Origin of the sequence: Corynebacterium macclintockiae (assembly GCF_027570165.1) — a bacterium.
Classification (GTDB): domain Bacteria; phylum Actinomycetota; class Actinomycetes; order Mycobacteriales; family Mycobacteriaceae; genus Corynebacterium; species Corynebacterium macclintockiae.
On record NZ_JAKMUV010000001.1, the window covers coordinates 1 to 57,671 of the forward strand.

The following is a 57,671-nucleotide window of genomic DNA, read 5'->3' on the forward strand; positions in this document are numbered from 1 at the left end:
ATGATTTCTCGAATGCTGCTCGGGTGGGCATGCAAGTGTGCTCTTTGCGTTCTCTTTTCGACATCAAACCCCATTCTCCCTCTTCACGGTGGCGTTGTGCCCAAGAATAGACACTCATCTTTGAGCGCAGCTCGCATTCCACAGCGATGTCAGCTGGCCTCCAACCAGCGTTGAAGAGCTCAACAGCACGAAGCTTGACCTCAAACGGGTAGCGAGTCAATGTTTTTGACTGTTTGCGGGGTCGACCAGGTTTGGCGGGTTCACGCAACCATTTGTACAGCGTCCATCGCCCTGGATAACCAAGTTCACGGACGGTCTTGGTCACCGATTGAGTGCGCTTGTAAACCTGCAGAGCTCTGCGTCGCTGCTCCTTGGTGTATGAGCGGTTCATGATGGAATCCTCCAAGATTCCGTCCGCATCCCTTTCCTGCCTATAACCCCCCACACGTTCATGTACTGAGCCAGTGTCCGGCAGAGATTCCGGTAGAAGCGCGGACCGCCACCGGCGTGGGGATACACGATCACGTGCGCATCGCCGTCACCGTCGACAGCCGGGACATGCTGCAGCCATGGGGCAGGTGTGGATGTCTTCAAGGCTAGCCTCTCGTCGCCGGAAATTCGGTCAGCCTAACCTATATCAGGGATTTGAGAAGATGTCCTCGATGTGGGACGCAGGGTCGCGGGACAGCATGACAACCCAGCCAGACGCGAACCCCGGAGCTTGGGATGGTTGGTGGGGTCCGGATTCCTGTAGCCCCTGGAATGCGTGATAGTGACGGTGCAGGTATTGGGCAGGGGGCAGGGCGGGGTGGGAGGGGGTGGTGCCGCGCCGGATGTGGTCGAGGGCCGATCCGAGATCGGTGTAGCCCGCCTTCGTCCAGCACTCGGCCAGCGACCACCGTTCCTGGCGTTCGGCAGCCGTGCCGGGGCCGGTGATGTCGACGGGAATGGCGTGTGTGTTGGTCTCGATGTCGATGGCGACAGGGGCTGGGCCGACGATCGCCGCAACCAGATCGCCGGAGTGGCTCCAGCTGGGCCAGAGTTCGGTTTCACCGACGATTCTTGGGCGTCCGTGCGGTCCGCCGCACTCGGAGCATGTTTGCTGGAAGCAGCACGTGTCAGGATCGCGTCCGCGTAGGCGTCCCCACAGGATTGCGGTCAGGACGCGAGCAACCAAGAAGCCGTCCCGATCGCGTCGGTGTCGAAATCGCCTCCATCGTTTCAACGCGTGGGGTTCAAGCCAGAGTTCAGCATCGAGGGGGCCGAGGGTTGCACTGGAACATACGGCAGCGAGGGTACTTGGTGCATTGCGGGTCATGTCGTCTTGGAGGCTCCTTGGAGCGCATCCCAGAAGCCGGCGGGAGTGGGTTCGTCGAGCAGTGCCATGGGGTCCACCGTCGCTCCTGCCTGCGCCCAGCGATCGGTGAGGTGCATGAGTCGGATCGAGTCCAGGCCGGCCGTGAACAGGTCATCGTCAGCGGCGAGCGGCTCGTTCGGAGAGCCGAGCGTTTCTCGGATCTGGTCGATGAGCTGGTCCAGACTTGTTGGAATGTCATCCATTGCTGTTCTCCGATTCGGGAATGGCTCCGGCTGTCGCCAGTGCTTCGGCGCGCTGTATGACCGGTCGGGCCAGGAGTGTCGCGATCGCGATACCGGCGGCGCTGACGGCTGTGGCGCCGATGGCCACCACGGTGAAACCGAGCACCCCCGCCAGAGCGATTCCCAAGCCGCCGCCGATGACCATGACGATCTGAATGAGCGTCGAGAACGCGGTGAAGTCCGTGCCCGAACTCTCGGGCCGCGTCAGATCCATCGCGATCGTGTAGAGGAAAGCGCCGGTTGCGGCGAAGGAGGCATTGGAGATGGCGGTGACGAACGCCGCAACGGCAATCGAGGTCGGAGTCAGCGTCAGCCAGATCGTTACTGCGGTACCGATGACCTGCGCGATGCCCAGCAGGACCATCGAGCACTGACGGCCGACGCGGCTGATGAGCCAGCCGGCAGCCACGCCGGCGAGCACCCCGGCAGTGCCGCCGCCGATGACCACAATGGTTCCGATGCGGGCCTCGCTCCACCCGGCGTCGGTGAGCAAGGGCCGGATGACGTTGTAGGTGATCACGCCACCCACGACGTACAGCGGTAGTACGGCGAAGGTCCACCGAACGACGCCGGGCTGGCGGAAGAACGACAGGACCTGTCGGGTCGAGACATGGGGCGTCGGAAGGTGGTCGGTGGTCTCCGATTCACGCCACCGCGCAACAAGGATCAGCGGCAGGCCACTGAAGACGGCCAACGTCACCATGGCGGCGCTCCAACTCACGCTGCCCGAGATCAGCAGCAGCAGGCCGCCGCCGACAATCTGTGCGAAGGAGGCCCCTGCCGATTGGATTCCGTTGCCGATGCCGCGATCCTGTGGGTCTAGCAGCCGGGTTGTGGCGGCATCCGTGGCGACATCCTGTGTGCCGGCGAACAGGAAGATCAACGCGAAGACAATCATGATCGACGCGAAGTGTCGGCCCGGGTCGAGGGCTGCGAGTGCCAGGGCGCCGATCGTCAGGGCCGTTTGACACGCGATGATCCACCCGCGGTAGTGCCCCAGGCTGCGTGACCCGACTCGGTCGACCAACGGCGCCCAGACGAATTTCAGCACAAGGATCATCGCGACGCCGGTGGCGGCGCCGATGAGTTCGAGGGAGACACCCGCGTTCTGCGCTGCGATCAGGAAGGTGTAGTTGAACGCTGCGAGTGACAGGTTCTGCGTGCTGTAGAGACTCGCGATCAGTGCGAGTCGTGAGCCGCGAGCCATGGTTTGTGATCTCGTGCGGGAGGATCCCGCGGGATCCTGCAGGGCAGTGTTGTCGGCCATCGACTGGTCTCCTGTCGGGCAAGCGCTACGCCGGATCGGGCAGTTGCGACAACCCTAGGCGATGTAGTTAAGTAAGGCAAACCTAAAGTTATGTCCGTCCAGCCCGGAGAACGAAGCGGAGTCCCATGCCTGATCACGTGCAAGCAAGCGGGCAGCAGCGCATCGCCCACACGATTGGCCGACGCAAGGGTGCCCTGATCGCCAGTGCGATCCTGGCCATCGTCGGAGCATTGCTGGGGCTGGCGCCGTATCTGATCGTCCACCTCGTGGCGACCGAACTCTTCCTGAGCGACGAACCGGATCGTTTCGCGTTGATCACGCTCGCGGTCTGGGCAGCGCTGGCGGTCATCGCCAAGGTGGTGTTCAAGGCACTGGCCAATGCTGTGTCACACAACGCTGCCTACCGGATCCTCGCTGATCTCCGCGTCGCGCTGGCCGAGCGGTTGGCCCGCATGCCGCTGGGCCGCGTTCGCGCTCGAAGCGCTGGTCACCTCAAGAAGGTTCTGCAGGACGATGTGGAACAACTGGAGCTCGGCCTGTCGCATGCCATCCCCGACATCGCCGCGGCGATCGCGGTGCCGGTGGCAAGCATCATCGTCATGTTCATCATGGGCTGGCAGGTCGGTGTGGCGGCTGTTCTCGTGGTCGTGCTGGCTGTTGCGCTGATCGTTTGGGGAGTCAACCGTTCTGCTGGGTTCGCCGAGCAGGAATCGACGATCAAAGCCGACCTCAACACCAGCGTCATTTCGTATTTGCGCGGAATGCGCGTCCTGCGCGGCTTCCTGGCGGGGCGGGCCGGCCACGGTGCCACCGATGCCGCTATAGCGGCGACCGCAGATATCGAGAACCGGAAGGAGGCCCGGGGCAAGTGGCAGGCTGTGGCCAGCACGGCGCTGTCGTCGAGTCCGGTTCTACTCATCCTGCCCGTCGGATTGTGGTGTACCGCGCAGGGCATCATCAGCCCGGCGACGCTGGTGTTCTTCCTGCTGGTGGGTACTGGCTTCGCGCAACCACTTATGGGTCTGCTGATCAGCCTCGCGGTCCTGCAGTATCAGGTCGAGGCCGGGTTGAAGAACATCGCCGAGATCCTTGACGAACCCGATCTGCCGGTGCCGAACGAAGCCCATGAGCCGGAGGGGTTCGCTCTGGAGTTGCGCAATGTGTGGTTCCGGTACGACAACGATGAGCCCGATGTGCTCTCCGATGTGAACCTGGACATCCCGGAGAACACCTCGTTGGCAATCGTCGGCCCCTCTGGGGGCGGCAAGTCGACGCTGCTCGGCCTGCTGGCTCGGTTCCACGATGTCTCCGAGGGCTCCGTGCGCCTTGGTGGTGTCGACGTGCGTGATCTCGACCCGGTCGAGCTGATGCGGCGCGTCGCCTACGTCCAGCAGGACGACTACCTGTTCGCCGACACCATCATGGAGAACATCCGCATGGCTCGCCCCGGGGCCAGTGACGATGAGGTGATCGCCGCGGCCGACCGGGCGCGCGTAAGCCAGTTCGTCGCCGAACTGCCCGAGGGCTGGCACACCGTCCTGCCCGCCGGTGGTGGTCAGCTCTCGGGCGGACAGCGTCAGCGGCTCTCGGTGGCCCGGGCCCTGCTCAAGGGTGCCAAGATCGTGCTGCTCGACGAAGCGACTGCTTTTCTGGATGCGGAGAGCGAATCGGCTGTGAACGAAGCCCTTGCCGAGCTCCGCGCCAGCGCCACGATGATCACGGTCGCCCACCGGCTGGGCACCATAGTCAGCCATGACCGTATCGCCTACCTCGCCGAGGGGTGCATCGTGCATTGCGCCCCCCACGACGAGATGATGCAGGACTGCCCAGACTATGCCGAACTCTGGTCGGACTACCTGGATGCCCAGGGCTGGCAGTTGACCGGTGGCGCGGGCGAAACCGGCATCCACGCTGACCGTTCCGAGCGCTCGAGCGATGCGTCCGACATCGACAGGTCGGCGAACCGTGACCGAGAACTCGGTGAGACGCCTCGTGTCCATGGTCTGGGCTCCATGAATCCGGTACGGCAGTGGCTGGCGATGCTCGGCCACCAACGCCGCGACCTGTGGCGTGGTGGGCTCTGGCTCATCATCGCCGACGGCATGCTCACCAGCGCACCCATCGTGGTCGTGGTGCTGGCCCTGCTCGATGTGCTCGGTGGTGAGCCCTCCGCGGGGGCCTGGTGGCGTCATGGCCTGATGTTGCTGGGGATCTTTCTGCTGCGATGGTTCATCGGCGTTGGGCTGGCCAGCACCTGGTGGCCGAAGGCCAATCGGGCCTGGATGCAGTTGCGTCGCTCGGTGCTGGGACATCTGCGTCGCATTCCGTTGGGTGAATACGACCGCCTCGACGTCGGGCGGACAGCGACGCTCGTCGTGTCTGACCTGCCGCTGGTCGACTTCATCAATCTGCCGGCGAAGATCATCGTGGGCCTGCTGCAGCCGCTGCTTGCAGCCGTGGTCCTGTTCATCTTCGATTGGCGTCTTGCCGTGGCTGCACTCGTGGGCGTGCCAGTGTTCGGGGTCCTGCTCTGGGTCTCCGATCGAGTCGAAAAGAATGTGCTCGCACGTGTGATGCAAGTGCGTTCGCGCGCCAGTGGCGACCTCCTCGAGTTCGTGCAGGGCACCGCTGTGATCCGAGCCAATCCCGACGCGCCCCAAGCGGGTCGTTATCGCGCCACCGTCGAGGAGCTGCGTCGCCGAAGCGTCGCCATGGCCGTGCGTACCAGCCCGCTCACATCGCTGGCGTCGGCCGTGCTGGAGTTGGGATTCGCTGCGCTGATCTGGGTGGTGTGCCTGCGGCATCTCGATGGGGGATTGCCCCAGCAAATCGCGCTGCTGATGCTCGTGGTCTCGTTGAGTCTCTACCGGCCCTACCAGGAAATGTTGGAGCTCTCGAGCTACCGACACCTGCAGGGGCGCATCGCCGAGCACATCGGCGAGCTGTGGGACATCGAGCCGCTACCTGAGGGCCACCTCGAAGCTCCCGTGCACGCCGAGAACGGCGTGCCGGTGGAATTGCGTGATGTCGGCTTCTCCTATCGCGACGGTCACCGGGTGCTCGACGGCGCCAGCATGATTGCTCGACCCGACACCGTCACTGCGCTCGTGGGCCCGTCGGGTTCCGGCAAGTCCACCGTCGCCAACCTCGTCGTCCGTTTCTGGGACGTCGACGATGGATCGGTACGGTTCGGTGACACCGATGTGCGGGACTTGACCTCGGCAGGGCTGGCTGCCCAAGTGACAACCGTGTACCAGGACGTCTACCTGTTTCCCGCGACCGTGCGCGACAACCTCACAATGGGGACAGCCATCAGCGATGACAACCTGTGGCATGCTCTCGAACTTGCCCAAGCACATGATTTCGTTGCCGCCATGCCCGGCGGACTCGACGCGATGATCGACGAGGCCGGTGGAAACCTCTCCGGTGGCCAGCGTCAGCGGCTCTCCATCGCTCGTGCCCTTGTCAAGGACGCCCCGGTCCTACTGCTCGATGAGGCCGTCGCGTCGGTTGATCCCCGGACAGAGGTGCGCATCCAGCGAGCCCTCTCCTCGCTAGTCGCCGGCCGCACGGTGATGATCATTGCCCACCGGCTGAACACCATTCGCTCCAGCGAATGCATTGTCGTGCTCAGCGAACATGGCGTGGAAACAACGGGCACCCACGAACAACTCCTGAGCAGCAGCCCCACCTACCAACGGCTGTGGCGTGCCCACGAGTTTGCCACGGCCTCGGCCGGTGTGGTTTCAACGCCTGCTTTTCCAGTCGGAGATCCAGGGAAAGACCCGCGTTGACGTGGTCCACGGAATGGCCAGCTGGCCTGGATGCCAAAGACTCGCGTACATGCACCGCTGAATGTGCTGGCCTGCGTCGTCGGTGCGGTTCGTTGATGACCCGTCCATCCCGCTACCCAATGGAGGCAATGTGAGCGCCACTGCGAATGCTGCGCGGCTCCCGGGCGTTGGTTCCAAGCCGAGCGGACTCAAAACTCGGCGACCAGCTCTGGGCGCCGTCGGAGCTCTGGTCACCTTGGTTATTCTGGAGCTCGCCTCGATCACTGGAGTGCTTCCGGCCAGCGCGCTTCCGCTAGCGTCAAAGGTGATCGTGGACGTGTTCGGGCTCCTTGTAGATCTGGCGTTCCTCCAAGATGTCGGAGCGACGTTGGTGGCCTGGTTCATCGGGCTCTCCATCGCGTCCGTCTTTGGTATCGCACTCGGGCTCGTGCTGGGGTCTTTTCGTCTCTTGTTCGAGGCAATGGGAGCGGTCATTGAGTTCTTGCGGCCCATTCCATCGGTCGCGCTGCTCGGGTTAGCGGCAGAAATGTGTGTATGGCTGTCGGCGTGTCATGTGTGCCAGCGGCCTGCCCAGCCCTTCTGGATGCCGTTGCCGTCTTCCCATGAGAATGCGGTGCCGGGTTGTGGCCCGTCGGGTTCGTCGATGACGCGCCGTGTGGTCTTGGTTGGTGTCCATTGGTGAGGCTGGGCCAGTGACCATGGGTCGTGGGGGAACTGGCACCAGGTGTTGAGGAGCCATTCGATGCCGCGTCGGGCATGGTCTTCGGGCAGGCCCCGGTGGACGCGCAGAAGGTCCTTGATGGCCTTGTTCGGCCCACCCTCGAGCGGTGAGGTGGTCCTCGGCAGTGGGACATTGCCGAGGGTCAGCCAGGTGAACAGTTCGTTGCGGTGGAGAAGGCCGCGGAACAAGGCACGGCATTTGCGGAGTTCGCGGTGGGTGTACCACCAGTGTTGATGAGCGCCGAGCCAAGCAGGGCGTTCCTTGTGGGTTCCGGGGTAGCTGCGGTGTTTGAGGAACTGATCCCACTGGGCTTCCCAGGCCAGGTACTCCACGATCCAAGCTCTGGCCTGGTCAAGGTCTTCGACCTTCATCAACGCTTTCGTCAGCACGCGTAGTTGCTTGCCAGCATCGAGTCGCGGGTTCATTGTCAGGTGCCGGGTGATGGTTTGGAAGATGTGGAAGTAGCAGCGTTGCACCTGGGTGGTGGGCCAGCATTCCGACAGCGCGGCCGCTACCCCGAGGCCACCATCGACGACCACCATCTCCGGGGCCGGGAGGCGCTCCAGCAGTGCGGTCCAGGCCGGCTTGGACTCCCGATCGCACCACTGCCAGCCCAGCACGTGCTGGCCGGAGAACGCGATCAGCAAGCACCAGCCCTGCAGGTAGGTGCCGTCGAGCATGACCGTCGGCAAGACCTCGCCGGTGACCGTCGGCTGGGGTACCTCGACGTTCCAGCACCACGCGGTCGATGCACGAAACGAGCGTCCCGTCCCCCCGAGGCTGCACTGGGGCGAAGGGTTCAGCAACCACCCGACGAAACGGTCGAGCTGGGCACGCCGGGTAACGTCTACGCGGCTGCGTACCGTCGACGCGCCGCATGCTTTGCATCGCCATCTCGTGCGCCCCGCGCTGGTGGTGCCGTTCTTGACCAGCTTGGTGCCACATACACCGCACCGGGGGTGATTCCTCGCAACTTGCACCGAACATGCTCCCAGAGCATGTTCAACCCCGCATCACGCCTAGCCGTCGCACATGAAATCAGTCATTCCATACACACATTCCTGCCTATAACCCCCCATTGTTTTCTAGGAGCTGTCGCGCATGCGTGAACTCTTCATTGACATCGAGACCTTCTCGCCGGTGAACCTGGCGAAATCCGGTGTGTACCCCTACGCCGACCACGACGATTTCGAGCTCCTGCTGCTCGGCTACTCGATCGACGGCGGCCCGGTCGAGGTCGTCGATCTCGCCAACGGACACCAGCTCCCCGAAAAGGTGCTGGCCGCACTCGTCGACCCGCACGTAGTGAAGTGGGCGTTCAACGCCGCATTCGAGCGCATCTGCCTCTCGGCCTGGCTCCACCGCCACCACCCAGAATTCATGACGGGCCGCAGGTTTCTGGATCCTGCCCAGTGGCACTGCACCATGGTCTGGAGCGCGTACCTGGGCTTGCCGATGAGCCTGGAGCAGGTCGCCACCGCCCTTGACCTGCCGGAGCGCAAAGACAGTGCAGGTAAGAAACTCATCCGCCAGTTCTGTACCCCGGCCACACCCAGCGTCTTCAACCTGGGCGGGATGCGTAACCCGCCTGCATCCGACCCGGACGGGTGGGAGCAGTTCATCTCCTACAACCGCCGCGACGTCGAGGTGGAGCTCGCGATCCACGATAGGCTGGCTGACTTCCCGCTTCCAGCGTCCGAGTGGGACACCTACGCCCTGGACCAGAACGTCAACGACACCGGCATCCGGCTCGACCGGGTGCTCGTGGATCACGCGGTGGCGTGCGACCGGCAGCATCGCGCCACCACGCTGGCCCGTGCACAGGAACTCACTGGACTGGAGAACCCGAACTCGCCGATCCAGCTGAAAGAGTGGCTCGCCGCTCACGGCACGCCCCTGCAGTCACTGACGAAAAACGAGGTGGCCGCTGCGCTCGACACCGCTACCGGCGAGGTGCGTGAGGTCCTCCTGCTGCGCGGTGAGCTCGCGAAGTCGTCGGTGAAGAAGTACGAGGCCATGCAGCACGTGGCAGGTCGTGATGGGCGCGGACGCGGGTTCCTCCAGTTCTACGGGGCAGGGCGCACCGGGCGTTTCGCTGGCCGCCTCGTCCAAGTCCAGAACCTGCCCCGCAACTACCTACCAGACCTGGCCAAGGCCAGAGCTCTCGTGCGGACCGGATGCTTTGATGCGGTCGAGCTGCTCTACGACTCTGTGCCCTAAACGCTCTCGCAGCTGATCCACACCGCTTTCATTCCCGCCGACGGGCACCGGTTCGTGGTGGCCGACTTCTCCGCGATCGAGGCGCCGGTCATCGCCTGGCTTGCAGGCGAGACCACCACGCTGCAGGCCTTCCGAGACGGGAAGGATTTGTACTGCGAGACCGTGAGCCGCATATTCGGAGTCCCCGTCGACATGGACGGAGCAAACGCCGAGCTGCGCCAGAAAGGAAAGATCGCTGTGCTCGCCTGCGGCTATCAAGGAGCCGTCGGTGTCCTCAAAGCCATGGAGGCACTGCGGATGGGGCTCGCTGAATCCGAGCTCCAGCCGCTGGTCGATGCGTGGCGGGCAGCCAACCCCAGCGTGGTGCAGCTGTGAGCCGACATCAACGCCGCCGTCATCGAGGCCATCTCTCCCCGCCAGCCGACCAGTGTTGGTGCGCTGACCTTCACCGTGGAGTCCAGAATCATGTTCATCCGCCTACCCTCCGGACGTCGCCTGGACTACGTCAAACCCAAGCTGGGCGAAAACAGGTTCTGTGGCACCAGCATCACCCACGAGAGCATCACGACGGGTCGCAAATGGGGACAATTGGAAACCTAAGGTGGGAAACTCACCGAGAACATCGTCCAAGCCGTCGCCCGAGATCTGCTCACGTTCGGCATGCACCAGGTCGATCGCGCTGGGCACAGGATCGTCATGCACGTCCATGACGAGATCGTGGTGGAGACCGCCACTGCCAGCGTGGACGAGATCTGCAAGCTGTTGGCCACCGTGCCCGACTGGGCTGCGGGACTGCCACTAGCGGCAGACGGGTATGAGTGCGAGTTTTATCGTAAGGATTAGCAGTTAGAAGCTGTGATTCCAGTTTTCTGGTAAGCCTAAACTGGTGGGGTTGACGAGAGGGTTTGTTAAGAACTCGTTGTCAATGAGGCTGCTGATTTTGTTTGGCCAGGTTGTTCCTGGTGATGTGACGCGGACCAGCCCCGCCATGACGGTAAGGGCACCGAATATTTGTCCGCTTTGCCCGAGGGGCAGCGACGCGAATTGCGGGAGTGTTCGAAATGCTGCCGTTGGTGCCGGGGCGAAGGATTTGTTCCACAGCCTGGCGTGGTGTGCACAGAAATTACGGACGATAGTCAGTTGTTCCATCCATCGCACGAGCGGTGATTGGAGTTTGGTTTTGCGTTGCTGGTTTTTCGACAGTGCTGTCAAGTCAATGACGAGTCCCATGTCCTCGGCGATTTTTTGCTGGTCAGATGCCGGTAATCCTTCGTAAAGGCGTGAAATGTCAGTGAAATCGAGCACCTCAGCTAGTACCCAAAACGGGTATTGGCTGTCGTAGGAGTCTCGGTAATGCTTGATTGCTTCATTGTTTCTGCCTGCACGGTTGATGCGCTTGTCGAGTGTCGTCATCCATTTTTTGTGGTTAAACGTCGGGCGAAACCGTTGCGGATCAGCGTAAGCGAGTGGATCGGTTGCGGTCAGTGCTTCCCCTACGCGGGTGCGCATCGCAATTTCGACGCGTTCCATTCCGTCATGTACCAGTGCACGTAGTTTGCGATCTGCTTCGTAAAGCGCAACAGCATCACTAAAACGAGTGCCCGGTTTGAACGTATCTTGGAGAACGCCGTGGGCCGAGACGTGTCGGGCAGGATACCAATACGCTGATAGTCGGTAATAGCTGACGAAACTAAGCCATTGGTATGCAAGGACGGTATCGACTTGCATACCGCGAGAACGCAGCAGATCGACGTGTTGAGCGATTGCTGCTGCTCGTTTTACCGGCTTGCTCAATATGTTGGCTCCGACCCTGTACAGAGATCCAGCCCACTCCCGACCGAGGTCGAGGCGGGCTGAACGATTGAGTTAAGTATAGCTTGATCGATGCTCCGGGAGTCAACTGGAAGATGATTCCGCAGGCGCTGGTTGCGGCTGCGGCTCCAACACCCCGGAGACCTTGGCTGAGCACAAGGAAGACTAGCCCTGGACTCCCACCTCGGCGGGTAGCGGAACCGGTCATGTTGCCATCCAGGTTATGTCACAGATCTGAGCCGTGCCAACCTAGTTTTCGGTGTGTGGTTATACATCCGGCCTGCTCGAAGCCCTCCTGGTAGGAAGCCATACCTTTCTCGCATGTTCATCGTCGGCTTCCTAGGAAGGAGCCAGCCATGGCTACTACTACCCTCCAGGCATTCACAAATGATGCCTTCGGAACGATCCACACGATCGAATAGGAAGGCACGGTCTATTTCTGTGGCCGGGACGTCGCCACCACCCTCGGATATGTCAATACGAAAGACGCTCTGGCACGTCACTGTAAGGGGGGCGTGAAACGCTACCCCCTTGACACCCCGGGCGGTATCCAGCAGATCAGGTTCGTTACCGAGGGGAACTTGTACCGGCTTGTCTTCTCTTCCAAGCTCCCCACAGCCCAGGACTTCGAAGCCTGGGTTGTCGACGAGGTCCTGCCCACCATCCGACGCCACGGCGTCTACGCCATCGACGAGCTCTTGGATGATGACGAGTTCCTCGAGCGTGCCATCGTCCAGCTTCGCTCCGAGCGGGCCAAGCGGCTGGCAGCCGGGCAAGCCCTGCTTGAGGCCGCCCCGAAGGTCTCCTACTACGACGTGGTACTCCAGTCAGGCTCGCTGCTGACCATCACGGAGATCGCCAAGGACTACGGGCTGTCGGCGAAGAGGCTGAACTTGATGCTGCACGACGCCGGGATCCAGTTCAGGCAGTCCGGCCGCTGATTCCTCTACGCCCGCTTCGCCGAACAGGGCTACACGCAGTCCAAGACCCACGAGTACGACGAGGGCAAGACCCGCACGCACATGTATTGGATCCAGAAGGGTCGCTTCTTCGTCTACGGCTCGCTGAAGAACCAGTTCGGCCTGCAGCCGGTCATCGAGCAGGACGGCGGTGCGGCATGACGACGACTGCTCTCAACATCGGCCTGGGCTTTTCGCCCCACATCACGAAGGGCTACCCGGACCCCACCGCGTTCAAAGCGCTGAAGAATCTTCAGCGCGCCGAGTACGGCTACCGGCCCTTGGTCTACATCTGCTCCCCGTACTCCGGGGACGTCGAGAACAATGTGGAGTTGGCTCGAGCCTTGTGTGCTCACGCGGTGTCATGGCACAAGATCCCGCTCGCACCACACTTGCTGTTTCCGCAGTTCATGGACGATACCGAAGCGAGCAACTGTGAGCTGGCGTTGTTCTTCAATCGAATTCTTTTGAGCAAGTGCGAGGCGATCTGGGTCTACACGGCCCGTGTCTCGGCAGGGGTGCGCGCCGAGATCGAATAGGCCAACCACCTCGAGCTGCCGATCACCTATTTCGACGCTGACTTTCAGGAGGTCACCCCATGAAGGTGATGACAATATTCACCGCGCAGGTGGCAGGCCAGCAGAACAACGCCCACTACCCACACCCGTACACCGTGACCACGGCGGCCGACCTGGAGGCGGTCGCGAGGCTTGATCATGTGGTTGCTGAGTACGTGGGTGGCAGGCGCTCGGCAGGCAGTTTCATGGCCTCGAACTGACTGGTCATGGACGTGGACACCCGTTACCTTGTGAGTGTCCCTGATAATGGGGATAGTCGCTGGTCCCGGTATGGCTTACTTGCCCTGTAGTTTCCATAATCCGGGGGTGTTGCCGCCGGGTGCCAGGACTTTCGATGACAGCTGATAGGGACACGGCCAGTTTCAAACTAGGTCTCTTTGTAACGTGGGTGCTTGCAACGAAGGTCATGACGCCAGCGACTGGAACAACGCCATACCCATCTCGTTTTCTAGGAGCTCATCATGTCTCCGGAGCATTCCATCTACATTTTCCTTGGTCTAGACGTCGGCAAATCTGAACACCACGCCTGCGCCTTAGACCGTGATGGCAACAAGGTCTTCGACAAACCGTTGCCCCAACTCGAATCCGAACTAGCAGGCGTTTTTCACCAGCTTCAGGAGCTTGGCACCGTGCTCGTGATCGTCGACCAACCCAACACCATCGGCGCACTACCAATTGCTGTAGCCCGGGACTGCGGTTGCGAAGTCGGATACCTGCCAGGTCTTGCGATGCGCAAAGCTGCAGATCGCTATCCGGGACGTGCAAAAACAGACAAACGCGACGCATTCATCATCGCCGACACTGAAGCGTCCTGGGTTTAGTTCCGCTTCTTTTACGACCCTGTGTTGATGGGCTCGGTGAGATAGTACTCGGTTTCCACTTCCTGTGGGGTGGCGTAATCCAATGCTTCGTGAAGTCGCTTGGTGTTCCACCAATGAACCCACCGCAAGGTGGCCAGTTCAACTTCTCCGACCGATGTCCACGGTCCTTGGGTATGAATCAATTCTGCTTTGTAGAGACCATTAACCGTTTCGGCGAGAGCGTTGTCATAAGAATCACCGACCGTTCCCACACTGGGCCGAATTCCGGCTTGCGCCAAGGCCGTGGAATACTTCAACGACACGTACTGACTACCCCGGTCACTGTGGTGAATCAGCTGGCTTCCATGAACCCGGCCGGCCGCCGTGAGAGCATGCTCCGACGCCTCCATCGGCAGCGCATCGGTACGCATCGTCGAGCGAGTGGCAACACCAGCGATTTTCCGGTTGTAGACATCCACGACAAACACGGTGTAGGCGAAGCCAGACAAAGTACGAACGTAGGTAATGTCGGACACCCACAGCCGCCCAGGGGCCTGGGCACGAAAGTTGCGTTGAACCACATCGGGGCGACGATCCGATACTTTCGCACTCATCGTTGTTACTGGATTACGCCCACGGCGCCGACCGCTGACACCGGCTAGGTTCATCAGGCGTGCGGTCTTATCGCGGCCGATAGGAAAGCCCTCGCGGTTCATCGCGTGCCACATTTTACGTATGCCATAACTGAGAAGTTTTCCGCATGCACACGCTGGATCTCTGGAATAAGCAGGCTATCACTTAAAGCCCTCGCACTGGGCGCACGTGTAGTGGCTTTACGGTAGCCGCGTGAGGTGATGAATCCACGATCTGCCTGTTTCAAAACACGGCAGATGGCCTCGACCCCAAATTGCTCCTTGTATTCATCGATGTAGGAGATCATTTGGTCGTAGGTCGGTCGAGTTCCGCTGCGAAAAAAGCCGAGGCAGTCTTGAGGATTCCATTTGCTCGTTTCAGCTCGCGGTTTTCGCGGCGTAGCCGTTTGAGCTCTTCTTCCATGGTTTCACCATCAGAAGGTGATGTCTGCTCTTCGGCTGCGATGCTGTCGCGGTACCAGGCGCGCAACGTGTGGTGGGACACGCCAAGGAGTTCGCCGACTTCCTCGTAAGCGCGTTGCCGTGAACAAGACTCCAGACGCACGATCTCATGGATTTGACGAACCGCCTTTTCCTTGAATTCGGCGGAATACTTTCTGGGCATAGTGCCAATCCTTCCTCAGCAGAGGTAGGAACTAAACCCAGGACACTTACCATAGCCAATCTCACCGCGCCACATACCCTGAACAATTTGCGTGATAAGACCGTTCATTTATGGAATCGATCAAACTAATCTTGAACTAGATCGCTTACAGCGCCATGTGCCATATAAGTTGTAGGCATCAGCTCCACCGAATCGCGGATGTCTCCGTAGAGAATATATAGACCCCATGCTTCTCGCTGTGCGGAAAGGTTATATACTCTATAGAGAGCATAATTTCCGGCGTTTTCGCCAGAGAATTGAACTTCATTCTTGCTCAGAAAGAAGCTTTCTCGAATAGATCCTGTTGTCGCCTTCACTTCGATAAACAGCTTCTCGCCCTCCTCAGTAAATGAGAGGATATCGTATCCAGCGCCGTCGCCGTGTTCAGTCGACTCATGTACAATCTTTTGCGCCAAGTCATTTCGGTTCGCCAACCTTAACTTCCGCCGCTCATAGTCTATAACGGCCTCTTCAGCTAGTAATCCAATCTTCTTTTGGCGACGTTGCTTAGCTTCATAGTCGACTTTACGAGCTATTCGCTCCTCGCCTTCGCGAATTGATCGAAGAGCATCCGGAACTTGCTGCAAACTCAACTTCGCAGCTGCTCCAGATAGCAATCTATCGTTTAGACTAGCGTCTTCAGTATCGTTCCTCTCTTCTAGCTTTATTGCCTCAGAATTTTGTTCCGAATTGCTAGTTCCTGACACTTCAGTTTCGAGATTGTGGCCAACGATGCTGTTCGCGATAATTTCAGCATTTTTTTGGTCGAATCCCTGAGTACCAATCTTCCCTTTTAATTCCCGAAATACCCCGATAAGATTACGAAGGTCACTGACCATTTTGAAATCTTCAGGAAGATCGTCGGCGGGATAGTATTTTCCACATATGTGCCCCAACTCGTAACCACGAGGTCGCTGTTTACCTTCTGCCTTTAGGTCGATCGATTTGGTTTCAAAATCGCTTAGAGATGATGCTAGTTCTCCCCTCCAATACCCAGCAATTCTCTTTATATAGTCGCTCCCTAGCTTAACGCCATATTTGTTCTCAAAGTGAGCCCACCCCTGATTTAATGATAGATACACGCCGCTCATATCAGCATTGAATAGATAGATAATGTCGTAGCCATGCGTCGGTGTTGAAGTAATTGACTTATCTAACACAGACAACCATGGAATTTGCGCCCACGCACCCTGACCCGCCGAGCCAGATACCTTGTATATGTCTGTTTCAATACCTACATCAGTTATTAAAGTCTGGACAGCTTCTTTACGTATATAGCTAGCTAATGGATGGCCAGCAAGCTTTTGCGTTTTCGCTTGCCCATAGTCAGATAGAATTTTCGAGAATATATTCTTCATATCTTAGGTTCCTGTTCATTAGTGTCTCTCAGTCCTCCAAGGCATCGATCTGGAATTTTACCTTCGTCTAGATGCCAACTATCGTTTGATATCTTACACGCATGCACTCTTCTATGATCGGTTTTTCACATCACCCTAGCCTTACAACTTTCATGTTCCGATAAGGTCTGTAAAGCAAGTACCCCTGCAACCTTGAATCGTCCTGGGTTTAGTTCCTACCTCTGCTAAGGAAGGATTGGCACTATGCCCTAAAAGTATTCCGCCGAGTTCAAGAAATGGCGGTCCACCAAGTCCATGAGATGGTGCGTCTTGTGTCTTGTTGACGTCAACACGCTTACGAGGAAATCGGAGAACCCCTTGGTGTGTCCCACCACACGTTGCGCGCCTGGTACCGCGGCAGCATCGCAGCCGAAGATCAAGCAGCACCAACAATCGGCGAAACCAAGGAAGAAGAGCTCAAACGACTACGCCGAGAAAACCGCGAACTGAAAAGAGCAAACGGGATCCTTAAGACTGCTTCGGCTTTTTTCGCAGCGGAACTCGACCGACCCACGAGCAAATGATCTCCTACATCGATGAACACAAGGAGCAATTTGGGGTCGAGGCCATCTGCCGAGTCCTTAAACAAGCAGGTCGTGGATTCATCACCTCACGCGGCTACCGCAAAGCCACCACACGTGTTCCCAGCGCAAGGGCCTTAAGCGATAGCCTTCTCATCCCAGAGATACTGCGTGTGCATGCGGAGAATTTCTCGGTCTACGGTATCCGCAAAATCTGGCACGCGATGAACCGTGAAGGATTTCATATCGGCCGTGACAAAACCGCCCGGTTAATGGAATTAGCAGGTGTTTCTGGCCGCAGACATGGACGCACCCCGATTACCACGGTCAGCCCTATGGTGCCGGATCATCGTCCGGATCTTGTGCGCCGAAACTTCCGTGCACAAGCACCAGGCGGGCTTTGGGTGGCCGATATTACCTACGTTCACACCCCATCAGGATTCGACTACACCGCGCTAGCGGAATCCGGAGTTCGGCCAAGTGTGGGAACAGTCGGCGATTCTTATGACAATGCTCTAGCCGAAACAGCCAACGGTCTCTACAAGGCGGAACTGATTCATACCCAAGGCCCGTGGACGTCGGTCGGAGAAGTCGAACTGGCCACCTTGCGGTGGGTGCATTGGTGGAACACCAAGCGGCTTCACGAAGCGTTGGACTTCGACACCCCAGGAAGTGGAAACCGAGTACTAGCCCACCTAGCCCATCAACACAGGGTCGTAAAAGAAACGGAACCAATTCCAGGACGCTGCCAGCCGTCTGGGTAAAATCCCAGGCGGCTAGCAGCCCTGCCCGAAAGCAACACGGCCAAACAACCACTGCTGAGCCACACGCGAGGTTGACAAACTATTTAGGAACACTCCCTACCGGCACATGATCAGAGTGGAATAGTAGGCTCCATTACCGAACTTGGTCGACAGCCCAATGTCCTTATATTCGGAGACCAGCATTGTCTGATTGTGCCCGGGCGAATTCTTCCATGCATTCATTAAGTCTTCAGCACTAGGCGCGGAGTAATGCATCATGAGGTTTTCCTGGCATACCCTGCCAGAGATCTTCGGGCCATGATTGTAATCTTGAGTCCTAGCCATCGTGGAAGACCAACCATCAGCATAGCTGTTTAGAGCATCGTCGTAATGGATGGGTTTCACCGGATTGATTTTATTCCCCGGAAAATCATTTGCAGTCCTGTGAGCTCGCAACTGACTAATAAAATCTGAACGCAGATTTGCCAGGTATGCACGTTCATCAGTTGGTGGGTTCGTGGCCGTACCACCAGAGTTTCCGGAGCTATTATTTCCTCCCGACTTATTCATCACTGCAGAAACGATTGTGACGATCAACGCGATAACTCCGAAGCTCACCGCGCTAAGGATTCGAGGATCCAACTCCAGACTTAGCGCCGGAGGCGCGGGCACACCTTGAGCTGAAGTGGATACGGTCTCAGCACGCACTTCAGGCTCGTCAACAGCGTGCACTCCGGCGAAAACAAGACCGACCGAAAGCCCGATCGACAGAGCTTTCTTCGTAGTTTTGCGCATTCTCTAAATCCTCCAACACTGTTCAACGACCAACCGAGCAAACAGGAAGTTGATCGAAAAATCGTTCCCCGAGTGCTGCGAGAACCGGATCTGCGCCGCCACTTCAAAGAGGAACCCTGCAATAGCTGATCTTACATTCCCCATAGTTTAATCATGGCTACTTTTTATCATAGGTAAAGTTAGCTTGAACACATCCAGCGTTCCCTCTCGCGTGGCCACATACTTTGGGAGAATCATCAACATGGAAGCTGAAAACCCCAATGGATCGTTCACTGAACTAGGCATACCCACCCACCAGCAACTCGTCGTTCCGATTGTGAAAGCGGTGAACCGCTTAGGTGGATCGGCGAAGGTCAGCGAGATGGCTGAGGAGGTCTTGGATCTGGTTCCAAACTCCGAGGAACTTGTACTTGCGACATATCCGAACAGGCCAAACGATTCGGTTCTCATCGAGCGCATCGGCTGGGGTCGAGCCACGGCTAAACGGATCGGAGTTCTCGAGCAACCAGACCGGGGCATGTATCTACTCACAGATGCCGGTGAACAGCTTCTTAAACTGTCTGATGATCTTGCATATGAGAGAGTCCGAGAGCTTGATCGGGAAGCTTATCGGGCAAAGCGAAAACTAAGAAAGCAAGAGGAAGATGCCGTTCCCCAGGAGGAAGAAGACGATGTTCCCGACCAGGAGATTCTGACAGAGTCCAACGAGGAGGCCAAAGATCGCGATTGGAAGAGCCAGCTGCTGAATCGGCTACACCAGCTCACTCCAGAGGGCTTTGAAAAGTTTGTCATCTATCTACTGCGCCGATACGGGTTGCAGCTTCAGCACACTGGTGCCTCTGGGGATGAAGGCGTCGATGCGATAGGCACTGCACCACTGAGCCCGGTTCTTTCCTCGCGCGTAGCTGTACAGATCAAACGCTATGCACCCGAGGGTAAGCCAATTGGTCGCGAGACCGTAGCGCTTTTCCAACGTGACGCGCAGACGAAGGGCGCGGAGCGGGCGATCATTGTGACGCTTAGTCGCTTTACAGACCCTGCCCGGAAAGCAGCAACCTCCACGGTTCCGACGGTTGACTTGATTAGCGGCGACCGCCTCGCAGAACTCATCCGCGCGGATGGAGAATCTGGGGTGAAGCTACGCCCGACGGTGGATCCGCGATGGTTCGATAAATTCGACTGATTGCGAACGGCCGATTGATTGCATCAACTATTCGAAGCGGCAGTGCCCGTCGAACTCGCATCACGAGCGGCGGATCCTCATGTAGTCCTTAGGGCTCGCGTGAACTTTAGAGAGGTTCAGCTCTGCCTTATCGCGGGCGTCTGTAAAGTGAGTGTTCGCTCCACGTCAGCCCTAGTAACGTCTGTTGTCTTCGTGCGGCTCAACAGGTGGAAACCTTTCCAAGCTGAAAAGGAGTAGTCGGCACCCGTGCGCCAGTTTTCCTACCGCGTGAGCGTCCCCGACTATTCTAAGAAGTGACAACGCGCACGGTGGTTATTAGAGAAGGAAACACAGTTGAGCAAACAACAGCGTCTTGAACTTACCTGGACAAACAAGGACAAGGCACTCATTCCCACCGAGCATGGACGCTACGGCTACACCTGGGTAGATCCGCGCGACCCGAGATACTGTGAAACCAGAGTCTTGACGGTCGACGAAACGGTCACCGGGACGAGGGCAGACAAAGAGGAAGACACCACCTACTCCGAGCGTGCTGACCTGGAGCCGCAGTCTGACAACTTGCTAATTCTGGGCGAGTCTGGCGACGTACTCGAAGCGCTGACGCGCATTCCGGAGTGGTCAAGAAAGTACGTCGGAAAAGTCAAGTGCATCTACATTGACCCACCGTTTAACACGGCTCAGACCTTCGCCAATTATGAGGACAACCTGGAGCATTCAGTCTGGCTCACCATGATGCGAGACCGTCTGCTGCACATGCGCGACCTGCTGAGCGAGGACGGATCGATCTGGGTTCACCTGGACGACGTGGAAAGCCACCGGATGCGGTCGCTTATGGACGAGGTGTTTGGAAGCGGGAACTTCGTGAGCGAGATGGTTTGGCAGAAGACATACTCACCGCGAAACGACTCGAATACAATTCCCTCGGTTACAGACGCAATTATCGTGTACCGCAAGTCTTCGAGGTTTCTTCCTAATCGGCTACCTCGGACCGCCGGAATGGACTTACTCTACTCCAATCCAGACGAGGATCCGAACGGCCCTTGGACAATGAGTGACCCCGCTGCACCTACCCGCGGTGATAGGCAGCATCCCTCTGTATTCGGTATACAGCACCCAATTACTGGCGAAATGTTGTACCCGAGCTCGCGTCGCTGCTGGGCTTTCTCGCAGGAGAAGCTTTTCGAAATCATGCAGGGCTGGGGCAGGTATGAGTTGGGCGAGAACGACGAGCGGGAAATGCAGTCCCGCCGTTATACCGTCGGTCCAGGGGTAGTGCTACGCGACGATATTAAGCCTCTCGTGATTCCCGATTGGGACGAGAATGACAAAAAACACGCAGTAGAGGTTTATGAACGAGGAAAATGGCCCACATTCGTCTTAACCCGCGGCGGTCTTGGCGGTTTCAGGCGCAAGCGCTACCTAAGCGAAGTAGCCGGTCGAGTTCCCCAGAACCTACTTCCCCACGATGAAGTCGGCCACAACGACGCCGCAATCAAAGAAATCAGGTCACTGTTCCCTGATACCACAGCCTTTTCAACTCCCAAGCCAGAGCGTCTTCTAGAGCGCGTACTCCACATCGCCACGAACCCCGGCGACATCGTCCTCGACGTGTTCGCCGGGTCGGGAACCACTGCTGCTGTTTCCCAGAAAATGGGCCGTCGCTGGGTCACCTGCGAACTCGTGGAGGACACGTTCAACCGCTTTACTCGCCCGCGCCTGGAGAAGGTTGTCAACAACGAGGACCGGGGCGGAATCACGCTCCAGAAAGAGGGGCGAGCTGACGCTACTGAGGGCGGTTTGCCCGAGGGGCTTACCCCGGAGGAGGCACAGAAGTTCACGTCTTTGCTGAATAAGACCATCAAGCACGACGACGAGCTCAAAAAGAATCCTGCGGTTAAGCAACTCAAAGCCATGACCAAGACCAAGCCGGTCAAGGGCGTGGTCAACTGGCGAGGCGGCGGAGGCTTCCAGGTCGCACGCCTTGAGCCGGCCTGCTTCGACTACGACCCGGAGGTGGCTCTGACCACTCTGAGCGAGCACGCCACTGGCGACCTGCTCGTGCGTTCTGTGGCGGCACAGCTTCGCTTTGCACTCGCCCCCGAAGACCTGTACTTCGACGGCAAGCGTGGCCGCGAGCGCCTCGTCGTTGTTGAAGGTGTGCTTGACGAAGAGAAGGTGGGCGAGGTTATGGCCCACCTCCCAGAAGGACACTCTGTCCTGTTCGCGGCAACTGTGGTCGATGACTTCGCCCGCGAGCATGTCCGCGGGTTCAAGAACGGCTCGCGGGTCGTTCACGTCCCGCTTGAGATTTTCCCGTACTCCGGCGCTGCCGAGGAGGAGAAGTAACCATGGCACAGAAATTGAACCTCTCCTACGACGAGAACCTGGTAGCGGAACTAACCTCAAAATTCGACCTCCGCGCACCGAATACTGAAGCGCTCACCGAATTGGTGAAACGAATCGAATCAGGTGACTACGACGCTTTAGAACCGTTGGTGCTCAACCTCGCAACGGGTGCTGGCAAGACCTATGTCATGGCAGCATTTATTGAGTACTTGCGCCGCCAAGGCCACCCCAACGTCATGGTGGTCACTCCGACAAAGGTTGTGCAGGACAAGACGGTCCTCGACTTCTCGGAGAGCTCGCACCGCTACATTGGCGGCTTCGATATTCCGCCCCGGCTGGTCACCCCGGGTGACGTGTCAAACTTGCGAGTAAACGACGTCGCGGCTGACCTGTTTGTAGGTGAAGGTGCCTCGACGCTCTACGTATTCAATGTCCACCAACTCATTCCGCCAAAGGAGGGTGGAAAGAACGTCGCCACTGGCGAAGAAGCAGCACGCCGGAAGACTTGGAAGTTCCAAGAGGACTCCGGAGCCCTGGCACAGCGACTTATCGACACCGAAGACCTGGTCATCATTGCCGACGAGTCTCACCTGTTCGGCACCACTGCAAAGAGGTTCCGCGAGTCGTTGACCTCTCTCAAGCCGGCTGTGACCGTGGGGCTTACTGCTTCCCCGGACGAGGGTGATGACATCGTCTACCGCTACCCGCTGTGGCGTGCTATTCAAGAAGGCTACGTCAAACAGCCGGTGCTGGTCTACCGCGACTCGGGCTACGACTCGGAAAGCCGCCAGCTCCAAGATGCTCTGTCGCTGTTGGCTATCAAGGAGGAGGCGTACGCGAACTATAGGGAAGCGCACTCGAACGGCAAGCAGACCAAGCCGCTGCTGTTCGTGGTCTGTTCCAGTGTGCCTCACGCCACCGAGGTCGCCGAGCGCCTGCGCGGCCCAGGTTTCGTGGGTGACCCGCTTGCGGTGCTCCAGGTAGACAACGAGCACAACGACAACACCACCCAGTCTTTCTTGCGCTACCTCGACACAGACAACTCCCCGGTTCGGGTTATCGTCTCGGTCAATAAGCTCCGCGAAGGCTGGGACACGAAGCGCATTGCTGTGATGTGTACCCTTCGCACAATGGGCTCTGAGGTGCTCACCCAGCAGGTCATGGGCCGAGGCCTTCGCTTGCCGTTCGGGGCGCTTACGAGGGTGTCGGCCATTGACGAGTTGGATATCTTGTCGCACGAGTCATTCGTGAAACTACTGGAAAGCGAAAACGTGCTCAAGCAGTTCGGTATCGACGACGCAGTTGAGGACGCAGAAGGTGTGGAGATTATCACCCCGCCTGGCACTTCTAACCCGCCGCAGGTTGGCACTGGAACCGGTAACGGCACCGCGGGTGTCACCACTACTACCGGCGAGGCTGGCACCACCACGGTGCAGCCTGGCGAAGACTTACTTACCCCAGACGACATTCCTCCTGCTTCAGGCGGCAGTACGGTCGGCACACGAGCACTCACCGACGAAGACGATATTGCAAAAGGTGTCGAAGTGTTCACACCGGTCGTCGTCCACATCAACCAAGCGTTCGCCGGCACCACCTTCGACTTCCCGTCTTCGACCATGACGAAGACGAAGAAACAGTTCGAGCTGGTCGACATTCCGAACTCCGTCATTGCTGAGCGGGCAGACAAGGTCACCGACACTGACGAGTACTTAGCTCGCACGAAGATCGGCGTGGCAGAAGAGGGAAACGCCATCGAACTCGACAATGACGAGCGTTCCGCGGTACCGAGTTTTCGACAGTCTTCCTCCCAGGTTGCCGCGGAACTTATCCGTCGCGTTATGGGGTCCGGAGCTGTAGCCTCAACGCCAGAAAACACTAGCCAACTCAAGCGTCGCATTGTGCCGACCTTTATGGAGGCGGCCAAGATTGAGCAGTGGACGGAGAAGGCCAAGGAGTCCGCGGCTCGGCACCTGAAAGACCTCGTGGTTGAAGAGTCTAAGAAGGCTAACGCTCAGACAGGAACGAAGGTGACTATTCACCCGGTGACACTACCCATTGACGACTCATTCTCGCTGGAACTCGACAAAAAGGTTCTCGACCTCCTTGACCGACAGGCAAAGAGCGCAGGAAAGGCAGGCTTTAGCGACTCCGAGTACTACGGCACCTGGAAGAAGGGGCTTTTCGAGGCCGCACGCTTCGACTCGTTTACCGGTGAGTACCGCCTGGCAGCGCTTCTCGACCTCGACCCGAACGTTGTATGGTGGAAGCGTATTTACAACCACGAAGGGGCACGGGTGGCCTACACCCCGCACCATTCATACGTGCCTGACTTTGTTGTCTGCGACAAGGAAGGCACCTACTGGATTGTCGAGGCGAAGGAAAACCGCGGCCGCGACGACGAGCGCGTTCAAGCCAAGCGGGCAGCCGCGGAGCGCGTGGTACGCCAACTCGTGGGCATGCCAGAGTACGAGAACCAAACCTGGGGTTACCTTATCGCGTACGAAGATGACATCGCATCTTCCGACTCGTGGGCCGACTTGGTTGCCGGTTCGGTGACAGAGCGCATGCCAAAGTTGTAATAAGGCGACCAAACGCCCGTTGGCAGTCTCAGGAACTTGTGGCGAAGTCCTGCCGGCAACTGCTACCAGCCGCCCCACACCCCACCGCTCCCCCAGACTCCGGCGCGTACCCTGGTGAGCATGAGCGATTTCTTCCCAACCGAAACGTTTAGCAAGCGCCTAGCCACCGTCCGCGACATCGCCGCACAGGCGGGTCTGGACGGCGTGATCGTCACTCCCGGTCCGGACATGGAGTACCTGATCTCGTCGAAGATCACCACCCACGAGCGGTTCACGGCTCTGGTCCTTACTAAGGACGCCACCCGCATCATCGTGCCCGGCGTGGATGTCGCTGACCTGAAGAAATCCGTCGCCGGCCAACTCGGCGTGGAAATCATCGGGTGGAACGACGGCGAAGACCCCTACGGGTACATCACCGAAGGCTCCTACGCCGTCAGCGCTGCCATGACCGCCGACCACCTGCTGGAGCTGCAGTCCCGCGGCATCTCCACGGTCAACGCCACCCAGGTGCTCGCCCAGGCGTTCATCCGCAAGGACGACGAGGAGCTTGCCGAGCTGCGCCGCGCAAGTGCCGCCATCGACGAAGTCCACCGCCAGGTCCCGAACCTGCTGCGCGCGGGCGTGACCGAGAACGACGTGGCCAAGGAACTGGAACGCCTGATCCTCGAAGAGCACGAGGTCGTGGACTTCATCATCGTCGGCTCCGGCCCGCACGGCGCGGACCCGCACCACGACCACTCTGATCGCGTCATCGAATCCGGCGACGTGGTGGTCGTCGACATCGGCGGCACCCTGGCCAGCGGCTACCACTCCGACTGCACCCGCACCTACGTTGTTGGCGAGCCCACGGACGAGCAGCAGAAGATTTACGACGTGCTGCAGCGCGCCCAGGAGGCCGGCCTGGAGTTCGCCAAGCCCGGCGTGACGGCAGGCGAAGTGGACAAGGTCGTCCGCGACATCATCGAGGAAGCCGGCTACGGGGAATACTTCATCCACCGCACGGGCCACGGCATCGGGCTTTCCTGCCACGAAGAGCCATTCATCATCGCCGGCAACGACTTTGTGATTGAAGAGGGCATGGCATTCTCCATTGAACCCGGCATCTACATCCCCGGTCAGTGGGGCGCACGCATCGAAGACATTGTGATTGTGGCGTCCAAAAATGTAGAGCCCATAAACAAGACACCCCACGAGCTTGTGCGCGTGGGGTGAGAACCGGCGGGCTGGATGCCCTCGCTGGAATTAGTGGATATCCACGAACAGCTTAAGGATCCACTTGCGGGCCAAGAACATGACCGCGCCCAGGCCGACCATCACCGCGAACATCGCGATGAAGTAAGTCCGCTCCGCGGAGGCATCCTCCGGATTGTAGAAGGCAGCCAGGCTACCCGACAGGGACGTGCCCAAACTGATCGACAGCAACCACAGGCCGAACATGCGGGTAGGGAATGCCTTCGGGGCCAAGCGGGTGGCCATGGAGTTACCCACGGGGCTCAGCATCAGCTCGCCCATAGTGAACAGGAACAGGATCAGCACCATGGCCCACATCGGGGTGGAGTTCGCTCCGCCACCGGCAAACGGCAGGAACAGCAACAGCGCACCGCCAATCACAACCAGCGCCATAGAGAACTTCGCGGCGTAGGAAGGCTGCTTGTCCCCCAGCTTCGTCCACAGCGCGCCGAACACGGCAGCGAACAGGATGATGAACAGCGGGTTGATGGACTGCACCACGCCCGGGGGAATCTCCAGACCAAAGAGGTTGCGGTTCAGGCGCTCATCGGAGTACACGGCAATCACGGTGAACTGCTGCTGGAACAGCGACCAGAACGCCACGGAAGCCACGAACATGGGGATAAAGCCGACAAGGCGGGAACGCTCGACATCCGTGACCAGCTTGGAACGGTACATCTGCACCCACAGAACCACGGCAATGATGACGGCCAGGAGCGCCGTGATGTTGGACAGCTGCCCAACCTTCAGCACACCGGTGACGAACAGCAGTACGAAAACAACGATCGCTGCAGCAGCGCCGATGAATACCGGCAGGTACTTCCTACGCGGCAGCGGGTTAACAACGTCGTGGCCCGCGTCCTGAATGGTCTGCTTACGCAAGAGGGTGTACTGCACCAGGCCGATAGCCATCATCAGGGCGGCGGCGCCAAAGCCCCAGTGGAAGCCCTTCCAGCCCCACAGCGCGTTGGTGATCAGCGGGCCGAGCAGGCCACCGATGTTCACGCCCATGTAGTAGATAGAAAAGCCACCGTCGCGGCGAGGGTCATCGCGGTCGTAGAGGTCGCCCAGAACCACCTGCGAGGTCGTCTTGAGGGCACCGGAGCCAACGGCGATGAACACCAGACCCAGGATCACGCCGATGTAGCCCGGCATAAGTGCCAGGCTGATGTGGCCGAGCATGACCAGCACCGCTGAGTAGTACAGGGTGCGTTCTGCAGAGAGGATGCGGTCGGCAACCCACGCGCCAGCCACACCGGTGAGGTACACCAGGCCACCGTAGGCACCGACGATGGAGGTGGCGGTGCTCTTGTCCATGCCGAGGCCGCCGTCAGTCACGGAGTAGTAGAGGTAGAAGGCAAGCAAGGCCTGGAGGCCGTAGAAGCTGAAGCGCTCCCACATCTCCACGCCGGAGAGGTTAGCTAGGCCGAAGGGGTGGCCGAAGAATGTCCGCTCTTCTTGGTGTGCGCTAGATGATTGCGCGGTTGCTGTGGAGGACCCGTCTGGTGCGGGGGAACCCTCCGATTGAGATTGAGATGTCATTCGTTAATTCCATCACAACCGTTGCTAATAGTTGAAACTATTCAACTATTTTTTTGGAAATAGTTGTGAACAAGGGGCATCCCGAAATCCCCATCCCCCAATTTTGTACCCCGTACGGGATTTGAACCCGTGTTACCGGCGTGAGAGGCCGGCGTCCTAGGCCGCTAGACGAACGGGGCGCGTGCGCCACATGATCGGCGCGCGTGCTTTTGCAAGCAGCAAGAAAGAACTCTACACAGTAGTTCCTTTACCTACCTAATCCGCAGGTGGCGCAGCGTTTTTACAGCCACGCCACACAGCGCCTACAGCGCACGCAGTTCCGCGACCTTCTCCTCCAGCACCGCGACCAGAGGGTTACCGGGAATGCGTTTGGCAGCGACCTCGCTGACCGCGCCGTACCACCACTGCTGCCTATCCTTTCCGGAGTTGAAGCGTCCCCACAGCTCATCCCCGATCTCGGCGTGATCGGCCAGGATCGAAAGCAGGTTGTGCAGCTTGTCCGCCACGGAAACGATCACGGAGCCCTCATCGGCGCCGGAAAGGTGCGCCAGATAAGCATCGGAGCGTTCCTGCCAGTCAGTGATGCTGTCGTCCTTCGTCACCCCCAGCACCAGCTCCACTACGCGGTCGCCGAAGTCCTCCCGCATCTGCGCCTCGGAGTACTCCTCCGGCACGTCCTCCAAAATGTCGTGAAACAGCGCGGCGATCAGCACGTCTTCGTCATCCGTAACCGTGCTGGCCAGGTGCATCACGCTGAAAATGTGCGAGACATAAGGAATGTTCGTTCCTTTGCGAGTGTGGTTGCGGTGCGCGTACGCCGCCACGTTGATGGCCTTCAACAGGCGCGGCGAGGTCGCCACTTCCAGCAACCCCGCGCCCACCTTTGCACGAGTAGTGACATCGGTCATCGTCAATCTCCTGTTCGGTCTGCCCGGCATTTTCCGGGAACACTCTTGACTATAAGAATCCCCCGGACACCCCCTCCCCTTCGCGTGTCCTTGTTCGATTTCTTTTCTCGACGCCCCCCAGTCCGCACCGCTACAAACTCCCACCTACCAGGTATCTTCAGTAGCTAATGAGTGTTGAAAAACCCCAGAACGAACGCCCCTCAGATGAGCGCATCGTTCCCACCCTCGGAGGGCAGGTCACACCGGCACTGCCCTCTGAGGCGTACCACGAGGAAGTCGTGCGGGAGCACCGCTGGCTGGAACCCTCAACTTGGAAGGTCATCGCCAAGCGTCTCTATTTCGAGGTTTTCTTCAACGCTTTGCTAGACAAAGGCGCCACGCTGAGCTTCTTCACACTGCTCACCGGACTGCCGACTTTGCTGGCCTTTTATGCGATCATCACGCTGTTCCTTGACCAAAACCGCAACCAGGTCACGGAGCTCACCGACGAATTCATCGATAAAAACATCCCCACCAACTTCCAAGACAATGCGCAGAGCATTGTCTCCACGGTCATCGGCTCTACGGAGCAATCCATCGTCATGCTGGTGATCAGCGTGCTGCTTGCCTTGTTTTCCTCGTCGGCTTACCTCCGCGCGTTTTCCCGTATGTCCAACGAAATGTACGGGCGGCGCGAAGGACGTGGCCTGATCAGGACGTGGGCAACCATGTGGGGAGTCACCCTTGTTTTGGTGATCGGACTGGTTTTCATCGCGGGCGCATACTTTCTTCGGGAGGATATCGCCCGGCCACTGCTGGACAAGGTCGCCGAGCCGCTTAGGCTACAGGGCTTCACCACCTTCGTCCTGGAGCACTTCCTGCCGGTCTGGCAGTACCTTCGCTGGCCAGTGATCTTCTTCGTGTCGGCGATCCTCATCGCCATCCTCTACCATGTCGCCCCCAACGTGCGCTTCGGGCGCGTGCGGTGGCTAACGGTGGGCTCCACATTCGCGCTGATCAGCATAACTATCGTCGGCCTGCTGCTACGCGCCTATCTGAACAACTTCGGTTACATCGGTATCTACGGCGCGCTGGGAGGCATCATCGTCGGCCTCCTCGGCTTGGTCTTAAGCAACTCCCTGCTGCTCCTCGGCGTGAAGCTGGATGCCGAGATCGCCCGCACGCGCGAGCTACAGGCCGGCATGGAATCCGAGCGAATCATCCAGGTTCCGCCGCGCTCCTCCGCAGCGGTGGATGGGTTCAATAGGGTGAGTGATTCGCTCACGGAGGACGCACGGAGAATCCAGAAGAGATAGCGGAAATGCTGCACTGGATGTGCAGCTAAATTACCCTAAAACTGAAAACCCTCCCGCTAGAGAAGGAACTCACTTGACCACTCGCTTGACTTCCTCGGACACAACACACCAAGACTCAAACCGATCAGTCGAATACTTTCACTATGGCGCTAAGTTCCTTCTACCCAATTGGTATGAGGTTCAAGAATCTAACCTGCCTGAGTGGCGCCTTGCCCATTTTGCGCTGATAATTCCAATGCCTACAGGACTAGTAGACACACCCCCGCAAGAGGCTTGGATCCCAGGCAGATTCCGGGGAATCAAAACAATCGAGGTTCCTGCGCGAAAGAAGGAAACTGATCTCTTCCTCAAACCAACCGCGCTTTTAGACGAGGAGCGGGACAAGCCTGCTTACTTTTACGCTCCGCGGGCTTTTCACGTAGACGCACATACCCACTTCCGCGCCCCACTTCGCGACTCGATCGGTGCCGATGCTGTGGACGGTGGATTGATCAGAAGCGACTGGCAGAAGGTTCCCCGGACCGCAGATAATGACGTGACGTTCGAAGCATCTCGGTGTATGTTTCAGCCGGATATTACGCAGGATGCGAATTCTTCCGGCCAGCAAGTGCCGCCTCCGCAAGACCCTCGCCAGAGCGAAAAGGAAGGCCATTTTCTATACCTCGAGGATGGTGACAACAACGCGGCGAAGGTGACTTTGGCATGCGCAGAGATATTGAACTACTGCGGCCCAAAGCTCCGTGATCTTTCGACTGACCTCAATCGACAAGGCCAGCTGCCCAAATTCGAAAATCAGTTTTTGGTACTCCACGTTGTGGCCGAGAATTGTTCGAGCGTGATGCTCGAGCAAATCTCGAAGTCACTACATAAGCCACGAAATAAGGTCACTTACCGTGTCCCCGAAAGTGAATATGGGGACGTACTCCAGTCGCTGTTACCCAATGCAACGCAAGAGTCCTCCGTCACCGCGGAGGAATCTACAACACGAACGGGTAAAACTAGCCTAATCCAGCTGTTTCTTCAGCGAGTAGAGATGGAGCTGCTCGGCGCACGGTATAACCCCAAGAATCCGAAGTTAAAAATGGCAGCCGGTGGTTTCCTTCACAGGTCAGATAAATCGCCCATTTCTGCCAGCAACCGTGTCTTCGCTGTTACTACGGCTATTCCGGGAAGGGATACGTTCCAGCTGGCCAGCCGATTCCGGCAGACAACTGCGGAAGAGCGCCAGAACTGGACTGCGCACGATACCTGGGGTTGGTTCCTAGCAAACCGCGCTGACCAATTTAAGCCTGAACTCACTGCCTTGGACGACGAATCCTTGGATGAATCGCGGGTACAGCTGTACCACGATTGGGCGCTCCACTCGTCCGAAAATGGCCTGGCGGTTATACGCAGACGGCCTGCGGATAATCGAAACAACTCTTTTTGGATGTATGCGGGCACGCGCTTTGTGGATCTGGCAATTCTGGTTCGCCGTGCAGACGGCTACCTTACGCGGATGGCAAAGCAGCTTCGGGCAATGACCTTCAAGTCGGAAGAGCTCAACGCGTTGCTGAACCAGTGTGATGATGAAGGTCCGGATGAGCCACTCACTCGGGCTCAAGAGATTCTGCAGACCAGCCTGCAGAACTTTGAGATCCTGCAAACGGAATTCGTGACCTTCCGCGATCACCTTTGGTACGAGTCCGTCAGTGGTCGTGATGTCGATACAAAGGTACTTCGGTCTATTCTCGTATCCACCGGTGCTCACAACGACTTCACCGAAGTGTCCTCTGAACTGCAGTTGCGCGAAAGTATCTATCGGACTCAGGGCGACTCCATCCGCTTCGCTCTAAAGGAGCAGCAACAAAAACAGATTGAGAAGCAACGCGTGCTTGAACGCCAGCGGGAAAAGGAAGTGGCAGACAAAGAAAAACAGCGCGAACGCAGGATCACCTTGGTTGGCCTGGCATTTGCCTTCGTGCTGGGTGTTCCCGACTGGATGGATTTCCTCTATTCCGGGTTAGGCGACGTTGTGACCATCATGTCCCTGATCTCTCTTCTGGTCGTACTTGGCTTGCTTTTCTGGCTCGTCCGCTCCGACGGAAAAGAGAAGAAAGAGGGCCACTAGCCCCCTGCCCCGCACCCGACCAGCGAGTTCACCGCAGGCACCATAGAATCGGGAACTATGAGCCACGAACTGAACTCCACCACCGTAGGCGGCCACGTCCGCGCCGCCGCCGGCACCAGCCCCGAACACGCTTCCACCCGTAAGTTCTGGACAGGACTGTCCCGCAACATCCAAGAACGCATCGCCGACGATTGGGAACGCACCCGCCAGACCTACAACGCCACCCGCCAGCAGCACTACTTCTCCGCGGAGTTCCTCATGGGCCGCGCGCTGCTAAATAACCTCACCAACCTCGGTCTCGTCGAGGAAGCACAGGCCGCCACCCATGAGCTCGGCCACGAGCTCGCGGACGTCCTAGAAATTGAAAACGATGCCGCCCTGGGCAACGGTGGCCTGGGTCGCCTGGCCGCCTGCTTCTTGGATTCCGCCGTCACCCAGGATTACCCCGTCACCGGCTACGGCATCCTTTACCGCTACGGCCTGTTCCGCCAGTCCTTCGACAATGGCTTCCAGGTGGAGCGCCCGGACCCGTGGCGCGAAGAGGAATACCCCTTCACTATCCGCCGCGCCTCCGACCAGCTAGTCGTTCACTTCGACGACATGAAGGTCCGCGCGATCCCCTATGACATGCCCATCACCGGCTACGGCACCCGCAACGTGGGCACCCTGCGCCTGTGGAAGGCCGAGCCGTGGGAGGAGTTCGACTACGACGCTTTCAACTCCCAGCGCTTCACCGATGCCATCATCGAGCGCGAGCGCGTCAGCGATATCTGCCGCGTGCTCTACCCGAACGACACCACCTACGAGGGCAAGAAGCTGCGCGTGCGCCAGCAGTACTTCTTCACCTCCGCCTCCCTGCAGGCAATGATCCGCAGCCACCTGGCCCACCACGGGGATCTGAAGAACTTCGCGGACTTCCACTCCGTGCAGCTGAACGATACCCACCCGGTGCTGGCCATTCCGGAGCTCATGCGCCTGCTGCTGGACGAGCACGGCATGGGCTGGGAGGAAGCCTGGGAGATCGTTTCCAACACCTTCGCATACACCAACCACACCGTCCTCACCGAGGCTCTGGAGCAGTGGGACCAGCAGATCTTCCAGCAGCTGTTCTGGCGTGTGTGGGAGATCATCGCCGAGATCGACCGTCGCTTCCGCATCGAACGTTCAGCGGAGGGGATTGATGGCGTCACCATCCAAAGAATGGCCCCGATCCAACACGGCGTGGTGCACATGGCGTGGATCGCCTGCTACGCCGCGTACTCCATCAACGGCGTGGCCGCGCTACACACGGAGATCATCAAGCGCGAAACCCTGGGCGATTGGCACGCGCTGTGGCCGGAGAAGTTCAACAACAAGACCAACGGTGTTACGCCGCGCCGCTGGCTGCGGATGATTAACCCTCGCCTGTCTGCGCTGCTTACTCGCCTTTCTGGTGATGACGCCTGGGTCACCAACCTCGACAACCTCAAGGAACTGCGCAGCTACGCCTCCGACCCGGCGGTCATGCAGGAGCTCCGCGAGATCAAGGCCTCCAACAAGCACGACTTCGCCGAGTGGATCGCCGAGCGCCAGGGCGTGGTCATCGACCCGAACTCCATCTTCGACGTGCAAATCAAGCGCCTGCACGAGTACAAGCGCCAGCTGCTGAACGCCCTGTACGTGCTGGACCTGTACTTCCGCATCAAGGAGGATCACCAGCGCGACCTGCCGCCGCGCACCGTCATCTTCGGTGCGAAGGCCGCACCGGGATACACGCGGGCAAAGGCCATCATCAAGCTGATCAACGCAATCGCGGACCTGGTGAACAACGATCCGGTGGTTTCCCCGCTGCTGAAGGTCGTGTTCGTGGAGAACTACAACGTCTCCCCCGCCGAGCACATCCTGCCGGCCTCCGATGTCTCGGAGCAGATCTCTACCGCGGGCAAGGAGGCCTCCGGCACCTCCAACATGAAGTTCATGATGAACGGCGCGCTGACGCTGGGCACCATGGATGGCGCGAACGTGGAGATCGTGGATTCCGTTGGTGAGGATAACGCCTACATCTTCGGCGCCCGCGTGGAGGAACTGCCCGAGCTGCGCGCGGACTACAAGCCCTACGAACTGTACGAATCCGTGCCCGGCCTGAAGCGCGCCCTGGATGCGCTAGATAACGGCACCCTGCACGACGACTTCACCGGCTGGTTCTACGACCTGAAGCAGTCACTGATCCACGGCTACGGCGAGGGCGCCTCCGACACTTACTACGTGCTGGGCGACTTCGCGGACTACCGCGACGTACGCGACCGTATGGCCGCCGACTACGCGGCCGACCCGCAGGGCTGGGCACAGAAGGCGTGGGTGAACATCTGCGAATCCGGGCGCTTCTCCTCCGACCGCACGATCCGTGACTACGCAACGGAAGTTTGGAAGTTGGAGCCCGCGCCGATTAACGAATAGTTCCCGCCCTGCACCGGCGCAGGTCGGGGCGTCAAAAAAGGGTGTAAAAAAGGGGCGTTAAGAAACCGTAAAGAGTCATTAGCACGGGGCACCACCGGTGTTGTTATATCTACATGCTTTATGACTTTTTAATGGTTGCAATAACCTGCGCGCTGTTCGGCGCAATGGGTGCCGCCTTGAAGGCGGTGGACAAGCTATGAGCTGGGAACTGATCGTCGGTGGGATCCTGGGGATCCTGGCCATCATCTACCTGTTGGTTGCCCTGTTGAACCCGGAGAAGTTCTCATGAGCGGGGCCATCACAGGGTGGATCCCTGTCATCATGGTCATCATTGCCCTCGCGGCCTTCTACGTGCCGCTGGGCAACTACATGGCCGCCACGTTCACATCCAAGAAGCACAATGCCTTCGAACGTGGCTTCTATCGCCTGATCGGCGTAAACCCCGACGGCCAGCAAAAGTGGACTCGCTACTGCGCAAGCCTGCTGGCGTTTTCCGCCATCAGTGTCGTGTTCGTTTACCTGCTGCAGCGCGTGCAGCAGGCGCTGCCCCTGAACCACGGCAAGGAGCCCGTGCACTGGGACCAGGCGTGGAACACCGCCGTATCCTTCACGACTAACACCAACTGGCAGTCCTACTCCGGTGAGACGGCCATGACCATCCTCACCCAGATGGCGGGCCTGGCAGTGCAGAACTTCGTGTCCGCCGCGGTGGGCATCACCGTGGCCATCGCGCTGATCCGTGGCCTGGCTAACCGTATGGGCAACGGCCAAATCGGCAACTTCTGGGTCGACCTGACCCGCGCGGTCTTCCGCATCCTGCTGCCGATGGCAATCATCGGTGCGATCCTGCTGATTTCCCAGGGTGCGATCCAGAACTTCCACGCTCCGACCACTGTGGAGACAATCACGGGTGGCCAGCAAACCATTCCGGGCGGTGCAGTGGCCTCGCAGGAAGTCATCAAGGAGCTGGGCACCAACGGCGGTGGCTACTTCAACGCCAACTCCGCCCACCCGTTTGAGAACCCGAACGCATGGACCAACATGCTGGAGATCTTCCTCATCCTGGTGATCCCGGTTAGCCTGACCCGTACCTTCGGCAAGATGGTGAACGACACCCGTCAGGGTTGGGCAGTTCTGGCCGCCATGGCCGTGCTGTACTTCGCTTCCCTGGCAGTCGTGATGTCCAGCGAAACCTCCCTGGCTACCTTCCAGGGCGGTGGCATGGAAGGTAAGGAGTACCGCCTGGGCGTGCTGCCTTCCTCCTTCTTCGCCGTCACCACGACAATGACGTCGACGGGCGCGGTGGACTCCTTCCACTCCAGTTACCACCCGCTGGCTGGCGGCATGCTGATCCTGGACATGATGCTGGGCGAGATCTCCCCTGGTGGCGTGGGCACTGGCCTGTACGGCATGCTCATGATCGCCCTGCTCAGCGTGTTCGTCGCGGGCCTGATGGTCGGCCGTACCCCGGAGTACCTCGGCAAGCGCATCGGCGTTTCCGAAATCACGAAGGTCAGCCTGTACATCCTGGTCATGCCGACGCTGGTGCTGGCCGGTGTGGGTATTTCCGCCATGCTGCCCGATACCCGCGACTCGGTATCCGCAGCCGGTCCGCACGGCTTCAGCGACATTGTCTACGCCTACACCTCGGCCTCCAACAACAATGGTTCCGCGTTCGCCGGCTTCGGTGCAGATACCCCGTGGTTCAACATCACCCTGGGTCTGTGCATGTTGCTGGGCCGCTTCCTGCCGATCGTCTTCGCGCTGGCACTGGCCGGAGACTTCGCTAAGCAAAAGCCGGCTGCCGAAAACGCCGGTACTCTACCCACCCACCGCCCGCAGTTCGTGGGAGTGATGGTCGGTATCGCCATTATCGTTGGCGCGCTGACCTTCCTGCCCACCCTGGTCCTCGGCCCGTTGACGGAGGCTCTGTCATGACAACCCTAAATGCTCCTTCGCGCACTGAAGCGAAGCGTGCGACGGCTCCGGCCACGCACGACAAGAAGAAAAGCGAGGGCGCTTTTTCCGCAGCCCAGTTGAAGCAGGCTCTGCCGCTGGCGCTAAAGAAGATGGATCCGCGCCTGCTGTACAAAACGCCAGTGATGTTCCTGGTGGAGGTCGGCGCGCTATTCACCTTTGTTTTGGCGATCGCGCATCCTTCCCTGTTCACCTGGTCCATCACGGTATGGCTGTGGCTGACCGTTCTGTTCGCCACCCTGGCCGAATCTGTGGCCGAGGGTCGCGGTAAGGCGCAGGCGGACGCCCTGCGTGCCACCCGCACCCAGTCGAACGCCCTGAAGTTCACCGGTTCCGACGTGAACGATCCCCACCTGGCACCGGCGCTGGAAAACTCCGGCGCGGGCATGCAGGAGGTCACCGAGGAAGTCTCCAGCGAGTCCCTGCTGCCGGGCGATATCGTGCTGGTCAGCGCCGGTAACGTGATCCCCGCCGACGGTGACGTCATCATGGGCGCCGCCAGCGTGGACGAGTCCGCCGTCACCGGCGAATCCGCACCCGTCATCCGCGAATCTGGCGGTGACCGCTCCGCCGTCACGGGTGGTACCCGCGTGCTCTCTGATGCGATTGCTATCCGCGTGACCAGCAAGCCGGGCGAGTCCTTTATGGACCGCATGATCGGCCTGGTCGAGGGCGCGGAGCGCAAAAAGACCCCGAACGAGTTGGCCCTGGGCACCCTGCTGATCGTGCTGACGATCATCTTCATGATCGTGGTGTTGGCTCTTGCCCCGATGGCTGCGTTCAACGGTGCCGAGCAGTCCCCCGTGGTGCTGGTCGCTCTGCTTGTCTGTTTGATCCCCACCACCATCGGCGCGCTTCTGTCCGCCATCGGCATCGCGGGCATGGACCGCCTGGTGCAGCACAACGTCCTGGCCATGTCCGGCCGCGCCGTCGAGGCCGCGGGTGACGTAGCCACCCTGCTGCTGGACAAGACGGGCACCATCACCATCGGTGACCGCCAGGCCAGCGAGTTCGTAGCCATGGAGGGCATCAACCAGGAAGAACTCATCTACGCCTGCCAGCTATCTTCCCTGGCCGACGAGACCCCGGAGGGCCGCTCCATTGTGCAGCTCGCCGAGAAGCAGTCCGGCCTGGCCATCCCGGAAGAGACCTTCCGCGACGCAGAGTTCATCCCCTTCACCGCGCAGACCCGTATGAGTGGCATCCAGCTGCCCGCCGGCGCCGGAGAGCACACGGAGTGGTCCACAGGCCACCAGGCCGCGCACCGCAAGATCGTCAAGGGCGCAGCCTCCGAAGTTGCGAAGCTCGTGACGAACCTCGGCGGAGACGTCCCGCCGTCCATCACCGACGTCGTCAACGACATCTCCAACAGCGGTGGCACCGCACTGGTCGTGGCAGAAATCGCCCTGGACTCCCAGGGTGAAGACGTCACCGGCCGAGTGTTGGGCGTCATCCACCTCAAAGACGTAGTCAAACCGGGCATGACAGAGCGCTTCGAGCAGCTACGCAAGATGGGCATCCGCACCGTCATGGTCACCGGCGATAACGCCCTGACCGCGAAGGCCATCGCTGCCGAGGCGGGCGTGGACGACGTCCTCGCGGAGGCAACCCCGGAGCAGAAACTGGAGCTGATCCGCAAGGAACAGGCCAAGGGCCGTCTCGTGGCCATGACTGGCGACGGTACCAACGATGCTCCCGCCCTGGCCCAGGCCGACGTGGGCGTGGCGATGAACACCGGCACCACCGCGGCCAAGGAGGCCGGCAACATGGTGGATCTGGATTCCGACCCGACCAAGCTCATCGACGTTGTGGCCATCGGTAAGCAGCTGCTGATCACCCGCGGTGCGCTGACTACCTTCAGCATCGCCAACGATATTGCGAAATACTTCGCCATCATCCCCGCGATGTTCGTGGTCGCCTTCCCGGGCCTGTCCGCGCTGAACATCATGCGCCTGCACTCCCCCGAGTCCGCGATTCTGTCCGCCGTGATCTTCAACGCGCTGGTCATTATCGCGCTGATCCCGCTGGCTCTGAAGGGTGTGAAGTACCGCGCGGGTTCGGCGGCCTCGCTGCTGTCGCGCAACCTGACCATCTTCGGTTTGGGCGGCGTGATCGTACCGTTCATCGGCATCAAGATCATCGACCTGATTATCTCCGGAGTCTTCGGGCTCTAAACCTCTTGGGCTGGCAACCGCCGGCCCGCTTTGAAAGGAAACACAGAGAACAATGGCACGCGCAACATCTAACAACGGCTTGCGTCTGGCCTCCACCACGGTGCGCATCTTCTTCCTGCTGACGTTGATCCTGGGCATCATCTACCCTGCGTTCATGGTCGGCGTGGGACGAATCATGCCCGCCAAGGCGGACGGATCTATGATCACCAACGCTGAGGGCCAGCCCGCCGGTTCCTCCCTGATCGCCCAGGAAGTCACGAAGCCGGGCTTCTTCTACCCTCGCCCTTCTGCTGCTGGGGATGCAGGTTACGACGCCATGTCGTCCTCCGCCACCAACCTGTCCCCCTACAGCAAGGAGTATCAGGAGGCCATCGCCTCCAAGCGCGATGAGGTTGCCAAGCGCGAGGGGGTCTCCCCCGACGAGGTTCCGGTGGACGCCGTGACGTCCTCCGGTTCCGGCCTGGATCCGCACATCTCCACCGCGTATGCGAAGCTGCAGGCTCCGCGTGTGGCGAAGGAGCGCAACCTGGACCAGCAGAAAGTGGAGCAGCTGGTATCGGAGGCCACCGAGAGTAACTACACCGGTAGTGCCGACGGTGCGCCGGTGAACGTGGTGAAGCTGAACAAGGCGCTGAGTGAGCTGTAACGGGCGAGCTGTAGCGAGGCTGTAGCGGGCGCGGACACGTGCCCGCAAAACCCAGGCGCGGTCGGCCTCAAGGTGTAAAACAGGCACTAGCGCCCGGACGCGTGGCGTCCAAAAATTTCAGCGCAAGATAAACAACAGGAGTAACAACAACAATGACTAAGCGTGGCACGCTGAAGGTGTACCTCGGCTTCGCCCCTGGCGTGGGCAAGACGTGTGCCATGCTTAGCGAAGCGCACGACCTGTACGACCGCGGGCGGGACGTGCTGATCGGCATCGTGGAGGATCACGGCCGCGAGCGCACCCGGAAGCTCACCGAGGGGCTGCCGATCCTCCCGCGCAAGTCGGTTCCCCACCGCGGCGGCCACTACGAGGAGCTGGACCTGGAGGCGGCGCTCGAGGCGCACCCGGAGATCATCCTGGTCGACGAGTTGGCGCACACCGTGGTGGGCGAGCACAACGCGGATAGCAGCCGCCCGGCCGAGGCCGCCAAGCGCTGGCACGACGTGTACGCGCTGCTTGATGCCGGTATCGACGTCATCTCCACGATGAACATCCAACACCTGGAATCCCTCAACGACGTGGTCTCGGCCGTCACCGGTACGCGCCAGCTAGAGACGGTGCCGGACCAGGTTCTTCGGGACGCCGACGAGATCGAGCTGGTGGACCTTTCCCCCGACGCGCTGCGCATCCGCCTGGCCCGCGGAGAGGTCTACCGCCAGCAGCAGGCCGAAACCGCGCTGAATAACTACTTCCGGGTTGGCAACCTCACGGCTTTGCGCGAGTTGAGTCTGTTGTGGCTGGCCGACAAGGTCGACGAGGGTCTGGCGAAATACCGCGAAGACAAGAAGATTGAGGAGAACTGGCCGACCCGCGAGCGCGTGGTGGTGGCCGTACGCGGCGATGAGGTATCCGAGGCGCTGATCCGCCGCGGGGCTCGCATCACCCAGCGCGTGGCCGGGCGTGAGATGCTCGTGGTGTATGTCTCCGGCGCCGACGAAGCGCTGGGGGTTGATCTCCCCCAGCGGCTACGGCGCCTGCAGGAACTCACCGAATCCCTAGACGGCCAGTGGCGCGTGATCGAAGGCGACGACATCGCCAATACCCTGCTGGAGTTCGCGCGGACCGTCAACGCCTCGCAGTTAGTGATCGGCCTGGGCACGCGCATGAGCCGACTGTTCAGCTCCACTGCCCACAAGATCATCGACGGTTCCGGACGAATCGACGTGCACATCGTCTCTACGTCCAGTGCATCTTCGGACAACGGTTCCACGGGGATGTCCCAGAGGGTGCTGCGGAAGGCATCCCAGTTCATGGGGCTCACGCGGGATCGCAGGTCGGGGCTGGATACCTCGAAGCAACTCAGCCCCGCGCGCCGCTGGATCGGCTGGTTGCTGGCAGTGCCAGGGCCGATCCTCTTGACGCTCCTCGTGCTGCCGTTTTTCAGCGAAGACGGTGCCCTGGGTTCCATTCTTCTGGGGTATTTGACGATCGCGGTTTTCGCCGCCCTGGCCGGTGGCTTCGGCCCGGCTATTGTGGCGGTGATCATCGGCTCGGTTTTGGCCAACTGGTTCTTTACGCACCCCTATCACACCCTCACGGTGACCGAGCCGGCGAACCTGGTGCAGATTGCCCTGTTCTTTGTTATTTCTGCCGCGGTGGCGGTGGTTGTGGATATTGCAGAAAGGCGCCGTGCCATCGCAAACCGGCGCCTCGGTCAGGCCGTTGTGCTGTCTGACCTCGCGCGCGGTGCGCTGGACGAGGGCGACGACATCCGCAGTCTGCTGGAGCGCCTGCGGGAAACCTTCAGCCTGGAGCGGGTGGACCTGCAGCAGTATTCGAAGGAACGCAAAAAGTGGGTCACGATGGAAACCACCGATCCAGGTGGCATCGGAGTGCCCTGGCCCAGCAAGAAGGCGCCGTCGCATGTCGGCGCTGGTGATGGCATGCGTTTCGTCCTCGACGGGCGGGATCTGTCCCCTTCCGAGGATGCGATGATCGAAGCTCACGGAGCTCGCATCACCGCGATTTACGACCGCGAGGAGATCGATGCGATGCGCCGGGCGACGGCCGCCCTGGAGGCCGGCAACCGCGTGGGCACCGCGCTGCTCACCGCCGTATCCCACGACCTGCGCACTCCCCTGGCTGGTATCAAGGCCGCGGTTAGTGCTCTGAACATGGACGACATGGAGTTGGATGAGGAATCCCGCTCGCTGCTGATGGAAACCATCGAGTCCAGCACCGATCGGCTGGAGACCGTCATCGGCAACCTGCTGGACATGAGCCGCGTGAATTCCAACACCGTCGCCGTACACCGCGCCAAGGTGCACTACAGCACCGTGGTCGAAGCTGTTTTGGCGGAGCTGCCCGAGGCTACACATCACGTCGATTCTTTTATTGACGCCACCGTTCCGCCCGTGTTAGGCGATGCCGGTCTAGTGCAACGCATCATCGCGAACATTGTGATTAATGCCCGCACGTACGCGCCGAATTCCCGGATCGAGCTGCACGCTCAGCAGGTTGCAGCGGGCGCCGACGATCTGGCGGGTGCCGACGATCAGGCTGGCACAGAAGCAGGCGCCGTGGAGCTTGCAATTGTCGACCACGGTCCGGGCTTCCCCTCGGAGCACCTAGCGGACGTGTTCACCCCCTTCCAGCGCCTCGGCGATCAGTCGGCCAACCAGAACGGGCTGGGGTTGGGTTTGGCTGTCGCCCACGGCTTTGCCGAAGCCATGAACGGAACCCTCGAAGCCCGCAACACCCCAGGTGGAGGCGCCACCCTGGTTCTTTCCCTGCCAACGGCAACGGGGGAACTGGAAGACGGTGAAGAGCGTGGCGTCCAGAAGAAAGTACAAGGAGAAGCGCCATGAGTGGCGAAAAGATTTTGATGGTCGAAGACGACGTGGCGCTGGCTAACGCGGTGCTGGTGACTCTGCGGGCACGCGGCTACGACGTGCAGGTGGCGACGACGGCGACGAAGGCGATTCAGGTGGCCTCGAAGTGGCACCCGCAGGCGGTGCTGCTGGATCTGGGGCTGCCCGATCTGAGTGGCCTGGAAGTGCTGCGCGCGCTGCGGAATTGGACGGATATTCCAGTGCTGGTGGTTTCCGCACGTCACGACGAGTCGGGCAAGATCAACGCACTGGATGAGGGCGCGGACGACTACGTGACCAAGCCATTTTCTGTCGGCGAGCTGCTGGCCCGGCTGCGCGCGGCGCTGCGAAGGGCGCCCGGCGCGCCGATTCCGGAGGAGCCCGTGGTGGAGACCTCTGACGGGCGCGTGGTGTTTGATCTGCCGAACCAGCGGGTGACCGTCGACGGGCAGGACGTGCACCTGACCCCGCGCGAATGGGGCATTGCCGAACACATGATCCGCCACCGGGGAACGCTGGTGACGAAGGTCGAGTTGCTGCAGGCGGTGTGGGGGCAGGCCTACAAGAAGGAGACGAACTACCTGCGGGTCTATATCTCTCAGTTGAGGTCGAAGCTGGAGGTCGATCCGAGTAACCCGCAGTACTTCACGACCGAGACGGGCATTGGCTATCGCCTGGTGCTGTGACGGGGTACCGCCGGCGCCGGCGAAGGGTCAACCAATACCGCGAATGAGTTCACCTGGTGGCCATGTTGCCTTAAACCTGGCGCAAAAAAGAGGTGGAAATATGTGTCTGGTTTTATTCATAATTCGCACATAGAGAGGCGCGGCTCTTCATGCAGCTCAACAACTTCAAAAACTCGGTCTCCCGGCGCTCCCAGCGCTCTCAGCGCGCGCAGCTTGTTCGGCGCTCCCAGCGCAATGTTGCAGGTATTTCCCTTGCCCTGGCGGTGATTCCCTTCGCCGCGGTACCCGCAGCGAACGCGACCGTTGGCTCCGAGACCGCGGTCGGATCCACCCTGGGATCCTCCAGCTTCGGTTCTTCGGCTGGGTCTTCGCTGGCTGGGTCGTCGCTGACCGGTTCCTTGGGCTCTTCCCTGGCAAGCTCTTCGCTGGCAGGCTCCTCGAAGCCAGGCACCCCAGAGACCCCGGGCGCGCAGTCCACATTTGAGCGCACCGCGACCTACCCGGTGTATGAAAACCGCCCGGAGGGCGCGGACAAGTCCGCGGAGACGGTGGCAGAAATCTCCACCGTTTCTAAGGATGGCAAGACGCTGATCCACACCGACGCCCTGGCGCAGCGCATTGGCTTTATCGACATCAGCGACCCGAACGCTCCGAAGGGTCTGGGCACCCTGGATCTAAAGGCGCAGGGGCACGCCAAGGACGAGCCGACCTCCGTGGCCGTGTACGGCGACTACCTGCTGGTGGTTATCGACGAAACAGGCGGGGACTTCGCCAACCCGAAGGGCCGCGTGGACATCGTGCGGATCTCCGACCACACCCGCGTTTCTTCCATTGATCTAAAGGGCCAGCCGGACTCCATCGCCATCTCCCCCGCTGGCGCGCCGGGCAAGCCAAAGGCTGCCATCGCCATGGAGAACCAGCGCAACGAGGAGCACAACGACGGCAACCTGCCGCAGCTACCCACCGGTTTTGTTCAGACCATCGACCTGTCAGGTGAGCCGAAGGACTGGAAGGCCACCCCGATCCGCTTTGAGGGCGACAACGGCAAGCTGCTGGACGTGGTTCAGAAGGCCGGACTGGACACCCCGGAGGATCTGGAGCCGGAGTACGTCAGCATCAACGGCAAGAACCAGCTGGCCGTCACTCTGCAGGAAAACAACGGCGTGGCCATCATCGACCTGCAGACCAACCGCATCACCAACGTCTTTAGCGCAGGCAGCGCTGAGGTCAAGGGGGTGGACACCCAGTCCGACAAGCTCATCAACCCCACCGACACCCTGCCTGCTACCCCGCGCGAGCCGGACGCCATCGCGTGGATCGACGACAACCACCTAGCCACCGCCAACGAGGGCGACTGGAAGGGCGGCACCCGCGGCTGGACCGTCTTCGACACGAGCGGCAAGGTCACCTGGGATGCCGGCAACTCCGTGGAGAACCTGGCCATCCGCCACGGCCTGCACAACAACAAGCGCGCCAAGAAGAAGGGCGTGGAGATCGAGGGCATTGCTACCGCCACGATGAACGGCACCAACTACGCGTTCGTCGGCTCCGAGCGCTCCAACTTCGTGGCCGTGTACAACGTCAACGATCCGGCGAACCCGCAGTTCGTGCAGATGCTCTTCACCACCAACGGCCCGGAGGGCATCCTGCCGATCCCGGAGCGGAACATGCTCGCCGTATCCAGCGAGGTCGACGAGCCAGACAGCGCCGTGCGCAGCGCGGTGACGCTATACCGCCTGGGTGGCAAGGACTCTCAGCCCTCCATTGTTTCCGCCGACGAGGGCGAGGCACCGATCGGCTGGGGCGCGCTGGGTTCCCTTACTGCCGATCCGAAGGACGCCAACCGCCTGTACGCGGCCTCTGACTCCGCGTACGCGAACGGCTGGGTGTACACCATCGACGCCTCCAAGCAGCCTGCCGTGATTACCGAACGCCGCGCCGTGAAGCGCGACGGTGCCCCGGCCGAGGGCCTGGATATCGAGGGCATTTCCGTAGCCGCCGACGGTGGCTTCTGGATTGCTTCCGAGGGCAAGAAGGGCAAGGATAACCGCCTGTTCCACACCGATAAGGACCTCAACATCACCTCTACGGTCGAACTACCTGCCGACGTTGCTGAGCACATCGGCAAGTGGGGGCTAGAGGGCGTCACTTCCACAAAGGACGCCCACGGCGTGGAACAGCTATACGTCGCCGTGCAACGACCGCTGTGGAAGGACCCGGAGGCAAAGAAGCTCGAGGCGCAGGAAGGTGAGAACACCACGCGCATCGGCAAGTACAACACGAAGACCAAGCAGTGGCAGTGGTTCGGCTACGAGCTGGAGAAGCCCACTGGCAAGGGCGACTGGATGGGCCTGTCGGAGATCACGGCGCTGGACGATAAGCACCTGTTGGTGATCGAGCGCGACAAGCTGAACGGCCCGGATGCGAAGGTCAAGCGCGTGATGAAGGTGACCCTGCCGGAGGGCGGCGAGGGTCTTGGTCAGGGTGCTGGCCAGGGCGCGGGTGCGGGCGAGGCTCAGGGCGCGAATGGTGGCACGCTGCCGATGGTGAAGAAGGAGCTGGCCGTGGACGTGCTGCCGAAGCTGCGCGCCACCAATGGCTGGACACAGGAGAAGCTGGAGGGCTTCACCATCGCGGCGGATGGCCAGATGTACGCGGTGACGGATAACGACGCGCTGGAGGATGCCACTGGCGAGACCGTCTTCCTACGCCTGGGCAAGGTGAAGTAGCAGGCGGGCAGCGGTGCCAACTGGGCAGGCCGGGGCTCTCAGTGCAGCCCTAGTGCAGCCCTATCGCTGCGAAGCGTGAGGATCTAGGCTGAAATCCATGGACCTACTTCTCGCTTCATACCTGCACCCAAACATCAGCGACTACCTGTCTGGCCGAGTTCTTTACATCGACGATGCGGCTTCCACAATGAGGCAGGCTCCGTTCGCACAGGAAGAGCTCAATGCCATCAAGGACGTCGCCGACGCGGTGGTTCCCATCACGGTAGCTGAGACAAGCCCTGCTGCTTTCCGCAATGAACTGGACGCTGCGGACTGCATCTACGTGGCCGGAGGCGAATCTTTCCGCCTGCTCTACGGATTGAAGTCCACTGGGGCTGACGAATTGCTGGTTGACGCTGTTCGGAGCGGAAAGCCCTATGCGGGGAGTTCGGCAGGCGCAATTATTGCTGGCCCCTCCGTCGAACCGGCGTCTGTGATGGACGACCCGACTGTGGCTCCGCAGCTCACGGATTGCTCGGGCCTCAATCTCACGGAGTTTGTCATTGTCCCCCACGCCCAGGGCACGACTGGCCCGTACCCCATCGAGGTCATCAGCCAAACAGTGGAAAAGTACGGCAAGGATTGGAAACTGGTACTGCTCCGCGATGGGCAAGCGCTGCATGTCAGTAGCCGCGGTTCAATGCTGATTTAGCGCCACAGCTTCCAAGCGGATCCCGCCTGTTGTCCGGGCGAATCCCGCCTGCTATTCCAGGCGAATGTCCCAAATCTTCGAGTTATTGAAAGTAGCGGGTGTGCAGCTAATTTTGGCAACGCGCTGACCTGCAGAAACAGAATAGTTATATTCTAAGACGTGGAATTTGGGACATTCCCCCTTCCCCGGGCAGAGCTCTGGCAGGCCCCAGGCGGAACCCGGCTCTTCAGCGATTGGGTTGACGGTGTCGTTCGCGCCGATGACCAGCACCACGTCGATGTTCCCGAAGCCGTCTTCGACCTCGTCGAGTTCAAGGACAATGCCATAAGGCACCTTGGCCTCGGCTCTGTGGAGACGGCGCCAATTAAAGCCATTCAGAGTTACCGAAATAAAGCCATGCGAGGCTTTAAAAACTTGCGTAGTCTCACTGCCATGTTCGGACTATTTGGCAAGAAGAACAAGAACAACACCACCCCACCACAAGAATCAGCCGCTCAGCAGCCAGCAGCGCAGGAAGCTACTGGTCAGCAGCCAACAGCGCAGCAGCCAGGAGCTCAGCACGGCCACTTGAAATTTCAGCACGACAGCGACGGTAACGCGACCTTAACCGCCCCGAATGGCGAGCTGGTGTACGGCATCATCTCCCCTGCCCCGCAAGACGCCAGCAACTACTCATACGCAAAGGAGATTCTGCCGGGCGTCTACCGCTTCCTCGCCACCGTAGATTCCGGTTTCAAGCCACTCTCCGACGCTGATCTGCCGGAGGGCTTCAGCCTTGATCAGCCAGTTCTTGGCGACGCGAACTTCCCCGGCACAGACCAGCCCGCCACCAACTACACCTTTTGGGCAGTCGCTTTCGGAGCCACAGAGCATAAGTCCCTCGAAACGTTGAAGATTGCAAGCGCTGGCGATGTCTTCTTCCAGGTTAAGTCCGACTTCCCTTTCGGGGCGACGCTCGCCATCACGTTCGATCTCTTCCTGCAGATCACCAAGATTCCTGACCATGGCCACGGACACGTGGTCTCCATGCCCGGTGGCAGCACGGTTCTGGTTCACCCTGTGGTGCCGAACCAGCCGGCGGACAACATTATGCAGCAGATGACCCAGACCCGCCACGAGCTGCGCCAGCACCCGGTGAACGTCTCTCCGCTGACGTTCTGGGTGCACGATAACCACTGGGATGTGCTCACCGCCAAGGATGGCGTATCCCTCTTCCCGCCGGAGAACTTCCCTGTTCAGCGCAATGCTGACGGCGCGCCGGTGACATCCCGCGGCGATTCCGGTACGCGAGCTTAAAGCAGGATTAAAGGATCGGTGACCATGCTGCGAATCACGACTGAGCCCGACGGATCATCCACCCTCACCAACGCCAACGGCGCGGAGATCTACGCCTTCATCACGCCACTGCCGCAGGATGCGTCGAAGGTCACCTACGCTAAGCCCTCCCCGATTCCGAATGTCCATCGCATGCTGGCAACGCTGGAGGGCGGACACTTCAACCCGATCGAGGATAAGGATCTCCCCGACAGCTTCGACATGGATGCCAAGCCAACATCGGAGTTGTTCTTCCCCGGGGTTGACGCAACTAATGGGTCCATGCCGCTGTTCTTCATGGCGCTATCCAACACGATCCACAAGTCGCTGAACGAGTTGCACCGTGTTACGTCGGCAACGCAGTATGACATACAGCTGCTGGAGTTCGATTTCCCCTTCGCAGCCGCATGGATCTGCGCATTCCCCACGATGGTGCAGATGCTGGAGTTACCTGACCACGGGTACGGCCACGTAGCGTCTGTCGTCGGCGGGCGCACGATCTTCATCCATGCGATCCGCCCGGACAACACCGCGGATGACATCATGGCGCTCGCCGCGGTTACGGAGCAGTACTACCCCATGCAGGTCGGCAAGGTTTCTCCGCAGGTCTTCTGGATTCAGGGGACGAAGTGGCGCTCGCTGGCGCTGAAGGAAGGGCGCGGCCTCTTCTTGCCGGAGGATTTCCCCGTGAAGCGTAATGCCGACGGCGCGCCACTTATGTCCGACGGCAGGGCGGGCATTCGCGTTTAGCTCTCTCGCATCTTCTTCTTGCGCATATCCAGTGCGAAAGCGATACCGATAACTGCAGCATGCACGTTCTCGTCAAGTCCCGGTTCAATGATGATGCGGTACGCAGTCTTGCCCATCAGTGCCCTGCCTAAACCAGGAGATTGCGCGTTCACCTGCGCGATATTGCGCCCCTGGCTCGACAACGTGTGGTCGGGCTGGAAAGACTCGCCGTAGACCTCAATCTGCGGATAACCGGCAATATCTACGTCATATTTGGCGTTGAACCACGCAAACCGCTTCGTGATGTGCGCGAGCTCTGAGTGTTCGCCGGACTCAGGGTCGATTCGGTGCACGGCGTACCTGTCGAAGAAGAAATTCACCGGGTCCTCGATCGTAAGCACAGGCGTGCCTGTGGCATCGAAGACTTCTACCCCGCGCGAAGCTTTGAACAGATCGCCCAGCTTCCGCGTCTGGCGCGCAGTACCGAGCTGTACGCCCTGCGGATCGGTGATGGTGAACTCGTCCCGACCGATCGCCTGGTATTGGGAGATAATCAACTCATTCGACGTGAACACGCCACCAACGATAAAGAAAACCTCCAGCCCGCTTCTGAAGTGAAGCCGACCGGAGGTCGTCGTATTCAATATTTGTACCCCGTACGGGATTTGAACCCGTGTTACCGGCGTGAGAGGCCGGCGTCCTAGGCCGCTAGACGAACGGGGCGCTGGCCTACCAGGACTCGAACCTAGAATGACGGTACCAGAAACCGTAGTGTTGCCAATTACACCATAGGCCATCGTTCGTCGAACAAAACCCGCAAGCGTTACTCCCCGGATATCCAGGTCGTTGAACACTGCGAACCTCGTTCGCAACGGTGAATACTATAACCAGAACAGCGAATTACAAGCAAATCAGCTGGTCAATCCACATTTTCTGGTCATCGTACGCTCACTGCGCCGCCGCTCCCGCAGGGCGGCACGCGCTACTGTTCCTACCGTTGCGCCTACCGCAGTTCCTACCGTTGCGCCTACCGCAGTTCCTACCGTTGCGCCTACCGCAGTGCCTACCGCTGCGCCTACTGCTGCGCGGGCTACTGCGCGGGTGCGAACGGCGTCTGCTCGCGGGCGGACTTCAGGCGCGCCAGCGTGGACTCCTTGCCCAGCAGCTCCATGGACTCGAACAGCGGCGGGGACACAGCCGCACCGCTGATGGCTACGCGCAGGGCACCGTAGGCCTTGCGCGGCTTCAGCTCCATCTCCTCGATCAGCTTCGACTGCAGCGCATTCTCGATGACGTCAGTCTTGAACTCCCCGTCCGCGATGGCCTCCAGCTGCGCGATGGCAACCTCGAGAACCTCCACCGCGTCCTCCTTCAGGTTCTTCTTCGCGGCCTTCTCGTCCAGGGACAAGTCGGCGTCAGAAGTAATGAGGAAGCGCAGCAGACCGTCAGCGTCCGAGAGCGTCTTGATGCGCGTCTGCACCAGCTCCGCGGCGAAGGCGAACTTGTCCGCGGGATAGTCCGCCGGGAAGTCCTTGTACTCCTCCAGGTAGGCGCGCAGACGCTCGGTGAAGTCGCCCAGCTCGAGCAGGCGGATGTGGTCGGCGTTGATGGCCTCCAGCTTCTTCTGGTCGAAGCGCGCCGGGTTCGGCTTCACGTCCGCCACATCGAAGTTGTCGATGAGCTGCTGCATCGTGAAGATATCCTCATCGGCGGACAGCGACCAGCCCAGCAGCGACAGGTAGTTCAGCATGCCCCCGGGGATGATGCCGTTGTCGCGGTGGTTAAACAGGTTGGATTCCGGGTCGCGCTTGGAGAGCTTCTTGTTGCCCTCGCCCATCACGAACGGTAGGTGGCCGAATGTAGGTACTTGTTTAGCGACGCCCACCCGTACCAGCGCCTCGTAGAGTGCGATCTGTCGCGGTGTGGACGGCAGCAGATCTTCGCCTCGCAGGACGTGCGTGATCTCCATCAGAGCATCGTCCACCGGGTTAACGAGGGTGTACAGCGGCTGGCCGTTGGAGCGCGCGACCACGAAGTCCGGGACGGTCTTGCCGTCCACGCTCATGTCGCCACGGACCAGGTCATGCCACTCGTAGATGCGATCGTCGGGCATGCGCAGGCGCCAGACCGGCTCGCGGCCTTCCGCCTTGAACTGCGCGATCTGCTCTTCAGTGAGGTCGCGGTCGTAGTTGTCGTAGCCCAGCTGGGGGTCCCGGCCAGCAGCCCTGTGGCGGGCCTGGACTTCCTCGTTGGTGGAGTAGGCCGGGTACACGTCGCCGGATTCCTTCAGCTTCTCCAGGACGTCCGCGTAGATGTCCATGCGCTGGGACTGGCGGTAGGGCTCGTGCGGGCCGCCGACCTCGATCCCCTCGTCCCAGCCGAGGTTCAGCCACTTCAGGGAATCGATGATGGCCTGGTAGGACTCTTCGGAGTCTCGCTTCGCATCAGTATCCTCGATGCGGAAGATGAGCTTGCCGCCGGTGTGGCGAGCATAAGCCCAGTTGAACAGTGCCGTGCGGACCATGCCGACGTGCGGGGTGCCGGTTGGCGACGGGCAGAATCGAACGCGAACTTCGCTAACTTCACTCATGGTCTCTAACTGTACCTTTTCGCGTTCAGCGCTTCGCGGTCGCTAGGGGTGGTGCGACTAGGCGTGGCGCTGGCGAGACAGGAAGTGCCATGCAGCCGTCGGAGCATCCGGAGCGTAGGCATTCCAGTTGTGGCCTCCCATGTGTGCGCGCCACAACACGGTCGAAGCTCGGCAGCCACTGTAGGTGTAGCCGCTAGTAGCAGGGTGGGCACGAGTTCCGTGCAGAGTCCCCATGTTGCAGGAGTTACGGCGTGCTGCATTGTCGAAAGCAGCGCGAGCACCGTAGTAGTGCATGCCGTGACGGACACCGCCGCCGTAGCGAACTACGTTGTCGTGAGCGCCATGGATCAGCATCGTCGGTACGTTGCGGCCTTTGCAGTTGCCCATGGTAGCGTCATAATAAGCACCAGAAACAGACACAACACCAGCAACCAAATCCGGAGCCTGGCAGGCCAGATTCATCGCCATGCCGCCACCGTTGGACATGCCAGCCGCGTAGATACGCTTAGTGTCGACGTTGTAACGCTTAGCGAGGGTCTTGACCATGGTGCGGACAAAGGCAACATCCTCGCCGCGGCGAGTCTTGGAATACGGCGCGCCTTCCCATGCGTGGCCGATGCCCTCCGGGTGAACGACGATAGCGGTGCGGCCAGCGATCGCGTTGAAGCGAGACATGTCCTTTGCGCTTGCAGCCGATTGGCCAAGACCGCCAAACATGAAGAGAATCGGCTTCTTGCGGTTCCCCGAGTTGGCTGGGACGTCGACAAGGGCAGTGCGGGTCTTACCATTGACATTGAAGGTCTGGTAGTTGTTCGCCGGGCGCGGGGACATGCCACTAGCCAAGCCGCTGAGGCTGCCAGAGAGCTTGCCAATCAGGCTGTTCGGAGTTTGAGCGCTGGCCTGCGGAGTGGCAGATTCGGTGCCGGCGACAGTGTCCAGCGCCGGGCCGGCTAGAGTGCCGGTGGCGAGGCCGAGAGCTACCGCGAGGGAAAGAGTGAGCTTGCGGAAGCGACCGGCGTGGGTACGACCAGTGGAGTGGGTGGCGGCGTGGGAGTGAGCCACGCTGTGGGCCGCGGAGCCGTTAAGACTTAGACGCATGAAGGATTTTTGCACCGCTTAAACATACACCTAGCGGCGGGAATTACCCACTTTCCCTTTAAAAACCATTCAGGCGGGTGTAGCCCTGGCAAGCCCCTGTGACCCATGAGGCACAATCTTCCCCATCAGTCACATCTCTTTCCAGGAAGCCCTCGTATTTCACTCGCCATAACACCCCTTCCTCAGGGCACCTGACTACTCCCCTCGCCTACAACCTCCGACAGCATCGCCCCGCCACATTCACCCCTACCGTCTCACCCCACCCGCACAGAACCTTCACGGCACCCGCACCTCACTAGTCGTCGCCTTTTGCGCCGATGGGCACTTGCATTTGCGCCGATGAGCGCCTAAATGTCGTCAGAACGGGAATCCGTTAACGACTCCAGTTTTTATTTACCTAAAAGCGCAGCAGCTGGTCAGCCATATGCCCCAGCACAGCTAACTAACTAGCAGCCCCCGGCAGTGCCTTGTTCTGGCGCGCCAGGAAGTTCCACGCCTCATTGGCAACATCCGGAGCAAAATGCCAGTTGTGCCCCTGGTCATTGATCCGCCAGAACACGGCCTCGTCGCGACATCCCGGGTAACCAAACTGGGTGACATTGTTAGGCTTCTGCTCCACCACCGGCTGTGGGGCACATCCATTCCGCAGCGCACGCGAATGGATCAGGTGCGGTGCGGGCAAGTACGGCGCATCGTGCAGCGTGCCTCCGTCGTAGTGGGTCAGCTCGTCGCGCTGACCGTGGATCACGAAAGTCGGCACCGATTCTGGCGCGCAGCCTTCATTAACTGGGTTGTAGAAGGCTCCGGAAACGCTCACCACGCCAGCCACCAGGTCGGGAGCCTGGCACGCCAGGTTCATCACAAACCCGCCACCGTTCGACATTCCCGCAGCGTAGATGCGGTTTCGGTCAACGTTGAAGCGCTTGCCCAGCTCGTTGACGATTTGTCGTACAAAGTCCACATCCTGGCCGCGTCGGCTGGTCGCGTAGGGCGCGCCTTCCCATGCGTTGTCGATGCCACGCGGGTAAACCACGATCGCCTCGTTGGCCGCGCCAGTGTTAGAGAAGCGCGAGTAGTTGCGGTAGTTCTCCGGGGTATCGTCACGCCCACCGAACCCAAGCAGCACCGGTGTGGGCCTGTGCGGGTCGTAGTTAGAGGTCACGCTCACGATTGCACTGCGGGTGCTGCCGTCTGGACGCCGGAACTCAGTGTTTTCTGGCTGCCCCGGTTTCGCCCTATCTATTGTGGACGCCAACTTCTCCGCCGGTGCCGGCTTCAGTGCTGGCACTGGCGCTGGTTTAGGCGCTGGTGCAGGAGCCGGAGCGGGGGCTGGTTTAGCCGCAGGCGCTGGAGCCGGAGCGGGCGCAGGTTTCGGTGCAGGTTTAGGCGCAGGAGCCGGTGCCGGCTTGGGCGCCGGAGCCGCCTGGGCGGGGGCAACGCCCGCGCCGCCGACCAGCATCGAAGCCAGCATCGCCAGCGTCATCGCTACGGAAACAGCCACGAGCAGAACGAGGCGCGCAGCGCGCCCAGTTTCAACACCTTTAACAGAAGTCACATGAGTCACAAACGTAACACTAGAGGCAACCGCTACTTCACGGGTGCTACAACACGCCGACCCCTGTGAACTTTCTTCAGCTTTCTTTCAGCTACGCCCGTTAGACGTGTTCAAGGACGACCTCGCCCTCGTACCCCGCCTCCCGCAGCTGGTTAACCCACTCCTCCAGCGGAGCATCTCCAGTCCCCGGCGCACCGCGGCCTGGGAAGTCCGCGATCTGAATATGTTCCGGCCACAGCTCGTACTCCGCTCCCCGGCTGGCGAGCCAAGTCCAATCTTCACCGTTGGCGGCGAGGTGGTAGGCGTCAATAAGAAGGCGACCGCCTGCGGCAACCAGGGGCGCTGCCTCCTTAATGCTGGTCACAGGGTAATCCTCAATGCCGCTAAGAGGCTCAATGAGGGCGATGCCCCCGAAGCGGGCCAGGCGCTTCGCCACCGCGGCGAAAGCGCGCACCTGACGGCGCTGCAGTACGCGACCGCCGCGGCCAACCAACACGTTGAAGCGGCGGACGCCCGTGAGGCGATGCAGGTACTCGATGACGTTCAGGTGCTCGATGAGCTCCTCGGTGATGGCAGGGTCGCCGGATTCAGCGTCGGGGTCGGTGCCCGCGCCAGCACCGTCGGCACCTTCCTCCGGGCCGACCAGGTGCAACACTCCCCGATCGCCAGCAGCCAGATCCCCAGCCCACAGATTCAGCGCAACCAGTTGGCGGGGATTCTCTGGGCGCCCCTTGGCCAGCGCATCCACAAGCTGGCGCATCTGCTGCTCGGACGGGTGGGGCGTATCCCACGGCCACCACAGCTCCACCTTGTCGAAGGGGGAATTCGCGACAGCCTCTAGAGCCTCCGCGCCAGTCTTCGCCCCGAGGGAGTAATTCATCGCGGTGGCGTAACCGGCCGGCCGCACACTTGATTCTGTATTCATAAGCATCATCTTTTCATGCAGGACGTTGTAATTCAGAATCCGGATCGGGCCGCTGTGTCGTGCACGCGCCACGTGCACGCCGCGCACTATCCGCCCCAGCCGCCGCGCGCACGCCACCCAACCCCAGCCCAAGGAGCGACAGAGTAGCCCCGGGCAGTAAACTGGCACGCATGACCCACGAGCAGAGACCGGCCACCGCCCCGGATTTCCTGCTTTCCCGCCCAGATCGCAGCATCCGCACGCAGGGCCGCAAGGCGACGTTCCCGGACCCTTTCGAGGCCTCCACGGCACTTCGAAACAAGGATGCAGACTTGATCGTCGGCGCATTTCCTTTCGATACCTCACTCCGCGCCGCCCTCATGGAGCCACAGAACGTCATCCGCGCCGAAGGCCCGCTGGAACCCCCAGCGTTCTTCCGCGGCCAGGATGCCGCCCGTTCCCTCGTCGTCGAATCCGTCGAGGCACAGACCACCATGGAGGAACACGCCGCCATGGTCGCCGCCGCCGTCGCCACGATCCAGCAAACCCAGTTGGAGAAGGTCGTGCTGGCCCGCGCCGTGGACATCACCTTCGCCGAGGCGGTCGACCCACTGTTGATCGCCGCCCGACTGATCGACCTGTCCGCGTATCGGGATGGCTTCGCCGTGGACCTTTCGGCCACCGGCCGCGACGAGTACCGGAACGCCATGTTCGTCGGCAGTTCCCCGGAGATGCTGATTCGCCGCGAGGGGCGCCGCGTCTCGGCCTTCCCCATGGCCGGTTCGGCGCCGCGCACCGGAGTTTTTTCTATTGATGACGCCACAGCCCGCGACCTCGCCAGTTCCACCAAGGACCTACGCGAGCACCGCTTCGTGGTGGATCACTACCGCCGTGTGCTGGAGCCATTGTGCGAGAAGCTGGATATCCCCGATACTCCGGAGATCCACGAGACGAACGAGATGATCCACCTGGGCACTCAGATCGCTGGCACGTTGAAGGACGACGAGTATTCCGCGCTGGATTTGGCGCTGATGCTGCACCCCACCCCGGCGATTGGCGGCACGCCGACAGATGATGCGTTGGGAGTGATTTCCCAGGAGAAGTCCCCGCGCGAGTTCTACTCCGGCGCGGTGGGCTGGTGCGATTCAGAGGGCGACGGGGAGTTCATGGTCTCTATCCGCTGCGCCATCGTGGAGGAAAACACCGCCCGCGCGTGGGCGGGCGGCGGAGTTGTGGTCGATTCGAACCCGACCAAGGAGGCAGAGGAAACCTCCGCGAAGCTGCAAACAGCGCTGCGGGCACTCAACGTGCCTGCAGCGCTGCGGGAGGTTTAGGCCGGGGCTCGGCGCGAGGGGCGCGGCCCCGCCGGCTACTTGCCGTAGGCCTGCACTGGGTTGGCCAACTTGCCCAGCCCGGGGATTTCAACCTCAATGCGGTCGCCCGGAACCATCTCTGCGGTTCCGGCGGGCGAGCCGGTGCAGATCACGTCGCCCGGCAGCAGCGTGAACGCGGAGGAAACCCATTCGATGATCTCCGGGATGTCCTTGATCATCTGGTTGGAGTTGGAATCCTGCTTCGTTTCCGTCTTCCCATCGTGCGTGAGGTGCGCCTTGATCGGCTGGTTGTCGATCTCGATGCTATCGACAGCCGTTTCGATCCACGGACCCAGCGGGCAGAAGGAATCCAGGCCCTTTGCGCGCGCCCATTGTCCGTCCTGGAACTGCAGGTCGCGGGAGGAAACGTCATTGACGATGGTGAACCCCAGCACCACGTCCTTCCAGTTGGCACGCTTGACGTCCTTGCAGGGGCGGCCGATGACGATCGCCAGTTCGCCCTCGAATTCCACTCGCGTCGCCCACTCGGGGATGCGGATGGGAACCTCGGGCCCGATGACGGCTGTCGGGGGCTTCAGGAAGATCGTCGGCGGCAGGTGCTCGGCGCTCTTGGCGAAGACTTCCTCGACGTGATCAGCGTAGTTGCGTCCGACGGCAATGATCTTCGACGGCAGGATCGGGGCCAGTAGCCGCACGTCCTCGATGGGCCATGATTTTCCGGTGAATTCTGGCTGGCCGAAGGGGTGGCCGGCGATCTCGCGGCAGGTGGCGCCGGTGCCGTCCGGCTGGCCCCCCTCGACGATCGCGAAAGCCATGCCCTCTGGGTGTGCAATTCGAGCAATACGCATGTTTTCATACCCTACCCCACCGGTCTTGGGTCCCTCTTGTTGTGTCACTTTTTCTTGCCTGTCGCTTGGTCCCCACAACTATCGACGCCACCTCCTCCCCCGCCCGGCCATTCACCGCGAATTTGTTTTCCTGTCACTCGCGGTTAATTCCCCTGCCACGGCTGCGACAGATTTCACACGTAGCTTGGCCGCTATGACGAATCGCAGCGTTAACCCTCACACTTCCAACAATCCCAACAACTCCAGCAGCTCCGACAGTCCCAGCATCGCCACTGGCGCCCGCTCCCGCGCGCGCGACACCTCCCGGCGCACGTTCCTAGCCGGCGCGAGTGCCACCGGCGCCGCACTACTCGGCACGGGCGTGGCGAACGCTCTCGGCTCGCAGGCCGGCAGCGTAGCGGGCTCGGCGGGCTCGACAGGCTCTGCTGGCGTGGCGGGCTCCAGCGGGGCAATCGGCTCGCTTGGGCTGCAGCGCGCCCGCCCGGTGATCACTCATGGCGTCGCTACCGGCGATGTCCGACCCGACGGCGGCCTTGTATGGGCGCGCGTCGATCGACCGGCGCGCATGGTCGTCGAAGCTTCGACGGACCCGACCTTTCCGCGCCACAAGACCAAAACCTTCCGCGGCGCCATGCTCACCCCAGACAGCGACGGCACCGGTCGCCTGCGTCTCGTCGGCATGCAGCCGGGCCAAAAGATCCACTACCGCGTGATCATGGAGGATCAACACACCGCCGTGCGTTCCCAACCGGTGACCGGCAGTTTCACCACCGCGCCATCGACGAACCAGGCGCCCAAGAGCATCCGCCTGCACTGGTCCGGCGACGTGGCGGGCCAGGGCTACGGCATCAACCCAGACATCGGTGGCATGTTCTGCTGGAAGACGATGGCGGATCGCAACCCGGACCTGTTTATCCACTCCGGCGATACGGTTTACGCCGACGGGCCGATCGAGGCGAACCACAAGATGGACGATGGCCGGATCTTCAAGAACCTCACCAGCCCGTTCAAGAACAAGGTGGCCGAAACCCTAGAGGAATTCCGCGGCCAGCACGCTTACAACCTGATGGACGAAAACTACAAGAGGTTCAACTCCCAGGTCGCCCAGCTTGTGCAGTGGGATGACCACGAGACGACCAACAACTGGTACCCAGGTGAAATCCTGGAGGACGACAAGTACCAGGTCAAGGACGTGAACCTACTGGCTCAGCGCGGTTTCCAGGCTTTCCACGAGTGGCAACCTCTGGACCGGAAGATGGCGGTGGATGGGCGCGTGTACCGCAAGATCTCCTACGGCTCGCTGCTGGATATCTTCGTGCTGGACATGCGCAGCTACAAGGACCGCAACCCGGACAGCGGAGCTTCCGCCACCAAGCCGGGCCACATCCTGGGAGC

The 57,671-nt window shown here is 60.4% G+C and carries 42 protein-coding genes, 3 tRNA genes and 7 pseudogenes (1 of these 52 running past the window's edge); 30 read left to right on the forward strand and 22 right to left on the reverse strand.

Annotation, left to right across the window (positions count from 1 at the left end; genetic code table 11):
• From L8U58_RS00005 to L8U58_RS00020, 4 genes are all read right to left on the reverse strand, one after another.
• On the reverse strand, nucleotides 1–391 hold a 391-nt coding region (locus tag L8U58_RS00005; protein WP_420839815.1), incomplete at its 3' end, for a terminase gpP N-terminus-related DNA-binding protein.
• Nucleotides 392–637: 246 nt separating this feature from the next.
• Nucleotides 638–1,177, reverse strand: coding sequence for a 4'-phosphopantetheinyl transferase family protein (locus L8U58_RS00010; RefSeq protein WP_051898227.1), 540 nt, complete (start codon nucleotides 1,175–1,177; stop codon nucleotides 638–640).
• Between the two features lie 137 nt (nucleotides 1,178–1,314).
• Nucleotides 1,315–1,560, reverse strand: a complete 246-nt coding sequence (locus tag L8U58_RS00015) for a phosphopantetheine-binding protein (protein WP_035007435.1) — start codon at nucleotides 1,558–1,560, stop codon at nucleotides 1,315–1,317.
• The gene (locus tag L8U58_RS00020) at nucleotides 1,553–2,866 is read right to left on the reverse strand and encodes an MFS transporter (RefSeq protein WP_269954401.1); all 1,314 of its coding nucleotides are present in this window, start codon (nucleotides 2,864–2,866) and stop codon (nucleotides 1,553–1,555) included. The genes L8U58_RS00015 and L8U58_RS00020 overlap by 8 nt, the downstream gene beginning before the upstream one ends.
• 125 nt (nucleotides 2,867–2,991) lie before the next feature.
• On the opposite strand from L8U58_RS00020, the gene L8U58_RS00025 reads away from it, so the two are divergent.
• A complete protein-coding gene (locus tag L8U58_RS00025) occupies nucleotides 2,992–6,660 on the forward strand; it encodes an ABC transporter ATP-binding protein (protein ID WP_043012177.1) in 3,669 nt (1,222 codons plus the stop codon).
• Between the two features lie 549 nt (nucleotides 6,661–7,209).
• On the opposite strand, the gene L8U58_RS00030 is transcribed toward L8U58_RS00025, so the two are convergent.
• Nucleotides 7,210–8,361: an IS1249 family transposase gene (locus L8U58_RS00030; RefSeq protein ID WP_080720107.1), complete on the reverse strand. Its 1,152-nt coding sequence runs from the start codon at nucleotides 8,359–8,361 to the stop codon at nucleotides 7,210–7,212.
• Between the two features lie 121 nt (nucleotides 8,362–8,482).
• On the opposite strand from L8U58_RS00030, the gene L8U58_RS10295 reads away from it, so the two are divergent.
• From L8U58_RS10295 to L8U58_RS10310, 4 genes are all read left to right on the forward strand, one after another.
• Nucleotides 8,483–9,601: a DNA polymerase family A protein gene (locus L8U58_RS10295; RefSeq protein WP_230580211.1), complete on the forward strand. Its 1,119-nt coding sequence runs from the start codon at nucleotides 8,483–8,485 to the stop codon at nucleotides 9,599–9,601.
• A 15-nt stretch (nucleotides 9,602–9,616) separates the two neighbouring features.
• Nucleotides 9,617–9,976 carry a DNA polymerase gene (locus L8U58_RS10300; RefSeq protein ID WP_268987430.1) on the forward strand — a complete coding sequence of 120 codons (360 nt, stop codon included), beginning with the start codon at nucleotides 9,617–9,619 and terminating at the stop codon, nucleotides 9,974–9,976.
• Between the two features lie 90 nt (nucleotides 9,977–10,066).
• A complete protein-coding gene (locus tag L8U58_RS10305; protein WP_255710136.1) occupies nucleotides 10,067–10,201 on the forward strand; it encodes a hypothetical protein in 135 nt (44 codons plus the stop codon).
• A 60-nt stretch (nucleotides 10,202–10,261) separates the two neighbouring features.
• Nucleotides 10,262–10,444 (forward strand): hypothetical protein, encoded by a 183-nt coding sequence (locus L8U58_RS10310; protein WP_230580209.1) that lies wholly within the window; start codon nucleotides 10,262–10,264, stop codon nucleotides 10,442–10,444.
• Nucleotides 10,445–10,447: 3 nt separating this feature from the next.
• Here L8U58_RS10310 and L8U58_RS00055 read toward each other — a convergent pair whose 3' ends face one another.
• Nucleotides 10,448–11,395: an Abi family protein gene (locus tag L8U58_RS00055; RefSeq protein ID WP_035007429.1), complete on the reverse strand. Its 948-nt coding sequence runs from the start codon at nucleotides 11,393–11,395 to the stop codon at nucleotides 10,448–10,450.
• Nucleotides 11,396–11,898: 503 nt separating this feature from the next.
• On the opposite strand from L8U58_RS00055, the pseudogene L8U58_RS00060 reads away from it, so the two are divergent.
• The 4 genes and pseudogenes from L8U58_RS00060 to L8U58_RS00075 all read left to right on the forward strand — a co-directional run.
• Nucleotides 11,899–12,426: pseudogene (locus L8U58_RS00060) on the forward strand (phage antirepressor); the annotation flags it as partial.
• A gap of 104 nt (nucleotides 12,427–12,530) precedes the next feature.
• Nucleotides 12,531–12,911 carry a DUF7768 domain-containing protein gene (locus L8U58_RS00065; protein ID WP_230580208.1) on the forward strand — a complete coding sequence of 127 codons (381 nt, stop codon included), beginning with the start codon at nucleotides 12,531–12,533 and terminating at the stop codon, nucleotides 12,909–12,911.
• A 68-nt stretch (nucleotides 12,912–12,979) separates the two neighbouring features.
• On the forward strand, nucleotides 12,980–13,150 hold the full coding sequence (locus L8U58_RS00070; RefSeq protein ID WP_230580207.1) for a hypothetical protein: 171 nt from the start codon (nucleotides 12,980–12,982) through the stop codon (nucleotides 13,148–13,150).
• 261 nt (nucleotides 13,151–13,411) lie between these two features.
• Nucleotides 13,412–13,750: pseudogene (locus tag L8U58_RS00075) on the forward strand (IS110 family transposase); the annotation flags it as partial.
• A 32-nt stretch (nucleotides 13,751–13,782) separates the two neighbouring features.
• Here the strand turns inward: L8U58_RS00075 and L8U58_RS00080 are convergent.
• Both L8U58_RS00080 and L8U58_RS00085 read right to left on the reverse strand, forming a co-directional pair.
• Nucleotides 13,783–15,007, reverse strand: a pseudogene (locus tag L8U58_RS00080) (IS3 family transposase).
• A gap of 125 nt (nucleotides 15,008–15,132) precedes the next feature.
• Nucleotides 15,133–16,404, reverse strand: a complete 1,272-nt coding sequence (locus tag L8U58_RS00085; protein ID WP_269954402.1) for an MrcB family domain-containing protein — start codon at nucleotides 16,402–16,404, stop codon at nucleotides 15,133–15,135.
• 559 nt (nucleotides 16,405–16,963) lie between these two features.
• On the opposite strand from L8U58_RS00085, the pseudogene L8U58_RS10315 reads away from it, so the two are divergent.
• Together L8U58_RS10315 and L8U58_RS10320 are read left to right on the forward strand one after the other, a co-directional pair.
• Nucleotides 16,964–17,215, forward strand: a pseudogene (locus tag L8U58_RS10315) (IS3 family transposase); the annotation flags it as partial.
• 174 nt (nucleotides 17,216–17,389) lie between these two features.
• A pseudogene (locus L8U58_RS10320) lies at nucleotides 17,390–17,632 on the forward strand (integrase core domain-containing protein); the annotation flags it as partial.
• 192 nt (nucleotides 17,633–17,824) lie between these two features.
• On the opposite strand, the gene L8U58_RS00095 reads toward L8U58_RS10320, so the two are convergent.
• A complete protein-coding gene (locus tag L8U58_RS00095; protein ID WP_269954403.1) occupies nucleotides 17,825–18,502 on the reverse strand; it encodes a CAP domain-containing protein in 678 nt (225 codons plus the stop codon).
• Between the two features lie 241 nt (nucleotides 18,503–18,743).
• Here L8U58_RS00095 and L8U58_RS00100 point away from each other — a divergent pair, with 241 nt between their 5' ends.
• The 4 genes from L8U58_RS00100 (at nucleotide 18,744) to L8U58_RS00115 (ending at nucleotide 25,822) form a co-directional block, all read left to right on the forward strand.
• A complete protein-coding gene (locus tag L8U58_RS00100) occupies nucleotides 18,744–19,685 on the forward strand; it encodes a restriction endonuclease (RefSeq protein ID WP_269954404.1) in 942 nt (313 codons plus the stop codon).
• A 333-nt stretch (nucleotides 19,686–20,018) separates the two neighbouring features.
• A complete protein-coding gene (locus tag L8U58_RS00105) occupies nucleotides 20,019–22,031 on the forward strand; it encodes a site-specific DNA-methyltransferase (protein WP_269954405.1) in 2,013 nt (670 codons plus the stop codon).
• Between the two features lie 2 nt (nucleotides 22,032–22,033).
• Complete coding sequence (locus L8U58_RS00110; protein WP_269954406.1) at nucleotides 22,034–24,610, forward strand: DEAD/DEAH box helicase; 2,577 nt, start codon at nucleotides 22,034–22,036, stop codon at nucleotides 24,608–24,610.
• Nucleotides 24,611–24,730: 120 nt separating this feature from the next.
• Complete coding sequence (locus L8U58_RS00115) at nucleotides 24,731–25,822, forward strand: M24 family metallopeptidase (RefSeq protein ID WP_269954407.1); 1,092 nt, start codon at nucleotides 24,731–24,733, stop codon at nucleotides 25,820–25,822.
• A gap of 30 nt (nucleotides 25,823–25,852) precedes the next feature.
• Here L8U58_RS00115 and L8U58_RS00120 read toward each other — a convergent pair whose 3' ends face one another.
• The 3 genes from L8U58_RS00120 to L8U58_RS00130 all read right to left on the reverse strand — a co-directional run bounded on the left by L8U58_RS00120 (nucleotide 25,853) and on the right by L8U58_RS00130 (nucleotide 28,290).
• Nucleotides 25,853–27,382 carry a peptide MFS transporter gene (locus L8U58_RS00120; RefSeq protein WP_269954408.1) on the reverse strand — a complete coding sequence of 510 codons (1,530 nt, stop codon included), beginning with the start codon at nucleotides 27,380–27,382 and terminating at the stop codon, nucleotides 25,853–25,855.
• Between the two features lie 106 nt (nucleotides 27,383–27,488).
• A tRNA-Glu gene (locus L8U58_RS00125) sits at nucleotides 27,489–27,561 on the reverse strand.
• Between the two features lie 123 nt (nucleotides 27,562–27,684).
• A complete protein-coding gene (locus L8U58_RS00130) occupies nucleotides 27,685–28,290 on the reverse strand; it encodes an HD domain-containing protein (protein ID WP_269954409.1) in 606 nt (201 codons plus the stop codon).
• 167 nt (nucleotides 28,291–28,457) lie between these two features.
• On the opposite strand from L8U58_RS00130, the gene L8U58_RS00135 reads away from it, so the two are divergent.
• The 11 genes from L8U58_RS00135 to L8U58_RS00185 all read left to right on the forward strand — a co-directional run bounded on the left by L8U58_RS00135 (nucleotide 28,458) and on the right by L8U58_RS00185 (nucleotide 45,904).
• Nucleotides 28,458–29,585 carry a YihY/virulence factor BrkB family protein gene (locus tag L8U58_RS00135; protein ID WP_269954410.1) on the forward strand — a complete coding sequence of 376 codons (1,128 nt, stop codon included), beginning with the start codon at nucleotides 28,458–28,460 and terminating at the stop codon, nucleotides 29,583–29,585.
• Between the two features lie 559 nt (nucleotides 29,586–30,144).
• On the forward strand, nucleotides 30,145–31,695 hold the full coding sequence (locus tag L8U58_RS00140; protein ID WP_269954411.1) for a hypothetical protein: 1,551 nt from the start codon (nucleotides 30,145–30,147) through the stop codon (nucleotides 31,693–31,695).
• A gap of 57 nt (nucleotides 31,696–31,752) precedes the next feature.
• On the forward strand, nucleotides 31,753–34,131 hold the full coding sequence (malP, locus tag L8U58_RS00145) for a maltodextrin phosphorylase MalP (protein WP_269954412.1): 2,379 nt from the start codon (nucleotides 31,753–31,755) through the stop codon (nucleotides 34,129–34,131).
• Nucleotides 34,132–34,327: 196 nt separating this feature from the next.
• The gene (gene kdpF, locus L8U58_RS00150) at nucleotides 34,328–34,420 is read left to right on the forward strand and encodes a K(+)-transporting ATPase subunit F (protein WP_034964313.1); all 93 of its coding nucleotides are present in this window, start codon (nucleotides 34,328–34,330) and stop codon (nucleotides 34,418–34,420) included.
• Nucleotides 34,417–36,069 carry a potassium-transporting ATPase subunit KdpA gene (kdpA, locus tag L8U58_RS00155; RefSeq protein WP_070551659.1) on the forward strand — a complete coding sequence of 551 codons (1,653 nt, stop codon included), beginning with the start codon at nucleotides 34,417–34,419 and terminating at the stop codon, nucleotides 36,067–36,069. Before kdpF ends, kdpA begins: the two co-directional genes overlap by 4 nt.
• Nucleotides 36,066–38,282: a potassium-transporting ATPase subunit KdpB gene (gene kdpB, locus L8U58_RS00160; protein ID WP_269954413.1), complete on the forward strand. Its 2,217-nt coding sequence runs from the start codon at nucleotides 36,066–36,068 to the stop codon at nucleotides 38,280–38,282. Before kdpA ends, kdpB begins: the two co-directional genes overlap by 4 nt.
• A 52-nt stretch (nucleotides 38,283–38,334) precedes the next feature.
• Nucleotides 38,335–38,928, forward strand: coding sequence for a K(+)-transporting ATPase subunit C (gene kdpC, locus L8U58_RS00165; protein ID WP_269954414.1), 594 nt, complete (start codon nucleotides 38,335–38,337; stop codon nucleotides 38,926–38,928).
• A gap of 152 nt (nucleotides 38,929–39,080) precedes the next feature.
• On the forward strand, nucleotides 39,081–41,795 hold the full coding sequence (locus L8U58_RS00170; protein ID WP_269954415.1) for a sensor histidine kinase: 2,715 nt from the start codon (nucleotides 39,081–39,083) through the stop codon (nucleotides 41,793–41,795).
• Complete coding sequence (locus tag L8U58_RS00175; protein ID WP_034970781.1) at nucleotides 41,792–42,484, forward strand: response regulator; 693 nt, start codon at nucleotides 41,792–41,794, stop codon at nucleotides 42,482–42,484. Before L8U58_RS00170 ends, L8U58_RS00175 begins: the two co-directional genes overlap by 4 nt.
• Nucleotides 42,485–42,633: 149 nt before the next feature.
• Nucleotides 42,634–45,213: an esterase-like activity of phytase family protein gene (locus L8U58_RS00180; RefSeq protein WP_269954416.1), complete on the forward strand. Its 2,580-nt coding sequence runs from the start codon at nucleotides 42,634–42,636 to the stop codon at nucleotides 45,211–45,213.
• A gap of 97 nt (nucleotides 45,214–45,310) precedes the next feature.
• Nucleotides 45,311–45,904 (forward strand): Type 1 glutamine amidotransferase-like domain-containing protein, encoded by a 594-nt coding sequence (locus L8U58_RS00185; RefSeq protein WP_034979101.1) that lies wholly within the window; start codon nucleotides 45,311–45,313, stop codon nucleotides 45,902–45,904.
• Between the two features lie 192 nt (nucleotides 45,905–46,096).
• On the opposite strand, the pseudogene L8U58_RS00190 reads toward L8U58_RS00185, so the two are convergent.
• Nucleotides 46,097–46,249: pseudogene (locus L8U58_RS00190) on the reverse strand (NAD(P)(+) transhydrogenase (Re/Si-specific) subunit beta); the annotation flags it as partial.
• An 87-nt stretch (nucleotides 46,250–46,336) separates the two neighbouring features.
• On the opposite strand from L8U58_RS00190, the gene L8U58_RS00195 reads away from it, so the two are divergent.
• Nucleotides 46,337–47,200, forward strand: coding sequence for a hypothetical protein (locus L8U58_RS00195; RefSeq protein WP_237743926.1), 864 nt, complete (start codon nucleotides 46,337–46,339; stop codon nucleotides 47,198–47,200).
• A 24-nt stretch (nucleotides 47,201–47,224) separates the two neighbouring features.
• Entirely contained in the window at nucleotides 47,225–47,968 is a 744-nt protein-coding gene (locus L8U58_RS00200; RefSeq protein ID WP_051873835.1) for a hypothetical protein, read from the forward strand.
• Here the strand turns inward: L8U58_RS00200 and L8U58_RS00205 are convergent.
• The 8 genes and pseudogenes from L8U58_RS00205 to L8U58_RS00235 all read right to left on the reverse strand — a co-directional run bounded on the left by L8U58_RS00205 (nucleotide 47,965) and on the right by L8U58_RS00235 (nucleotide 54,115).
• Entirely contained in the window at nucleotides 47,965–48,522 is a 558-nt protein-coding gene (locus L8U58_RS00205) for an LURP-one-related family protein (RefSeq protein ID WP_187402256.1), read from the reverse strand. The two genes, L8U58_RS00200 and L8U58_RS00205, sit on opposite strands and share 4 nt — an antisense overlap.
• 75 nt (nucleotides 48,523–48,597) lie before the next feature.
• Nucleotides 48,598–48,670: transfer RNA gene (locus tag L8U58_RS00210), tRNA-Glu, on the reverse strand.
• Between the two features lies 1 nt (nucleotide 48,671).
• Nucleotides 48,672–48,743: transfer RNA gene (locus L8U58_RS00215), tRNA-Gln, on the reverse strand.
• Nucleotides 48,744–48,858: 115 nt separating this feature from the next.
• A pseudogene (locus L8U58_RS10250) lies at nucleotides 48,859–49,020 on the reverse strand (glycine zipper domain-containing protein); the annotation flags it as partial.
• Nucleotides 49,021–49,037: 17 nt separating this feature from the next.
• The gene (gltX, locus tag L8U58_RS00220) at nucleotides 49,038–50,537 is read right to left on the reverse strand and encodes a glutamate--tRNA ligase (protein ID WP_269954417.1); all 1,500 of its coding nucleotides are present in this window, start codon (nucleotides 50,535–50,537) and stop codon (nucleotides 49,038–49,040) included.
• Nucleotides 50,538–50,594: 57 nt separating this feature from the next.
• Nucleotides 50,595–51,635: a CE1 family esterase gene (locus L8U58_RS00225; protein ID WP_269954418.1), complete on the reverse strand. Its 1,041-nt coding sequence runs from the start codon at nucleotides 51,633–51,635 to the stop codon at nucleotides 50,595–50,597.
• A gap of 442 nt (nucleotides 51,636–52,077) precedes the next feature.
• Complete coding sequence (locus tag L8U58_RS00230; protein WP_269954419.1) at nucleotides 52,078–53,136, reverse strand: CE1 family esterase; 1,059 nt, start codon at nucleotides 53,134–53,136, stop codon at nucleotides 52,078–52,080.
• Between the two features lie 154 nt (nucleotides 53,137–53,290).
• Complete coding sequence (locus tag L8U58_RS00235) at nucleotides 53,291–54,115, reverse strand: TIM barrel protein (RefSeq protein WP_269954420.1); 825 nt, start codon at nucleotides 54,113–54,115, stop codon at nucleotides 53,291–53,293.
• Nucleotides 54,116–54,285: 170 nt separating this feature from the next.
• On the opposite strand from L8U58_RS00235, the gene L8U58_RS00240 reads away from it, so the two are divergent.
• The gene (locus L8U58_RS00240; RefSeq protein WP_034991486.1) at nucleotides 54,286–55,428 is read left to right on the forward strand and encodes an isochorismate synthase; all 1,143 of its coding nucleotides are present in this window, start codon (nucleotides 54,286–54,288) and stop codon (nucleotides 55,426–55,428) included.
• Nucleotides 55,429–55,463: 35 nt separating this feature from the next.
• Here the strand turns inward: L8U58_RS00240 and L8U58_RS00245 are convergent, their stop codons facing one another.
• Nucleotides 55,464–56,276 carry a fumarylacetoacetate hydrolase family protein gene (locus L8U58_RS00245; protein WP_269954421.1) on the reverse strand — a complete coding sequence of 271 codons (813 nt, stop codon included), beginning with the start codon at nucleotides 56,274–56,276 and terminating at the stop codon, nucleotides 55,464–55,466.
• A gap of 193 nt (nucleotides 56,277–56,469) precedes the next feature.
• Here L8U58_RS00245 and L8U58_RS00250 point away from each other — a divergent pair, with 193 nt between their 5' ends.
• A protein-coding gene (locus L8U58_RS00250; RefSeq protein WP_269954422.1) for an alkaline phosphatase D family protein crosses the window boundary here: on the forward strand, nucleotides 56,470–57,671 show its 5' portion. 529 nt of this gene lie beyond the right edge of the window; 1,202 of the gene's 1,731 nt are visible here — the first part of the coding sequence; its start codon is at nucleotides 56,470–56,472; the stop codon falls past the right edge of the window.

Bases quoted from the DNA above. Each gene is read 5' to 3' on its own strand.
- L8U58_RS00015 (WP_035007435.1), bottom strand. From the start codon at position 1,560: ATGGATGACATTCCAACAAGTCTGGACCAGCTCATCGACCAGATCCGA.
- L8U58_RS00020 (WP_269954401.1), bottom strand. From the start codon at position 2,866: ATGGCCGACAACACTGCCCTGCAGGATCCCGCGGGATCCTCCCGCACG.
- L8U58_RS00025 (WP_043012177.1), top strand. From the start codon at position 2,992: ATGCCTGATCACGTGCAAGCAAGCGGGCAGCAGCGCATCGCCCACACG.
- L8U58_RS10295 (WP_230580211.1), top strand. From the start codon at position 8,483: ATGCGTGAACTCTTCATTGACATCGAGACCTTCTCGCCGGTGAACCTG.
- L8U58_RS10305 (WP_255710136.1), top strand. From the start codon at position 10,067: ATGTTCATCCGCCTACCCTCCGGACGTCGCCTGGACTACGTCAAACCC.
- L8U58_RS10310 (WP_230580209.1), top strand. From the start codon at position 10,262: ATGCACCAGGTCGATCGCGCTGGGCACAGGATCGTCATGCACGTCCAT.
- L8U58_RS00065 (WP_230580208.1), top strand. From the start codon at position 12,531: ATGACGACGACTGCTCTCAACATCGGCCTGGGCTTTTCGCCCCACATC.
- L8U58_RS00070 (WP_230580207.1), top strand. From the start codon at position 12,980: ATGACAATATTCACCGCGCAGGTGGCAGGCCAGCAGAACAACGCCCAC.
- L8U58_RS00085 (WP_269954402.1), bottom strand. From the start codon at position 16,404: ATGAAGAATATATTCTCGAAAATTCTATCTGACTATGGGCAAGCGAAA.
- L8U58_RS00095 (WP_269954403.1), bottom strand. From the start codon at position 18,502: ATGCGCAAAACTACGAAGAAAGCTCTGTCGATCGGGCTTTCGGTCGGT.
- L8U58_RS00100 (WP_269954404.1), top strand. From the start codon at position 18,744: ATGGAAGCTGAAAACCCCAATGGATCGTTCACTGAACTAGGCATACCC.
- L8U58_RS00110 (WP_269954406.1), top strand. From the start codon at position 22,034: ATGGCACAGAAATTGAACCTCTCCTACGACGAGAACCTGGTAGCGGAA.
- L8U58_RS00115 (WP_269954407.1), top strand. From the start codon at position 24,731: ATGAGCGATTTCTTCCCAACCGAAACGTTTAGCAAGCGCCTAGCCACC.
- L8U58_RS00120 (WP_269954408.1), bottom strand. From the start codon at position 27,382: ATGACATCTCAATCTCAATCGGAGGGTTCCCCCGCACCAGACGGGTCC.
- L8U58_RS00130 (WP_269954409.1), bottom strand. From the start codon at position 28,290: ATGACCGATGTCACTACTCGTGCAAAGGTGGGCGCGGGGTTGCTGGAA.
- L8U58_RS00135 (WP_269954410.1), top strand. From the start codon at position 28,458: ATGAGTGTTGAAAAACCCCAGAACGAACGCCCCTCAGATGAGCGCATC.
- L8U58_RS00140 (WP_269954411.1), top strand. From the start codon at position 30,145: ATGTTTCAGCCGGATATTACGCAGGATGCGAATTCTTCCGGCCAGCAA.
- malP (WP_269954412.1), top strand. From the start codon at position 31,753: ATGAGCCACGAACTGAACTCCACCACCGTAGGCGGCCACGTCCGCGCC.
- kdpF (WP_034964313.1), top strand. From the start codon at position 34,328: ATGAGCTGGGAACTGATCGTCGGTGGGATCCTGGGGATCCTGGCCATC.
- kdpA (WP_070551659.1), top strand. From the start codon at position 34,417: ATGAGCGGGGCCATCACAGGGTGGATCCCTGTCATCATGGTCATCATT.
- kdpB (WP_269954413.1), top strand. From the start codon at position 36,066: ATGACAACCCTAAATGCTCCTTCGCGCACTGAAGCGAAGCGTGCGACG.
- kdpC (WP_269954414.1), top strand. From the start codon at position 38,335: ATGGCACGCGCAACATCTAACAACGGCTTGCGTCTGGCCTCCACCACG.
- L8U58_RS00170 (WP_269954415.1), top strand. From the start codon at position 39,081: ATGACTAAGCGTGGCACGCTGAAGGTGTACCTCGGCTTCGCCCCTGGC.
- L8U58_RS00175 (WP_034970781.1), top strand. From the start codon at position 41,792: ATGAGTGGCGAAAAGATTTTGATGGTCGAAGACGACGTGGCGCTGGCT.
- L8U58_RS00180 (WP_269954416.1), top strand. From the start codon at position 42,634: ATGCAGCTCAACAACTTCAAAAACTCGGTCTCCCGGCGCTCCCAGCGC.
- L8U58_RS00185 (WP_034979101.1), top strand. From the start codon at position 45,311: ATGGACCTACTTCTCGCTTCATACCTGCACCCAAACATCAGCGACTAC.
- L8U58_RS00195 (WP_237743926.1), top strand. From the start codon at position 46,337: ATGTTCGGACTATTTGGCAAGAAGAACAAGAACAACACCACCCCACCA.
- L8U58_RS00200 (WP_051873835.1), top strand. From the start codon at position 47,225: ATGCTGCGAATCACGACTGAGCCCGACGGATCATCCACCCTCACCAAC.
- gltX (WP_269954417.1), bottom strand. From the start codon at position 50,537: ATGAGTGAAGTTAGCGAAGTTCGCGTTCGATTCTGCCCGTCGCCAACC.
- L8U58_RS00225 (WP_269954418.1), bottom strand. From the start codon at position 51,635: ATGCGTCTAAGTCTTAACGGCTCCGCGGCCCACAGCGTGGCTCACTCC.
- L8U58_RS00235 (WP_269954420.1), bottom strand. From the start codon at position 54,115: ATGAATACAGAATCAAGTGTGCGGCCGGCCGGTTACGCCACCGCGATG.
- L8U58_RS00240 (WP_034991486.1), top strand. From the start codon at position 54,286: ATGACCCACGAGCAGAGACCGGCCACCGCCCCGGATTTCCTGCTTTCC.
- L8U58_RS00245 (WP_269954421.1), bottom strand. From the start codon at position 56,276: ATGCGTATTGCTCGAATTGCACACCCAGAGGGCATGGCTTTCGCGATC.